Here is a 57,671-nt window from a genome sequence, read left to right as displayed (position 1 = left end):
CAGCAGCATCAATTCCGTGAAGAAGTAAACCTCACCGATGGTCGTGTAATGGTTCGCGGAAAGCTGGCTTCTAGAGTAAAAAACCCCGAAGCCAAAGGCGGTCCAAAACGTGCTGATTATGTGCTCTACGCAAGCCCAAACGTCCCAGTTGCAGTTGTAGAGGCTAAACAGGCGAAGTTCTCAATTGGTCACGGTATGCAACAAGCGCTAGCCTATGCCGAGATGTTAGACGCGCCGTTTGCCATCAGTAGCAATGGCGATGGGTTCCTCTTCCATGACCGAACTGGTCTCACCCTGCCTGTCGAACGAGAGCTTCAGCTTTCCCAGTTCCCGACCTTGGCCGCCTTGTGGACGGTATATCAACAATGGAAAGGATTAGTTGCGCCTGAGGCTGTAAAACTGATTGAACAGCCGTTTTATACCGATGGTAGCGGCCGTGAGCCACGCTACTATCAGCGAGTTGCAATCAACCGTGCCATTGAAGCGGTAGCCAAAGGCCAAGAGCGAGTGTTGCTGGTTATGGCCACCGGTACAGGGAAAACGTACACAGCTTTTCAAATCATTTGGCGCTTGTGGAAGGCAAAATCCAAGAAACGAATTTTGTTCCTGGCTGATCGCAATATCCTCGTCGACCAAACCATGCAGCAAGATTTCGCCCCCTTCGGCGAGGTAATGCACAAGGTTACCAACCGTGAAGTCAAAAAGAATTACGAGATCTACCTTGCTCTCTACCAAGCGGTAACGGGGAAGGAAGAATGGAAGCAGATCTATCGCCAGTTTCCAGCGGATTTCTTCGACTTAGTCGTGATTGATGAGTGTCATCGTGGAAGCGCCGCGGAAGACTCAGCATGGCGCGATATACTCGATTATTTCACTACTGCCACCCACCTCGGCTTGACCGCCACACCGAAAGAAACCAAAGAAATAAGCAACATCACCTACTTCGGAGACCCCATTTACACCTATTCACTCAAGCAGGGTATTGAGGACGGTTTTCTTGCCCCCTACAAGGTTATCCGCATTGCAACCGATGTTGATGCAGTCGGCTACACACCTGAGAAGGGAAAAATCGACAAGCTAGGTCAGACCATTGAGCAACGGCAGTACAACACCAAAGACTTTGATCGCAATCTGGTACTGGAGAAACGCACAGCTCTTGTCGCCAACAAGGTATGGGAATACCTCCAAGCAACAGACCCCATGGCCAAAACCATCGTGTTTTGTGACGACCAAGACCACGCCGAACGGATGCGGCAAGAGCTGGTCAAGCTCATCCCTGCTGCCGCAAACAATCGCCGCTACGTCATGCGAATTACCGGGGACGATAACGAAGGGAAAGCACAGCTCTCGTACTTTATCGACAACGATGAGCCTTATCCGGTTATTGCGACCACCTCAAAGCTTCTTACCACGGGCGTAGATGCCAAAACCTGCAAGCTGATTGTCTTGGACCAGAGCATCATTTCGATGACGGAGTTCAAACAGATCATTGGCCGCGGTACTCGTCTGCGCGAAGACTATCAAAAACTCTATTTCACCATCATGGACTTCAAAGGCGCTACACGACTGTTTGCTGATCCCGATTTCGACGGCGAACCTGTAGTGATCTACGAACCTAGCCTTGAGGACCCTGTAGTACCGCCAGATGTCGTCACGCCCCCCGGTATAGACGAGCCCGAACCGCTACCCTATGATCCGAGTCTCACAGATAAGACTGGTGGCAGTTCAGGTCGAGTAAGGTTTGTGATTGATGACGTCAATGTGCGCTTAGCTGTAGAACGCTCGCAGTACCTTGATATCGACGGCAAACTCATCACTGAGGACTACCGAGCTTTACTCAAATGCGACCTAAGAAAGGCTTTGCAAGAGAAATTCGGTAGCCTAACCGATTTCCTGCGCCGCTGGAGCTGCGCCGAACGTAAACAAGCAGTGCTAGAAGAATTGGAAAAACATGGCGTACCATTAGAACTCCTGCAACAGGCTGTCGTAAACGGCAGCGAACTGGACGCGTTTGATCTGGTAACCCACTTAGCTTTTGACCAAAAACCACTCACTCGGCGGGAACGAGCCAACAACGTGAAAAAGCGCGATGTGTTTGGCAAGTACGGTGGGCAAGCCAAAGGCGTACTGGAAGCCTTACTCGAGAAGTTTGCCGACCACGGCATACAAGACATAGAGGATGCCAAAGTGCTGGAGTTGCCGCCATTTGACCAATTTGGCAGCAAAACAAAAATCCGCCGGGGCATTTTTGGTGGCGTAGAGCAGTACACCCAAGCCGTACAGGAGCTGGAACTGGCTCTCTACGACATATCTGAATCAAAACAGGCTTGATTAAACAGCAAGCCACCAACTAGCGAACACTCAGATGAATCTCAGCAGTACCATCAAATCCATTCAAGACATCATGCGCAAGGATGACGGCGTCGATGGCGACGCACAGCGTCTCGGCCAGCTCACATGGATGTTGTTCCTCAAGGTGTTTGATCAACGTGAGGAGGAATGGGCGGATGATAACCCGGAGTACACATCTCCCTTGCCTGAAGAGTACCGCTGGCGTAATTGGGCAGCCTATATAGTCGATGCTGATGGCAAAAAGAAACCACAAATTGCCGGCAGTGAATTGATCAGCTTCATCAACAATGAGTTATTCCCAACGCTCAAAGAGATTGATGCCAATAAGAGCCCCCAGCACAAAGTAATCCGCAGTGTCTTTGAGGATGCGAATAACTATATGAAATCCGGCTCACAGATGCTGGCCGTGATAGAGAAGCTGGAAGACGCTATCGATTTCCACGATTTTACAATCCGCGCCAATATCGGCGATGTATACGAGCAATTACTCAACGATTTGCGTGGCGCAGGTAATGCAGGGGAATTCTACACCCCGCGCGCCATCACGGCCTTTATGGCAGATAGAGTCAATCCGCGTCTAGACAAACGTGAGACTGTAATGGATCCAGCCTGTGGAACAGGTGGCTTCTTGACCGCAGCGATAGACCACTTCCGCAACCAACTATCGACAATGAAATCACCGCGTCCGGAAGATAAGCGCGCCATTGAAGAACTGATCCACGGTATCGAAAAGAAGCAGTTGCCGCACCTGCTCTGCACGACCAACATGCTGCTGCACGGTATTGACGTGCCAAGCCAGATCGAGCATAAAAACACGCTAGGCACCGGCTGGAACGAATGGAGCGCCAACCAAAAAGTCGATTGCATCATCACCAATCCCCCATTTGGAGGATATGAAGACGATGGCATCGGCAGCGACTACCCGGCTGACCTGCGCACCCGTGAAACCGCCGATATGTTCATGGCGCTCATCATCAAGAAACTGTTGAAGGAAAACGGCCGCGCCGCCGTGGTGCTACCCGATGGTTTTCTGTTTGGCGATGGAATCAAAGGCTCTCTAAAAAAACTGTTGCTGCGCGACTGCAAGCTGCACACCATCATCCGCTTACCCAAGGGGGTGTTTGCACCATACACCACCATCAAGACCAACCTGCTGTTCTTCACCAAGGGCAACATGGTCAATGACGGCACCGAGCACTTCCACACCGACACCATCTGGTTTTACGAACACCCCTACCCACCGGGCTACAAGAGCTATTCCAAGACCAAGCCCATTCGTCTCGAAGAATTCAAACCCGAGCAAGAGTGGTGGGGATCGGAAGAAAACGACTTTGCCGACCGAGTGGAAAATGAATTTGCCTGGAAGGTTGATTTCAAAACCATGCACGATCAGGCTGAAGCGGCAGCACAGCCACATTGGGAAAAAGCTGAGCAACTCCAAGTCAGCGCTGGATTGAAACGTCGTCAGGCAAAATACCTGTCAGACAGTTTGACCGGGCGACGTAGTGATCCAGAACTAGTGGAATACCTGAAGGAGCAACTAACGGATTTACAGAGCGACTTAAAGAAAGTTGATCAGAATGGGCGACTTTATGTCTCAGTGCTCATAGAGGAATTACAAGCTGCAATTGAGTGTCAAAGCACTCAGCAAGTTATTTCTCTGCTGGAAAATTCTGTAACCCGTCTACGAGACGTCGCGGATGGACTGGACTTGCAAGCGCGTGATGCGCAAACCGTGGGAGATCGCCTCTACTGGCCCATCTTCAACCTCGATCTGAAAAACCCTAACACACCAGAAGCAGAAACCCACAACCCGGACCTACTGCTGGAGAAGTACAAAAAACTGTTGGGCGAAATTGAAGAAACAGAAAACCAGCTCAAAAGCGAGTTGGCCGCCGCTCTCGCTCACCACTTTTCTGGTGAGGATGCTTGATGGACACGAAACAGTTTTTGGCGGAATTTGGGCATATTGCTAATGCGCCGGGGGGAGTTGATAAGCTGCGTGAGCTGATCTTGTCTCTGGCTGTAACTGGTAGGCTTGTCGAACAAAATAGCGAAGACCAACCAGCATCTGAATGGCTACAGGCTTGCGATCAGATGAAGGAAAAACTCTACGCCGAGAAAAAAATTCCCAAACCAAAACAGATGTTAGATATTGCCCCAGAAGAAATGCCATTTGCTCCCCCACCCGGGTGGTCTTTTGCACGCCTTGGACGTTTCACATCCAAGATTGGCTCAGGAAGTACTCCGCGCGGCGGAAGCCAAACTTATGTCAAAAAAGGCATTCCTTTTTTGCGCTCACAGAATGTTTGGAACGACGGCATTCGACTCGACGATGTGGCCTACATCACTCCAGAGACGAATCAGAATATGGGTGGCACAATTCTCCAGGCGCATGATCTACTGCTGAACATCACTGGAGCATCATTGGGGCGCTGTGCGGTCGTACCCACGAACCTTGTCCCAGCCAATGTCAGCCAACATGTAACTATCATTCGATTACTGGACGCCACTGCTCGACATTACTTGCATATATGCTTTCTATCGCCCCTACTCCAAAGCATGATTTGGAGTCGCCAAGTAGGAATGGCGAGAGAAGGCCTCAGTAAGAAGGTGCTCGAACAATTTGAGATCCCCCTCCCCCCAATCAAAGAACAATCGCGCATCGTTGCCAAAGTCGATGAGTTGATGGCCTTGTGTTACAAGCTGGAAACGCAGCAGCAAGAGCGCCGCAAATTACAAAACGCCCTGCGTCAGGCTATATTACAAGCCCTCACCAACGCCACCTGCTCACAAGAACTACAAACTACATGGGCACGCCTAGCCGACAATTTCATGCGGCTTTTTCATGCACCAGAGGATGTTGATGACGTTATCGCTGCATTGAAGAGTCTGGCTGTTCGCGGCCTGCTTGTGGAGGCATCTGTAACATCAGCTGACCTAGAAGCAATCAAAGCAGATTGTTCACAATTGCGGGTGGAGTACATCAATGATGGTCTGATGCGGCGTCAAAAGTTGGTTAGCATGGCCGAGTACGAAACGATCTATCCCAATCATTGGGTGATCGCCCCCTTCGATGAGGTGGCAATAGTTATTGGAGGTGTTACCAAAGGACGCAACCTTCGTGGTAAACAAATGATGGTCTGTCCGTACTTGGCAGTGGCTAATGTTCAGCGTGGTCATTTCAAGCTCGATGGTTTGAAGACAATTGAAATTGCTGCTGACGAACTGGCGAAGTATCAGGTTCAAAAGGGCGATCTTCTGATCACAGAAGGTGGGGATTGGGACAAGGTCGGACGCACTGCAATTTGGCGTGGTGGTATAACGAACTGTCTACATCAAAATCACGTGTTCAAAGCGCGTGTCCCCAGCAAACAACTGCTTAATGAATGGGTTGAATTAGTTTTCAACTCGAATATCGGACGAGACTATTTTGCTGGAGCGTCTAAGCAGACAACAAATCTTGCATCGATCAATATGACGCAGCTCCGTAGCTTTGCATTACCGATCCCACCTCTTGACGAGCAAAAGCGAATTATCACTTTGCTTGCTGAGCTTACCTCACAGTGCACCGAATGGCGTAACCAACTACAGAGGAAACAATCCTTATCCGCGCTTCTGGCGAATGCCGTGATTTCAACATTGACAGGCCTCACCATCGAACAAGAAGAGGAACCCATGAGAGCCCCTCAAACCGAGCTGATCGCCCCACTATGCTTGGGCACACCACCCGACATCAAAGCCCAAGCGCCGCTGGCCACCATTCTAGCCCGCCACAACGGCGAAATGAGCGCCAAGGATCTGTGGCAGCGCTTCGGCGGCGAGATTGATGCCTTCTACGCGCAGCTGAAAATAGAAGTGGCACACGGCTGGATCCGAGAACCAGCCCCCGCCGAAGTGCGTGAAAAACCAGACAACACGCTGAGAGCCTGATATGCAACTGCTGCGCATCCGCATCCCAACCTTCCGCAATCTGCGCAATCTCGACATCGATTTTGCAACACATTTGAAGCCAGCAGTAAGCGCAACAGATGCACCTCCGAAACCTATCCGTAGCCATGCACTGATTGGCCAGAACGGCACAGGCAAGTCCAACCTGATCGAGGCGTTGATCACCATCTTCCGTGATGTAGATCTCGACCGTGAAGCAGCATTCGATTATACGTTGGAATACAGCATTCGCGGCCATGCAGTACGTATTGAGGCCGATACTGCCAAGCAGAAGCGCCCCTATGTATGGGTAGACAGTAAAGCTGAATCACAGGGCTTTTTGCTGAAAAACCGTGAGCTACTGCCTGCGCATATTTTTGCCTATTACTCGGGTCGCAACGAGCGTATCGAGGCATTGTTTCAAGAGCACCAACGTCGTTTCAACCAGCGCCAGGAAATCACCACTGACGAAGTCCTGCCCGAACAGCTGCTGGAAAACTTTACCGGATCCGATGCGAATATACGTGCAATTGAAGAAGCCAAACGCCGCAGTGATGCACGACTGAAACAATCAGGCGACGACCGGTTGCGCCGCCTGTTTTATTGTCGCGGCGGCCACAGTCAGCTGGTGTTGCTGGCTTGCCTACTATCGGACGATCCCGTATTTCAGAAGGTACTCAAAAATCTGCACATTGAGTCGCTGGAATCAGCACTATTTGTGCTGAAAGAACCGCACCGCCTGCGAGAAAAGCGCCGTGGTGGCAAGTTCGACGAACAAGAGCTGAACGAGGGCGATCCACGCTTCTGGTATGCCCGTGGTAATGTGGTAAGCGAGTTCCTAGACAAACTCTGGCAAGTGTCTTGGGCACCGATTGAGCAAGAGGCGACCAAACAGATCGACTTTCGTGGCCGCACCGAAAAGCAAAAACAGCTGTACCTTTTCGTGCCAAGTCAGGAAAAGCTCAAACAACTGGGCGAACTAATCGGCAGCACCGACAGTTTCTTCCGCTATGCAGAAGGAGCCTACATTGGTGACCTAATCGAAGAAGTGCGCATCACGGTGAAGAAACGCGATGAACATGGCGGCAAGGTGAACTTTACGCATCTGTCAGAAGGCGAGCTGCAAATGCTAACCGTGTTGGGACTGATGCGCATCACTCGCGAAAACCACTGCCTATTTCTGCTTGATGAACCAGATACCCACCTGAACCCGATCTGGAAGCTTCGCTATTTTGACGATATCGAAGGAGTATTGGGCAATACCCATGAAGGTGGCTTCAGCAGTGCATTTAGTAGCAGTGCCTTTGATACATCCACCGGACATTCGCAAATCCTCATTACCACCCACGACCCCATGATGGTGGGCAGCTTGAAGCGAGAGCAGGTACATATACTACGTCGTGATGGTAACCGCACCCTTGTCGATAATCCGGATGAACATCCTCAGGGGATGGGTGTAACAGGGCTACTCAAGAGCGACTTGTTTGGTTTGTCGTCCACGTTGGACATAGAGACCGAGCGCCGCTTGTTCCGCAGAAATGAACTCTTCGTACAGTCTCCTCGCACCCCTGAAGAAGATGCCGAGCTATCGCGACTTTCTGCCGAACTGGCTGACCTCGGATTTTCAACCTCCGACTTCCGCGACCCGGATTACGCGCTATTCGTGCGCAAGATGGCGCAACACAGACGCTTCCGTAAATCCACTCTCACACCGCAAGAGCAGGCCGAACAAGATGCGATTGCCGATGCCATCATTGACGAAATATTGCGTGAGGAAGGAGCCCAATGATCTGGATTGACCTAGAGCACAAGCGACCGACCGATACTGACATCCCGAACTGGACACCATGGACACAAGAGAAATGGGATGCTTGGTTGGCGAAATCGGCCCAACTAATAGCAGCGTTGGCCGCTTTGGATGCTGCAGGGAAACGAGATGAACGCAACACGCTAATTGATTCCAACAGTGCGCACTGGGGTGCACTAAAGGAATGGCTGTTAGCTTTGTCAGCGGGTAAGTGCTGGTTTTCAGAGGTTCGCGAGCTGTACTCACATTACGATGTGGAGCATTTTCGACCCAAGAAAGAAGCTAAGGCATTGGATGCAAGCCTGCGTGATGGTTACTGGTGGCTGGCATTTGACTACATGAATTTTCGCGTGTGCGGTAATGTAGGTAACCGTAAAAAAGGTGGATGGTTTCCACTCAAGGGCGGCTCACTGTGTTCTACCTACACCGATCCCTGTGAGGAATCCGAAACACGTTATCTACTCGATCCTATTGATGACGATGACGTTGCGCTTATCGCCTTTGACGAAGAAGGGAAGGTCATTCCTATGCCTGGTTCCTCTGCTTGGGAGCAGGAGCGAGTCAACGAGACGGTAAAGCGACTCAAACTCAATGAGCATCCCCCCCTAGCAGAAGCTCGCCGCAAAGTCTGGCAGCAAGTGGACAAACTAATCGATGACTTTACAAAAGCTAAAGCCCGCTGCACGACAGGCAATAATCCAGCAGCCAAAGCGAAGCTTACCGAAGTTCGAGCTCGCGTGCGCGAAATGACCAGCCCGACAGCTGAACTATCGGCTGTCGCTCGTTGGTGCTTGTTGATGCGCAATAATCCACAACTTTCCAAGTTAATTGGGTAAGGAGTACACATACTTCCCTGCTTGCTCATTTTTACTTGATGCAATCGATAAACCTTATCACCGCCGATGTAAAAATGCCCCACTAACGCCGGAGTAAAGTTGACCCACCTGGGCCAAGATCGTGGCTTTTGAGCTGCCCCCATTTTGACCCAGGAGTTATCAGTGGAAATCAGAGTGTTGGCCCGTCAGGGCATGAGCATCCGGGCTATCGCCCAGCAATTGCGGGTGTCCAGTAACACGGAGCGCAAGTATCTGCGTAACCTGGGCCTGCCAATCTATCCCAGCCGAGCAGCTCGCCCAACCAAGATCGCCCCCTTCAAACCCTATCTGCAAGCGCGTATCCAGGCTGCGAAACCATACGGGATTCCGGCGACGATGCTGCTCAGGGAACTGCGAGAGCGTGGTTACACTGGTGGGCTCTCCCAGCTCAACCTGGTATCACCTCAGCACCATGATGCTCTAGGCACCATCGTCCGTTTTGCCCTCCCCCGGTAAACAGATGCAGGTCGATTTCACCATTATCCGCAAGCGGGATGCCTATGGTGACGGCGACTATCGTTGGCACCCGGCCCTGCTCGCCCTGGCCGAAGAGCTCGGTTTTCGCCCCCGCGTCAGCCATCCCTACTGGACCCAGACCAAAGGCAAGGTCGAGCGTTTCTAGGGCTACCTCAAGCGCAGTTTTGTCACACCACAGGCTACCACCCTCAACAAGGCAGGGCTGGCGCTGGATGTGTCAACCGCCAACGCCCATATCGGTCCCAGGCTGCAAGACATCGCCAACTAGCGTAGTCAGGGGGAACCGCAGAATTCGGAAAAAATCGTACGCTAAGCTAACGGTGTTCTCGTGACAGCTCTTTGACTAGGCTTTCTAAGGCCATTCTGATAGCCCTGACTTCCTGAAAAGCCATGGCTAAAATTTGTGCGGCTAAAAGGGATAACCGATGGTAAAGTAAGTTATCCCTGTCGAGATACTGAAAAGCGTTATCCTCGTTTTTCCCAAAACTGTTTTGCCAGTTCGCTCAGAGCGCTAGTTAACTGAGCGACAGATTTCGCACTTTGCAAATTATTCTGCCCGGTCTGTACATTGGTATCAGCAGCATCGCGTATATTGATAATACTGCGGTTTATGTCTTCACTTACTGCTCCCTGCTGCTCGACCGCAGTCGCTATTTGCGCGTTCATGTCGGTAATTTCGTTAACGCGTTGGCCAATTCCATCAAGAGCTGTAGCTGCTTCCTCTGCGTGAGCTACACTCGTGTGCGCTTGCCGACTACTTTGCTCCATGACTGTAACAGCGGATTGCGCTCGCTCTTGTAGAGCGCTGATCATGCTTTGAATATCCGTTGTCGATTGCTGTGTGCGAGCAGCAAGACTGCGAACCTCATCGGCGACAACAGCAAAACCACGCCCCTGCTCACCAGCACGCGCGGCCTTCCCGCTTCTCAATTGAGCATATAATTTTTCCGCAGCCAAAACCTGCTCAGGTTCAGGCTTGGTCCTTACAGACTGGTATTCAACAATCGAACCATTCTTAGCTATTGGCGTTACATAAGCACTTACCCAATAGTGGTCGCCATTTTTACAGCGATTTTTTACTAGCCCCATCCATGAGCGGCCAGATTTTAATGTACTCCACATATGCTCAAATGCAGCAGGCGGCATATCTGGGTGTCTTACGATGTTGTGAGGCTGGCCTAATAGTTCTTCCTCAGTGAAACCACTGATTTTAATGAAGTCAGGATTAACGTACGTGATATGGCTTTGAGGGGAGGTAGTCGAAAGGGCACTGTTGCAAATAGTCGGTGGTGATAAACTTATCATCCCCTTTTGCTGATGGAGCTGCACATGAACCCATTCAAAGGCCGGCATTTTCAGCGTGACATCATTCTGTGGGCCGTACGCTGGTACTGCAAATACGGCATCAGTTACCGTGAGCTGCAGGAGATGCTGGCTGAACGCGGAGTGAATGTCGATCACTCCACGATTTACCGCTGGGTTCAGCGTTATGCGCCTGAAATGGAAAAACGGCTGCGCTGGTACTGGCGTAACCCTTCCGATCTTTGCCCGTGGCACATGGATGAAACCTACGTGAAGGTCAATGGCCGCTGGGCGTATCTGTACCGGGCCGTCGACAGCCGGGGCCGCACTGTCGATTTTTATCTCTCCTCCCGTCGTAACAGCAAAGCTGCATACCGGTTTCTGGGTAAAATCCTCAACAACGTGAAGAAGTGGCAGATCCCACGATTCATCAACACGGATAAAGCGCCCGCCTATGGTCGCGCGCTTGCTCTGCTCAAACGCGAAGGCCGGTGCCCGTCTGACGTTGAACACCGACAGATTAAGTACCGGAACAACGTGATTGAATGCGATCATGGCAAACTGAAACGGATAATCAACGCCACGCTGGGATTTAAATCCATGAAGACGGCTTACGCCACCATCAAAGGTATTGAGGTGATGCGTGCACTACGCAAAGGCCAGGCCTCAGCATTTTATTATGGTGATCCCCTGGGCGAAATGCGCCTGGTAAGCAGAGTTTTTGAAATGTAAGGCCTTTGAATAAGACAAAAGGCTGCCTCATCGCTAACTTTGCAACAGTGCCGGCGCAGCTTGCCCGCGAGTTCAACATCAGCCGGGAAACCCTCTACCAGTACCTCCGCACGGACGACTGACACATGCCGCGTCGCTTGATCCTCTCGGCCACGGAGCGGGACACCCTGCTTGCGCTGCCGGAAAGCCAGGATGACCTGATCCGCTACTACACCTTCAACGACTCCGACCTGTCGCTGATCCGCCAGCGACGCGGCGACGCCAACCGCCTCGGCTTCGCCGTGCAGCTCTGCCTGCTGCGCTACCCCGGTTACGCGCTGGGAACCGACAGCGAGCTGCCCGAGCCGGTCATCCTGTGGGTGGCGAAGCAAGTCCAGGCCGAGCCGGCGAGCTGGGCAAAGTACGGCGAGCGCGACGTGACCCGTCGCGAGCATGCCCAGGAACTGCGCACCTACCTGCAACTGGCCCCGTTCGGCCTGTCCGACTTCCGCGCCCTGGTGCGCGAGCTAACCGAGCTGGCCCAGCAGACCGACAAAGGCTTGCTGCTGGCCGGTCAGGCCCTGGAGAGCCTACGGCAGAAACGACGCATCCTGCCGGCGCTGAGCGTGATTGACCGGGCCTGCTCGGAAGCCATTGCGCGAGCCAATCGGCGGGTCTACCGCGCCCTGGTCGAACCACTCACGGACTCGCATCGGGCCAAGCTGGACGAGCTGTTGAAGCTCAAGGCCGGCAGCAGCATCACCTGGTTGACCTGGCTGCGCCAGGCACCGCTGAAACCCAACTCTCGGCACATGCTGGAACACATCGAGCGGCTGAAGACATTTCAGTTGGTGGACTTGCCCGAAGGCCTGGGCCGGCACATCCACCAGAACCGCCTGCTCAAGCTGGCCCGCGAGGGTGGGCAGATGACGCCCAAAGACCTCGGTAAGTTCGAGCCGCAGCGCCGCTACGCGACCCTGGCCGCCGTGGTGCTGGAGAGCACCGCGACCGTGATCGATGAGCTGGTCGATCTGCATGACCGCATCCTGGTCAAGCTGTTCAGCGGCGCGAAGCACAAGCATCAGCAGCAGTTCCAGAAGCAGGGCAAGGCGATCAACGACAAGGTGCGCCTGTACTCCAGGATCGGCCAGGCGCTGCTGGAAGCGAAGGAAAGCGGCAGCGACCCCTATGCCGCCATCGAGGCGGTGATTCCCTGGGACGAGTTCACCGAGAGCGTCAGCGAGGCCGAGCTGCTGGCCCGGCCGGAAGGCTTCGACCACCTGCACCTGGTCGGCGAGAACTTCGCCACCCTGCGCCGTTACACGCCGGCCTTGCTGGAGGTGCTGGAACTGCGCGCCGCGCCGGCCGCGCAAGGCGTGCTGGCAGCCGTGCAGACCCTGCGTGAGATGAACGCCGACAACCTGCGCAAGGTGCCGGCCGATGCACCCACGGCCTTCATCAAGCCGCGCTGGAAGCCGCTGGTGATCACCCCGGAAGGCCTCGACCGGAAATTCTACGAAATCTGCGCCCTGTCCGAGCTGAAGAACGCCCTGCGCTCCGGCGACATCTGGGTCAAGGGCTCGCGGCAGTTCCGCGACTTCGACGACTACCTGCTGCCGGCCGAGAAGTTCGCCGCACTCAAGCGCGAGCAGGCCCTGCCCCTGGCGATCAACCCGAACAGCGACCAGTACCTGGAAGAGCGTTTGCAGCTGCTGGACGAGCAGTTGGCCACCGTCACCCGCCTGGCCAAGGACAACGAGCTGCCCGATGCCATCCTCACCGAGTCAGGGCTGAAAATCACCCCGCTGGATGCGGCGGTGCCGGATCGGGCGCAGGCGCTGATCGACCAAACCAGCCAGTTACTGCCGCGCATCAAGATCACCGAACTGCTGATGGACGTGGACGACTGGACGGGCTTCAGCCGCCACTTCACCCACTTGAAGGACGGGGCCGAGGCCAAAGACAGGACGTTGCTGCTGTCCGCAATCCTCGGTGATGCGATCAACCTCGGGCTGACCAAGATGGCCGAGTCGAGCCCCGGCCTGACCTACGCCAAGCTGTCCTGGCTGCAAGCCTGGCACATCCGCGACGAAACCTATTCGGCGGCCTTGGCCGAGCTGGTCAACCACCAGTATCGCCACGCCTTTGCCGCCCACTGGGGCGACGGCACGACCTCATCCTCCGATGGCCAGCGCTTCCGCGCGGGTGGCCGGGGCGAGAGCACCGGGCACGTCAACCCGAAGTACGGTAGCGAGCCGGGACGGCTGTTCTATACCCATATCTCCGACCAGTACGCGCCGTTCAGCACCCGCGTGGTGAATGTCGGCGTCCGCGATTCCACCTATGTGCTCGACGGCCTGCTGTACCACGAGTCCGACCTGCGGATCGAGGAGCACTACACCGACACGGCCGGCTTCACCGATCACGTCTTTGCCCTGATGCACCTGCTAGGCTTCCGCTTCGCGCCGCGCATCCGCGACCTCGGCGAAACCAAGCTGTACGTGCCGCAGGGCGTGCAAGCCTACCCGACGTTGCGCCCGCTGATCGGCGGCACCCTGAACATCAAGCACGTGCGTGCCCACTGGGACGACATCCTGCGCCTGGCCAGCTCGATCAAGCAGGGCACCGTCACCGCCTCGCTGATGCTGCGCAAGCTCGGCAGCTACCCGCGCCAGAACGGACTGGCCGTGGCCCTGCGCGAGCTGGGCCGGATCGAGCGCACGCTGTTCATCCTGGACTGGCTGCAAAGTGTTGAACTGCGCCGCCGCGTGCATGCCGGCCTGAACAAAGGTGAGGCGCGCAACTCGCTGGCCAGGGCGGTGTTCTTCAACCGCCTTGGGGAAATCAGGGATCGGAGCTTCGAGCAGCAGCGCTACCGGGCCAGCGGCCTCAACCTGGTGACGGCGGCTATCGTGCTGTGGAACACGGTGTACCTGGAACGCGCCACCCAGGGGTTGGTCGAGGCCGGCAAGCCGGTGGACGGCGAGCTGCTGCAATTCCTGTCGCCGCTGGGCTGGGAGCACATCAACCTAACCGGCGATTACGTCTGGCGGCAGAGCCGCAGACTGGAAGACGGGAAGTTTCGGCCCTTACGGATGCCCGGAAAACCTTAGCGTACGATTTTTTCCGAATTCTGCGGGCTCCCCTAGTCATGGCACCACCGGTGAAGCCCCGGCTATCCGATCCGATTACAGCATGAGCTGCATCATTTTCTCCCCCTGTCACAGGTGCTGCTCGTCAGTCCCTGCACCACGGCCACGGCGCGCCCCATGCCGCTGGAGAGCTTGCAGCATCCGCGATCGGTATATCAGGCGCAGCTGGAGGTGAACGAATGAACTTGCAGCATGAACGCCTGATGGCCTTGAGCCAGACGCTGCGCCTAGAAGTGAATCGGCGAAATTAGCCAGAGTGGGTCAGTTTTCGGGCGGCGTAGACAAAACCTGTAAAGCTAACCCTCTCCTCGAGCCTATAAGGATCCTGAAACAGCATGAGATGCAGTCCGAATTTGGGGGAGCAATATTCCAGATAGATAAGAATCCGCCCCCATCAATTCCAGCACACCAAGGTATCTCACCCCCTTCAAACAAGATGGCCAACATTCCAGAGAGAAAAACGGCACGAAGTTTCCAGATAGATAGGAAATCTTCGATCAGGATTCCACATAACTCGTTCTGAGCAGGCATTCCACTATGTGGAAAATTCGCACCACTTTTCCAGATAGATAGTTATGTGGAAAGAAACTGGACGGGAATTGGTTGGGAATGACAGTGTTCATTCCATGGCTACACATTCTGCGTGATTCCACGCAACCATGTTTGACGCGAGCGAACAAAATTCAATACTTTCAGTACGTTGTTGATTTTTTCCTGAGCAGAGTCCATGGTGATATGGAATTTTGTCACACGATCACCTAATTACGAGCTCATAACCATGAACAGCATCGTCATCCTGAGCATCTTGTTTGCATTCCTGATAGGCTTTGGCGCCTTTGCCGCATGGCTGTATATCGAAAAGCGTCGTATGGGTGCTTCGGATAAATGACCCGCTATTTTGCTGAACGGACCTCTTTTGCCACGCACGAAATCAGATGGCGGGAGCAACCCAACATCTCCTGGATCACCGAGTAGCTGTGTCCGGTGCTCAATAACTGTGTGATGTGCTGACGCTTCTTCTCATCTTTCTGGCGACCACGGTATTTCCCCTCATCCCTGGCCTTGGCAATACCCTGCTGTTGCCTGCGTCTGCGATCTTCATAGTCTTTGCGAGCTACTGCTGCGAGCATATCCAGCAGCATGCCATTTACAGCCTGCAAGATGGCGCTGGTGAACTCGGAGCGGCTGTCCCCCTGTAACGCCACCCAGGAAGTAGGAAGCTCAGGAGAAACGATGGAGAGCTGTTTCTGCGCAAGCAATTGCTTCAGTGTTTGCCAATCCGTCTGATTGAGGCGAGCCAGACGATCAATCTGTTCTACCAGCACAATGTCACGATCTGCAGCGTCACGGATCAGCCGCATAAGCTCAGGCCTGTCCAGCGTCGCCCCCGACTCATTCTCTACATAGAAACTGGCAATCTGATGGCCATGCTCAGCAGCAAAACCAATCAGCAGCTCTCGTGCCCGCTCAGCATCCTGTTCCACTGTCGATGCACGTAAATACGCCCTTATGAACATTGAAACCCCCATCGGTCTGTTTAAATTGGTTCCCAATTATTAGTTCAATATAAATGGTTTCAATATGATTTTCGAGAGGGTATTAAGTGGTTTTTATGGGGTATACCTTTTTAGAACCACCACATGACGATCGAAACACAACCTTTCGATAGCCTTTTGATCTGACAGCACAAACTTTAAGTGTGATCCGTCATCACAAAGTCGCTTTTGAGTTGTATTTGGGTATTTAAGCGACGTTGCTCACCATTCCTGATCTGCTGAATGGGATGCCAAAGGAGGAAATCTACAGAAGCTGGGCTTGTTCGGTGAGTCATCTTTTCGACTCACCGAACAAGCCAGCAGCCAAGCGCAGCGCGGCAGGCTATTGAACGTTACGTACAAAATCCCAACCATGTGACACCATACTGACAAGTATTCTGTCTCAAACTACCAAATGACCGTACCAAGGGGACAGCTTGCCCGAGCACCAACTGGGATCTGGCGGTGGCCTTTGCTCCGACTAAACAGAGTGGACTACTGGATACAGCACTGAAGAACTGCTGGCGCTGTAGTGCAATGAGTTCTGGGGGAAACTCTCGGTTATCGATTTAAGTAGAGAAGTAGAGATGAGCGATAACGCTTATATCGGCGCTTTGCGCACCAGCTTGTCGCGCTACCAGGCGGAGCTGTCAGAGATCCGGGCAATTCTGGCGCAGCGTACCCTTTCCAATCTGGAGTACCGCGCCGCCGAGCGAATCCTGCAGGTTTCTATCGAAACGAGTATTGGCGTGGCAAAACACTGGGCCAAAACACTGGCAGGCCATACCCCACAGGATGCCAATCAGGCATTCGAGTTCCTTGTCCTACGTGGTGAGCTATGCCCCGACACTTTGATCTGTTGGAGCAAGCTCATTGGCCTTCGCAATACGCTGGTGCAAGACTATCTGAATATTGACCCCGAGATAATTCTCAGTGTGATTACTCCTGGCTATAGCGACCAACTGTTTACGTTTGCAAAGCAAGGTCTCGACTGGTTGGCTGCCCATATTGATTGAAACTTCGACATCATCTTTCTGTTTGCCTGTTGTAGCACGTTATCAAGCGGCATCAACCCAGCCATTCGATTTGCTCAGTTGCATTGGCCAGGATAGCGTAGGGGCATTACAGCTGGTTACCGAAGGGCACGATGTTCCAGATGTCAGGCGAATCGACTACAAGGCCATTTCCGATGACGAGCTCGAGCAGATCCTGACCAGCTACAAATCAGGAATCCCTTTGGGGATGGTTAACCATAAACCGGGGCAGTCATCATTGCCTGGGTAGTGTTTCTTAAAAAAATAAGAAAAATTACATCATTCCTATGATTTTTATAGCCATTTACAGTCATACAATCAGATCTATCACATCGATTGATCGATTAACCCTCGCTTGCCAATAAAAAGAGCCCCTGATTTCTCAAGGGCTCTTTTTTTATGACTACGGCTGAAGCAGTAGAGGCAGGTTCTCAGCCAGGGTGGTGGTCGGCTCGCTGCACTGCCACCTCGGCAGGCGATCTGGGCTGCATGATAATCAGTGCCATTACCCCGAGGATCACCGCCAGCATCACCGAGCCGAAGCGGATCATGCCATCGCTCAGCGCATCGATGCTGGTCGAGGTAATCGAGTAGAACACCAGCACGACATAGCTTGAATAGAGCAGCTGAATCGAGTTGTAACTGGCCTTTCTCTCGACGGCGTGGATCCCCATAAACAGGGCGCACACCAGAGTGACCCCCAGTTGCCCAATCAGGTTGGTTTGAAACACGCACATGATCAGGGGCGGCACGGCATAGAGCACGCTGGCATAGGTGGTCAGCAACCGCCGGATACCGTAGTTGTGCCCCAGCGCCGGATTGGGATCCTTGATGATCAGCGCGACCACGATGGCAATGATGGTGCTCTGCTCCAGATCCAGGGTGATGCCGACACAGAGAGTAGCCAGCACCAGCACCGCCTTGAACAGAGTGTGCCAATCCTGATGAGGCGTCTTGCCTGCACTGCTGGCTGCTGCAGAGGCATCCGTTAACGGCTCACCACCCGGGAAGATGAAATAGGCCAGATACGCGGTAAACCCTGCCACGAAGATGTTCTTAAGCAACGCCAGCGGTATCTGGTCGACCGAAATCCCCTTCTGTTTGGCGAACACCGCAATCATGGCCGTCGCCACGATGAGCAGGATTGCTATCAGGTCCTGCGCGTTTTTTCGGGTGCGATCCATGCACCAGTAGAAGACGCCCAGCAGCGCGAGGTAATAGACATGGGGGTAATCCAGCAACAAGGTTGCCAGCCATGCCTGTATCCAGGAGGTCAGATACAAGACCCCGGCCATCAGAAACACCATGATGAGCGGTGGCGGGTTATGGGTGGTGGTGAGAAATACCGCGCACATGGCCGGGGCCAGCAGCGGTAAATCCGTACCAAAGACAAATTGCCAAAACAGCAGCAGCACCGGAAACAGCGCTACCCGCAGCAAGGCATTGGCTGGACTATGAAACATAGCTTATGTAGCTCCATGCCCATATCCAGATATCTGCCAACCGCTCACCCAGATAGGACTCTCCCGGGTAGAAGGCGACGACAGCACGACCGCCGAAGCGCGGGTTCACGCCGGGCGGAAGGTCATCAAACTGGATATTGACCGGGAAGCGCTGGGCGCTTGGCTGGGAGGTAGGGGAATCCAGCAACCCAGTGCCGGTATTGACCTGCAGGCTGCCATTGCCACTGCTGCCAAAACCGATGGAAGTGATCTTGCCGGTGAAAACCTGGCCCGGATAAGCATCAAACACCAGCTTGACGGCATCATCCCGCTTCAAATAGGCCAGCGAGTTCTCCCGCACCATGGCGGTCAGCCAGAGCTTATCGGTATTGATAAACGTCAGCAGCGGCTGGCCTGCGCTGGCATAGTTGCCTTTGGCCAGCGCCAGATTGGTAATGACACCATTGGCGGGTGCCTTCAGCTCGGTGTGTTCGAGATTGAGGCGGGCCTGGGCTCGCTTGTTGAGCACGGCCTGAATCTCGGGGTTCTCTTCACCGCGCGGGCCAATCTCAAAACGGGCCTTTTCCAGCGCAGAGACGGTTTGCGCCAGATTGGCCTCGGCGGTTTGCAGCTGGGTCAGGCTGTCATCCATGGCTGCACGGCTGATGGTGCCCTTTTTCAGCAGGGCCCGATATCGCTCCACCTGCAATCTGGCGTTGTTAGCAGCAGCGCGGGCGGAAGCCTCATTGGCTTTCGCAACCTTGATGGAGGCAGAATCGGCATGGTATGACTGGGCAGCCTGTTGCAAAGCGAGCTCGGCCGCCTTCTCCTCCAGCTCAAACGGCGCTTTCTCGATGGTGACCAGCAACTGCCCTTTCGACACCTCATCGTTATTGGCGGCATGGATGCTGGCCACCGGGCCGGATACCTGCGGCGCAAGACGGATCACCTCGCCATTGACTCTTCCCATATCGGTCATGGGGGTCACCCGATCGGCCCACAGGCTGTAAATCCAGAGAATAAAAACCGCCAGGAAAATACCATAAGTCAGCGAACGGGCCTGCTTGGTCTTGTCCTGTGCAGCAGGCACAGTAGCGGCCGTTTTCTCGGTTGCCGCGCTCTTCGGATCACTCATGAGGGTTATTCCTTTTCTGAAATAAATGGGGAGGCAGAATCAATCCAGAAGGCTAACTTTCTTAAAGATCAGATTCTGTTTGGTGCGATATTCAATAAACAGGGTGATAACAAAAGCAAATCCACCGACCAGAATGGCGGCCCAGAAGCTGGAGACGGCCATTTCACCCATGTATTTGGTCCAGATCACCGCCAGCGCCACAAACCAGCCGAACAGGGCAGCACACTGGGTAATCGCTATAGGCAGCATGGTGCGCAAAAACGAGGGATTGAAGCTGCTTTGCAGCGCAGGACGAGCCTTGTGCAGATGGTTGACGAACAGCTTGGCGGTGATCAGCGACAGTATGATCCCCAGACCGAAGGTCAGGGATACCGCCTCCCCCACACCGATGTCTGCTCGTGGGCAATGGCATTGACCGACAAGGGTACAAAATCGACCCCCTTGAAATGCCAGTGTGCAATCAAGCCGTTGATCACACCGTTAATCAAGCCTGCGACAAGAGAGTCCTGAAGCCGGATATCTGGTTTTGACATTAATTAACTTCCTCATCACTGAATATAAAAATGGCTACAAATGCGAAGAACCGGCTAGAACTATCATCTCACAGCCGCTCGAACTGACTGTTGATAATACTCGTTTCTTTCGGATCCTGTTATGTCAGTACACAGCCTACATTAACTCGGATGGCTCAAGTTTCTCCCCTGCTAACCTCCTGCTTACCCGCTATATAGGATAAATCTTAAATACTGCCTATAGCGTGTAAACAACCTTTACCCGCCACAGCAGGTAAAACTTGATGTACCTGCCATAGCGTGTAAATTGGAAGAAGGCACGCTACCAGGTTGTCGAATCATGAAAGTAACCAGCGCCAAGCAGCTGAGCGCCTGTATCAAGGATGCCAGGCTTTCTCAAAAGCTCTCTCAAGGCAAAGTGGCCGAGAAAGTAGGGATTAGGCAAGACACAGTCTCCAGCTTCGAGCTCAATCCTGAGTCCACCAAGCTGGAGACCCTGTTCAAGATCCTCGCGGCACTCGAATTGTCACTGGACATCAAACCCCGCAATGAGTCATCCGAGAGTCCGGCATCGGGCTGGAAGGAGGAGTGGTAATGGCCAATCTGGCTGTCTACATGAACGGCTATCGGGTAGGCACATTCACCAAAACTACCAGCGGCGCCCATCAGTTTCAGTACCATGAGTCATGGCTAGCACAACCGGGCAGCCGTCCCATCTCACTCTCCATGCCATTGCGCCATCAGGCCTACCGGGGCGATGAAGCCTATAACTTCTTTGACAACCTGCTGCCAGATAATACAGAGGTGAGGAATAGGGTTGTAGCACGCTATCAAGCGGTATCAACCCAGCCCTTCGATCTGCTCAGTTGCATTGGCCAGGATAGCGTAGGGGCATTACAGCTGGTTACCGAAGGGCACGATGTTCCAGATGTCAGGCGAATCGACTACAAGGCACTTTCCGATGACGAGCTCGAGCAGATCCTGACCAGCTACAAATCAGGAATCCCTTTGGGGATGGTCAGGGAGCAAGAGGAGTTCCGGATCTCTATCGCCGGGGCGCAAGAAAAGACTGCACTGCTCTATCTCGATGGCCGTTGGTACTTGCCACTCAATGCAACGCCGACAACCCACATAATCAAACTCCCTATCGGCAAGATTGAAAGCCACTCCTACTCGATAGACCTCTCCCAGAGCGTAGAAAACGAATATCTCTGCACTCTGATTGCCAAGGAGTTTGGTCTACCCGTACCTAACTGCTTCATGATGCAGGTTGGCCAGGTCAAAGCACTGGCTGTGGAACGCTTCGACAGACGTTACGCTGCCGATCGCAGTTGGATCATGCGCCTTCCCCAAGAAGATTTCTGTCAGGTATTGAATGTTCCGTCAGCACGGAAATACGAGAGCCATGGAGGACCAGGGATCACTGACATCATGAAAACCTTGCTGGGCTCTGTGACACCAGAACAGGATCGCTACCTGTTCATGAAATCTCAGGTCCTGTTCTGGCTGCTGGCGGCCACCGATGGCCATGCAAAGAACTTCTCGGTCTTTATTGGACCGGAAGGGCGTTTTCGCCTGACCCCTTTTTACGACATCCTATCTGTCTATCCAGTGTTTGGCGGCCGAGGCCTCAACCGAAGGGACGCCAAGCTCGCTATGGGCCTAGCAAGCAGCAAGGGAAAGAAATACGCCATTGAGCAGGTATTCCCGCGTCATTTCTTCCAAACGGCGAAAGCTGTGGGATTTGAGCGTTCTGCTATGGAAGAGATCCTGACAGAACTGGCCAACTCCGTTGATGATGTTATTGAGCGTGTTACCCAGCAATTGCCAGCGGGCTTCCCCGATGCCATCAGCAGCACCATTCTAGAGGGCCTAAAAGCCCGCTCAGCCAGGCTGATAAAGGGCTGGGATTAAATTGGCGGTATGTGGGATGATTGCACGGTTAGCCAAACCACCTATGTGAAGTTTGCACGGTTCGAAGAGTAAAAGCGGCTTTCTAGGCACCGGACGATGCTATAGTCGGTTCAAAATATGTTCAAAACTCACCTAAAAAGCGGCTTTGACTGCGTGTGGTGGCATCGCGTTGATTCATATGGGAAGGCTGCACGATCGAGAATGGACTATGTGGGAACGCTGCACGATGGCAGAAACCCGTGAGCGGCCTCTCAATATGCTGTTTTAGTTACTTTTACCCCAAGTGGCCCCCGAAAAGTCACTAACACATTGAAGATAATAGATTATTTACATTCTGCATCGGCAAGTAAGCCGGTCTGGCAGACAACAAAAAGCCCGGGTTCATCCTGGGCTTTTTGTTGTGCGTTTTTTGTCCGTAAACCTAGAGGCGACGCAGGCACCACATGAAGTAAGCGCCCCCTAACAGGGTGGAGACCAGCCCAACAGGCACCTCCTGCGGGAAGAGGATCTGCTGGCCGACCCAGTCCGCCGACACCATCAACAGGGCGCCGGAAGCGGCGGCCCCAAGCAGGTGCCAGCGTGCCCGCACCAACCCCATCAGCTTGGCCATATGTGGCGCCAACAGACCGACGAACGAGAGCGGCCCCACCACCAGGGTGGCGCTGGCAGTGAGCACGGCCACCAGCAGCAGGATGGCGAGCTGGGCACGGTTGAGGCGAATGCCGAGTGCGGTGGCTACCGCCGCCCCCATTGGCAGCAGATCAAGCCAACGGCTCACCAACAGGCAGGCGGCCAGCATCAACAGCGCCAGCCCCACCAGCCCATAGGCCACCGGCAGAGTGACGTAATAGGTGGAACCGGACATCCAGGAGAGCAGTTGCTGCACCCGCATGTCACCGTTGGCCAGCGCAATGGCCTGCAGCGGCTCAAACAGTGCCGTGATGGCGATGCCGGAGAGCAGGATCCGCTCCGGCTGGAAGCCGTGCTTGCGATTGACCAGCACCAGCAGCAAGAGACAAGCGAAGGCCCCGATCAGGCCGCCCAGCAGCATGATGGGCAACGGCAAAGCTGGCAGCAGTAAGGCCGTCGCTATCACCCCCATAAAGGTGCCACCGCTCACCCCCAGCAGCTCCGGACTCGCCATAGGATTGTTGCTGACCCGCTGCAACAGGGTGCCCGCCAGCGCCAGCAGTACGCCAGCCGCCCCCGCCGCCAGAGTGCGCGGCAGCCGCCACTCCAGCTGGGCCTGCCAGCGGAGCCAGCTTGGCCAGCTCCAGCCCGTCATTCCCTGCCCAAACAGCTGGGAGGCGACCACGGCCAGCAGCAGCCCGACCAGCAACAGGCCAATAAGGCGAGCCGGAGCCGGATGGCGAGCCACCAGCAGGCCGGCGTTTGCCTTCGGCGTACCCGACTTGATGCCAAGGCGCGGGATCAACCAGAGCAGCAGCGGCGCCCCCAGCAGGGCGGTCATTGCGCCGGTGGGGATCAATACCGGCCAGAAGCGGCTCAGGCTCTGCAGCAGCAGATCGGTCGCCGCCAGCAGCAAGGCACCCAGTATGGGAGCCCACAACAACCGCTGGCCAAGCTGGCGGATCCCGAGCAACCGCACCATGGCGGGCGCCGCCAGCCCGATAAAGCCGATCAGCCCCACCACGCTCACCACACAGGCGGTGACAAACACCGCCAGCCCCAGTCCGACAAAACGCAGATGCTGCAGGGAGACCCCCAGACTGCGGGCGCTGGCATCATCCAGCTCCAGCACCGCCAGCGGGCGTACCAGCACAGCGGCCAGCACCGCAGCTGCCAGCAGGCGGGGCAACAGGTAACTCACCCCGCTCCAGCTGTTCTGCACTAGCGAGCCACTACCCCACACCAGCAAGCCTTTCAGCTCCTCCTGAAAGAACAGCAAGAGTCCCATGCTGATGGCCGCCAGATAGAGGTTTATCACCAGTCCGGCAAAGACGATGACCACCGGATTGAGCTGGCGACGCCAGGCAAGGGCAAACACCAGTGCCATCGCAAGGCTGCCACCGGCCATGGCGATCCACTCCCGCCCCAGCAACAGCCAGGAGGGGGCAAACAGGGTCACCATCATCAACGCCAGTTGGGCACCGGAGGCCACCCCCAAGGTGGTCGGTGACGCGAGCGGGTTGCGCAGCACCTGCTGCATCAGGGTACCCGCCAGCCCGAGCGCCGCCCCAGCCAGTAGGGTGACCGCCAAGCGGGGTAGCCAGCTGAAATGCACCACCGCTTGGCTGACATCATCCAGATTGGGGGAGAAGAGGCTCTGCCACCAGAGCGCACCGGGCAGCTGGCGAGCCAGCTCCCAATACGCGAGCAAGAGGGTCAACCCCAGCAGGATCGAGACCGGCCGCAGCAGCGGCGATGTGAGCAGTCGCTTCATCGGCTCGCCTCCATACGCTCGGCATCTTGCAGCAATGCATCGCTGAGCAGACCGGCGAAACGGCGGGCTGCAAGTACGCCGCCAAAACTCCAGACCGCAGGCAGATGCAGCACGGGCGCCTGCCGTACCAGCGGCAGATGCTGCCACAGCCCAGGCTCCTGCAGCCGTTCGCTCACCCCTACCGGAATGGGATCGACCACCACCAGCCGCGCGGTTGGCAAGGTCATAAACTGCTCGATGCTGACCACCGAGAAACCCCAGTCATTGGTCTGCTCCTGCCAGCCATTACTCAGCCCAAGCCGCGTCATCACCGCATCGAACAGGCTGTGGCGACCAAACACCCGCACATGGCGCTCATCGATAAACTGCACCACCAGCAGAGGCGGCAGATCCGCAGGCAATCTGGCCTGCATGCTGGCGAGATCCCGATCCAGCCCGGCCAGCAGCCGTTCGCCCTCGGCGGTTTTGCCCACCATGCGGGCGAGGGTCAGTGTCACCTCGTGCAGCCGCAGCCACAGATCGGTTTGCCCATCATAGAGGGCGATGGTGCTCACCGGCGCGATGCGGGAAAGAGTTGGCGCCAGCGGGGCCGCCAGCGGCGAGATGAGGATGCGATCGGGTTTGAGCTCCGCCAGCAGCTCACGGTTGGGCTGGGTGCGCAGGCCGATATCCACCACTCCGGCGGGTAGCCGTGGCTCACCAACCCATGCCTGATAGGGACCAGCATCCCCCACCGCCAGCGGCGTCACCCCGAGCGCCAGCAGGGTTTCGGCAATGGTCCAGTCGACGGTGGCGATACGGGGTAGCGATGCAGAGGCGATCGGAGATGTGTCGGCCTGCGCCGCTAGTGGCAGCAGCAGGCTGATAAGGCAGGGTGCCATCTTCTTCAATAAACGGTTCAAGAGAGCCCCCCGGTCAGACGATCGCGATGGGATGAGCATGGGCCGGGTGGCGAATGACCTCCATCGGGATGCCATAGATGGCGTGCAAGGTCTCACTGGTCATGATCCCCTCCGATTCGCCGTGGGTAAGCAGGCGGCCGGAGTGGAGCGCCACCAGCCGATCGCAGAAGCGGGAGGCCATATTGATGTCATGAATGACGATGATGACCCCAAGGTTAAGCTGACGGCTCAACTGCTTGACGAGCGTGAGCACCTCCACCTGATGGGCCACATCCAGCGCGGCCAGCGGCTCGTCCAGCAGGATGAAGCGGCTCTCCTGGGCCAGCAGCATCGCCAGCCAGACCCGCCCCCGCTCGCCGCCGGAGAGGGTATCCACCAGCCGATCGGCAAAGCGTTCGGTATGGGTAAGGGCGATGGCCCGATCGACCTGACGGTGATCCTCCGCCCCCATCCGGCCCAGCAGGCCACGCCAGGGGTAGCGGCCCATCTCCACCAGCTCCCGCCCGAGCAGATTCTCGGCGCTCGGCAGATGCTGGGGCAGATAGGCCACCTGACGGGCAAACTCCCGGTTGCCCCAGTCGGGCAGCGGCTTGCCATCGAACAGGATCTCGCCGTCGCTGAGGGGTTGCTGGCGAGCCAGCAGCTTGAGCAGGGTCGATTTACCCGAACCATTGTGGCCGATGAGGCCATAGACCTGTCCCTGCTCGAAACGCAGGTCGGTGGGGTGCAGCAGCGTGCGGTCATTGACCGTGAAGCTGGCTGATTTCATCTCGAACATAAGCAATTCCTGTGCTGGCTTGCCGCCAGTCTCATCGGTGCCGGCATCAAGCCGGCACCTCGCAATCCAGATGGGCGATCGCATCGCGGCTCACTGCGGCACGGCGCGCGCCGGTCAGTTCAGTGAGCTGGCCCTGACGCATCTCCAGCAGGCGATCGGCCAGCGGGAAGTAGTGATCGTCGTGACTGATGGCAATCACCGTCTTGCCCATCTCCTTGAGGCGCGGCAACAGCACCTGATAGAAGATGCGGCGGAACTGGGGATCCTGATCCGCAGCCCACTCGTCAAACAGCATCACCTCGCGCTGCTCGGCCAGCGCCAGCAGCAGGGCGACCCGCTTGCGCTGCCCTTGGGAGAGATCGATATCGGCGATAAAGCCATCCTCGATGGTGAGCTTGCTGCCCATCTGCAACCGCTCCAGCCACTCGGCCACCAGCTCATCCTTGGGTTCCGGCCCCAGCAGGTGCTGGAACAGGTGATAGTCGGTAAAGATGGCGGAGAAGAGCGCCAGATAGCCATTGCGATCGGTGACGGGTTCACCATCCAGCAGGATCCGGCCCGATACCGGCAGGTAAAGGCCGGTCAGCAGCATGGCCAGGGTCGACTTGCCGGAGCCATTGCCACCGATGATGAAGATCTGCTCCCCCTTTTCGATGACCAGATCGATGGGGCCAACGGCAAAACCGCCCTCCCCCTGATAGTGAAAGCTCACCTGCTCCAGCTCGATACGCTGCCAGGGGCGGATGGCGGGCGGCAGCGGGAAGTCCGCATCCGGCTCGGCCAGATTGAGGGCGGCGATCTTGTCGAACGCCACCTGAGCGGCAAGCAGGGTCGGCAGGGCGCCAATCCCCTGCAACAGCGGGGTGCGCAGGAACAGCAGGGTCAGCGCAAAGGTGGCGGCCACATTGGTGTTGGCCCAGCCAAGGCCGTTGGCCAGAAAGAAGACCAGACCGATGGCCCCCAGCATCATGATATTCGACCAGTTCACCGCGCTCAGGTGATAGGTGTCGGCGCGGATGATCTGCTGGCGGTAGTCACGGGCATTTTGTTCATAGAGCTGGTGGTAAACGAAGTGAGCCCGCTCGCGGTTGAGCGCCAGCTCCTTGCTGCCGGCGATGATGGCCTGATAGTTCTGATAGAGCCGATCTTCGGCCTGACGCATGTGGGAGAGATGGCGATAAACACGGTTCACCAGCAACCAGCCCACCACCATGGTAATCGTGACCCAGAGCGCGGTCACCCCGAGTAATGCAGGAGAGAGCCAGCCAAGGTAAAGGGCAGAACCCAGCGTGAGTACCAGCCCCTGCACCAGCTCCGGCAGGCGCACGAAGGCGATGGTGATCTGGCCGATATCGCTGGAGAGGGAAGCCAGCAGCGGCCCCTGACCAATCTGGCGGATGCGGGCGACATCAGTATCCAGCAACTGCTTGAGCAGGCGTCCGCGCAACCGGTAGACAAAATGGTGACCGAGAGTGGTCAGGGCCAGCTGAGATCCGAGGGTGATCACCAGCAGCAACACAATCAGGCCGACCAGCTGACCGAGGATCGGCAGCGGATCACCTATAGATTCGATAAGAGACTGATTAATAAAAGCAATGACGCCAATCCCGCTGACGGCACTGAGCAGACTGAGCAGGGTGATAGCGATAAAAGGCCAACGATATTGGCGATAAACCAGAGACAAGAGTTCCATAACGGACCGGTATTCCAGAGAGATCAGAACAACTGCGGGTGAAAAGAAGGGCGGGAACCGGGTTCCCGCCCAACTTCGATTACCAGCGGTAGTTGATGCTGCCCACTACGCTGCGCGGCTCGCCGTAGTAGCAGTAGTAGTCACAACTGGCCACGTAGGTTTCACCCAGCAGGTTGTTGACGTTGAGCTGGGCGCGCCAGTTCTTGGCAAAGTCATACCCGATCATCGCATCCCAGACGGTATGAGCCGGCACCTCGGCAGAGCCGTAGATGGGGGTGTAATCCGCATTCACGGCGCCAATACCCACGCTGGAACCGATATAACGCACACCGGTACCCAGCTCCAGACCCGAAGCCACCCCTTGCTGCACCTTGTAGTTGCCCCAGAAGGAGGCCTGGTGGCGCGGGATCAGGCTGGCACGGCGATCGCCACTGCCGGTGTCGTTGGTTTTGGCATCGGTGTAGGTATAAGCAGCGGTCAGACGCAGCGCATCTGTCACCTGCACGCTCCCTTCCAGCTCAACCCCCTGAGAGGTCACTTCACCCGCCTGGGTCTGCTGGCCGGAACCGGTAGAGACCAGCGAGTTGGTCTGGGCCAGATCGAACAGCGCCAGATTGATGTAACCATCGAGGAAGGCTGGCGCATACTTCACGCCGGTCTCGTAGAGCTTTCCCTTGAGCGGCTTGTAGGAGTTTCGGGTGTTAGGATCGATCCCCGGCAGCACTTCGAACGACTCGGCATAGGCAAAGTAGGGAGAGAGGCCGTTGTCAGCCAGATACATCAGGCTGCCCGAGAGGGAGAGCTCGTGATCGTACTGGCGCTCGTCCTTACTGGTATTGGTGTTGTGGGTCTCCACATAGTCAAAACGGCCACCGGCAGTCAGCAACCAGCGATCGTCCCAGCGGATCTGGTGCTGGGCATAGAGGCCGCTCTGGCCCTTGGAGCTCTTCTGGTGAGTGGCGGTCGACTCGTCAAAACCGGGGAAGCCGCTGTAATCCGGGTTCATGGTATTGATGGAGCCCATACCGTAGTTGTCGGCCTCGACCCCTTCATTGACGTGACGCTGCAGATCCACCCCCAGCAGCAAGGTCTGCTCGGTGCTGTCGGTGTTCCAGTAGCCCACCATCTGGTTATCCATGGTGGCACTCTTGGTATTGCCATCGCGGTAAACCAGGCCACGACTGGCGGTTGTGCCTTCATAGGTCGGGAAGATATAGGTCTGGCGCAGCAGCAGATCGTTGTAGTTGAAGCGGACGTTCTGCTTGAACTCCCAGGTCTGGTTGAGCTGGTGGGCCAGCTCGTAACCGGTGGAGATCTGGGTATTGCGGTTGCGATCGTAATCCGGCTGACTCAGATTGGTGTAGGGATCAATCTGGCCACCTGACGTATTCAGGGTGCCATAGACCGGGAAGAAGCCGTTGGTCGGGACCCCTTCGTCGTGCAGGAAGCTGGCCAGCAGGGTCAGGCTGGTACGATCCGAAAGATCGAAGGTGACGCTCGGCGCCAGATAAACCCGATCGTTGTAAGTACCGGTAAGCACCCCATCACGCTCTTTATAAAGAGCAACCATGCGGTAGCGGCTGTTGTCGGAGAGCGCGTCAGAGACATCCACCCCGACCTGACGATGATCCCGGCTGCCAAGCTGCAGATCTACCAGCCCTTGCGGCGTGGCGGTCGGTCGCTTGCTGATGGCATTGATCACCCCGCCCGGAGGCGCCTCACCGTAAAGGATCGAGGCTGGCCCCTTCAGCACTTCCACACTCTCCAGACCGAACGGTTCCGGCGTCCAGACGTAGTAGCCGGTGCCAAACAGCCGGTTGCCATCCAGATAAGAGGCAGCATCGAAGCCACGCACCTTGAACCAGTCGGTGTTGTTGTCGGAACCATAGAGGCCGGTCAATACGCCGGAACGGTAGCGAAGCGCCTCATCCAGCTGCAACACGGCGTGCTGATCCAGCTCCTCGCGATTAACCACGGAAACGGCGCGAGGGGTCTCGGCCATCGGTACTTCCACCTTCATGGCCGTACCGGTCACCACCATGGTTTCTCTGGCTTTGGGCAGCTCAGCAGTGGTTTGTTCGGCCATCAGCGGCAGGGATACGAGCAAACCGGAGAGCGAAAGCACGCCGAAGGCGCCCTTCTTGCCGGGTCCTGTAGTGTATTTTTGCGCAATCATATTAAAGTCTCGTTTATCAATGAGTTATGTTGTTTTAATTGTTATTTGTGGTCGTTTGTCACGACATCACCCTGTTCCATGGGCGAATAAAGCAGCGCAATCCTACTACAGGAGCCGTGATCGAATCGATTCAATAATTGCTAATCATTTGCACCTACATTGTTATCTAGCTGCATCGTTGGCAGGATTTCGCGGGGGATGGACGTCATCAGGAGAGCCATTAGCGGAGAAGAAAATGAAGAGGAATAGAAAGAAGCAGAAAAAAGATCGGCAGGATGGATCCGGCGGCATTATCTGACTGGATCCATTATCCCCAAGCTTTATCCATATTTATCCACACCCTTTGGCGGTAGAATCCGGCTTTCCGTTTCTTTGTCTGAAATCAGGATCCATTCCATGGCCAAACTCAATCTCGTCGTCGGCTCCATGCTGGGCGCCGCCGAATATGTCGCAGACCACGTCGCCAACCTACTGGAACAGGCTGGCCACCAGACCCGGATCCACAACCCGGCCAAGCTGGCAGAGGTGCTGGATGATGCGGGATCCATCCTGCTGGTGGTCACTTCCACCCATGGTGCCGGGGATGTGCCCGACAACCTGCAACCCTTCGCCAAGGATCTTGCCGAGCAGCATCCGGATCTTAATTCATTGAAATATGGCGTGATCGCCCTTGGCGACAGCAGTTATGACACCTTTTGCCAGGGCGGCAAGACGCTGGATCGGCTGCTGGCCGAGTGCGGTGCCAGCCGGATCGGCGAGCGGCTCGACATCGATGTGACCCAACACGAGATCCCCGAAGATGCAGCAGAAGTGTGGATCCGCGACTGGATGACGATGATCGCCTGATCAGAGTGCGGGAGATCCTGAAAAAAAGCTTGATCTCCCCACTTATCCCCAGATCGACTATCCACCATGTTATTAACAGATTGATCCGGGGGAGTTGTTCTACAAGGTTACCCACAACGCCCAGGGGTAATGTGCATAACTACGGTGTAAAACTCTGAAAAACCTATAGTTATCCATGTATTAGATCCAGACCGACAGACCTCTGTGTATAAAAGTCCTGGTTATCCCCTCGTTCACCGGGCCAGGATCCAAGCTTTTCCACAAGCTAGGATCGTCCTTAAATTAATGATATTTATGATCAAAAAGTGCTTATCAACAGAAAGGGCGGATCCTAATAAGAGATCCAGTAAAAGATCGATCTAAAGATCCTTAAGATCTAATTAGTGGATCCTCCCTTCATACTGAACGTTAAGTAGACGTTCCCCTCAGGACGCGAAACAGATAGAATGTTCCGCCCTTTAGCCCAGGCAAATAAAGATCTTCAGGCGTGCAGATCAAGGTGATCCCAATGCAATACCATGAACAATTTGATGTGATCGTCGTCGGTGGCGGTCATGCCGGAACCGAAGCAGCAACAGCGGCAGCCCGTATGGGCATGAATACCCTGTTGCTGACCCACAATATCGATACGCTGGGACACATGTCCTGTAATCCGGCGATCGGTGGGATCGGCAAGGGACACCTGGTCAAGGAAGTTGACGCACTCGGCGGGATCATGGCGCGTGCCATCGATCTTGGCGGGATCCAGTTCCGCACCCTCAACTCCTCCAAGGGCCCGGCAGTGCGAGCCACTCGTGCCCAGGCGGATCGCCTGCTCTACAAGGCCGTCGTTCGCCAGATGCTGGAGAACTACCCGAACCTGAAGATCTTCCAGCAGGCCTGTGACGATCTGATCATGGACGGGGATCGTGTTGCCGGTGTGGTCACCCAGAGCGGGATCCGCATCAGTGGCAAGACTGTGGTGCTGACGGTCGGTACCTTCCTGAATGGTTTGATCCACATCGGGATGGAAAACTACAAGGGCGGCCGTGCCGGGGATCCTCCCTCGATCGCCCTGGCCCAGCGCCTGCGTGAACTGCCGCTGCGCATCGATCGTCTCAAGACGGGCACCCCGCCGCGCATCGATGCCCGCAGCGTCGATTTCTCCGTCATGCAGGAACAGCACGGCGACGATCCGCGTCCGGTCTTCTCGTTTATCGGCAATGCCAGCCAGCATCCCCGTCAGGTGCCCTGCTACGTCACCCACACCAACGAGCGTACCCACGAGGTGATCCGCAATAACCTGGATCGCAGCCCCATGTATGCCGGGGTGATCGAGGGGATCGGCCCGCGCTACTGCCCGTCGATCGAAGACAAGATCACCCGTTTCGCCGACAAAACGGCGCACCAGATCTTCGTCGAGCCGGAAGGCCTGACCACCCACGAACTCTATCCGAACGGGATCTCTACCAGCCTGCCGTTTGACGTGCAGGTGCAGATCGTCCGTTCTGTGCGCGGCTTCGAGAACGCCCATATCACCCGCCCCGGCTATGCCATCGAATATGATTTCTTCGATCCGCGGGATCTCAAGGCCAACATGGAGAGCAAGTGCATTCCAAACCTGTTCTTCGCTGGCCAGATCAACGGGACGACCGGTTACGAAGAGGCGGCGGCACAAGGCCTGATGGCCGGTCTGAACGCGGCCCTGCGTGCCCAGGACAAGGATCCCTGGAACCCGCGTCGGGATCAGGCCTACATGGGCGTGATGATGGACGATCTCTCCACCCTGGGGACCCGCGAGCCTTACCGCATGTTCACCAGCCGCGCCGAATATCGCCTGCTGCTGCGGGAAGACAACGCCGATATCCGCCTGACTGCCATTGGTCGCGAACTGGGTCTGGTGGATGACGAGCGCTGGAGCAAGTTCAACGCCAAGATGGAACAGGTCGAGCTGGAGCGTCAGCGCATGCGTTCAACCTGGATCCACCCGCAACATCCGTCACTGGAGGCAGTCAACGCCCTGGTCAATACCCCGCTGACCCGCGAACAGAGTCTGGAAGAGCTGCTGCGTCGCCCCGAGGTGACCTATGATGCGCTGATGGCCATCGAAGGGGTTGGCCCTTCCGTGACTGATCCTGCCGCGGCCGAACAGGTTGAGATCCAGATCAAGTACGCCGGTTACATCGAGCGTCAGCACGATGAAGTGGAAAAGCAGCTGCGCAACGAGAACACCTTGCTGCCGCTGGATCTGGACTATCGCGAGGTGAACGGCCTCTCCAACGAGGTGAAAGCCAAGCTGAACGATGCCAAGCCGCAGACCATTGGTCAGGCTTCCCGCATCTCCGGCATCACCCCGGCGGCCATCTCCATCCTGCTGGTTCACCTGAAAAAACACGGCCTGCTGCGTAAAACCGCCTGAGGAATCCCATGCTGGAAAGATTGAACGGCCTGCTCAAGCAGGCCGAAATTGTTATCACCGATACCCAAAAGAGCCAACTGGTGCAGTTGGTCGAGTTGCTGCACAAGTGGAACAAGGCTTACAATCTCACCTCGGTGCGAGATCCGGACGCCATGCTGGTCAAGCATATCCTCGATAGCCTGGTTGTAAGCCCCCACTTGCACGGTGAGCGCTTCATCGACGTGGGGACAGGTCCCGGCCTGCCGGGATTGCCGCTGGCGATCATCAATCCGGACAAGCAGTTCGTCCTGCTCGACAGTCTGGGCAAGCGGATCAACTTCATCCGTCAGGTGATCCAGGAGCTGGGTCTGACCAATGTGACGCCGGTCAAATCCCGGGTGGAAGAGTATCAACCCGAGGTGGGATTTGATGGTGTACTGAGTCGGGCATTTGCCTCGCTGGAGGACATGCTGAGCTGGTGTCACCACCTGCCGTCAGAACAGGGTTGTTTCCTGGCTCTCAAGGGACAATATCCCGAGCAGGAGCTGGCCCAGTTGCCTGCCAATATCCGTCTGGTAGCCTGTCATGAGTTGTGGGTGCCGGAGCTGGAAGGCGAACGTCATCTGCTGGAATTCAAACATATCCAGCCCGAATAGGGTCGCAGTTTCATTTAGGGGATCGTGTGGGAAAAGTCATCGCCATAGCCAACCAGAAGGGTGGAGTGGGTAAAACCACCACCTGTGTGAATCTGGCCGCCTCCATGGCTGCCACCCGGCGCAAGGTGCTGGTGATCGATCTGGATCCGCAGGGCAATGCCACCATGGGCAGCGGTGTCGACAAGTATGACGTCGAGCGCACCGCCTATGAGCTGCTGATCGAGGATGCCCCCATCAGCGAAGTGATCATCCCCGAAACCACCGGGGGCTATCACCTGATTGCCGCCAACGCCGACGTGACCGCGGCCGAAATCCGTCTGATGGAATTTTTCGCCCGCGAAATCCGCCTGCGCAATGCGCTGGCCTCGGTGCGGGACAAATACGACTACGTCTTCATCGACTGCCCGCCCTCTCTCAACATGCTGACCGTGAACGCCATGGCCGCCGCAGACTCCGTGCTGGTGCCCATGCAGTGCGAATATTACGCGCTGGAGGGGCTCACCGCCCTGGTCGACACCATCAGCAAGCTGGCCGCCGTGGTCAATCCGGAGCTCAAGATCGAAGGGGTGCTGCGCACCATGTTCGATCACCGCAACCGGCTGGCCAATGATGTGTCCGATCAGCTAAAACAGCACTTTGGCGACAAAGTCTACCGCACCATCATTCCCCGCAACGTTAGACTGGCTGAGGCCCCGAGTTTCGGTGCCCCGGCCATGCACTATGACAAATCATCGGTGGGCGCCAAGGCCTACCTGGCACTGGCTGGCGAGATCCTGCGCCGCCAGGAGCAGGAACGTCAGGCGACCATCGCAGACCGAGAGAGCATATGACTCCGAAAAAACGTGGACTGGGCAAGGGGCTGGATGCCCTGCTCAGTACCAGCACGGCTGCCCGCCAGAAACAGGTGATGAGCGATCAACGTACTGAAGAGGCCATGGCCCCCACCAATCAGGGCGAGCTGCGCAAGCTGCCGGTGGAGTGGTTGCAGTCCGGCAAGTACCAGCCCCGCAAGGATATGTCCCAGGATGCACTGGAAGAGCTGGCCAACTCCATCCGCGCCCAAGGGGTGATCCAGCCCATCGTGGTACGCCCTCTCGGCGAACAATCCTTCGAAATCATTGCCGGTGAGCGGCGCTGGCGCGCGTCCCAGCTGGCGCGGCTTGAGGTGGTGCCCTGCATCGTCAAAGATGTACCCGACGAGGCTGCCGTCGCCATCGCGCTGATTGAGAATATTCAGAGGGAAGACCTCAATGCCATCGAAGAGGCGGTCGCACTACAAAGACTGCTGACCGAATTCGAACTCACCCACCAGCAGGTGGCCGAGGCTGTGGGCAAGTCCCGCACCACGGTGACCAACCTGTTGCGTCTCAACCAGCTCAACGACGACGTGAAGCGTTTCGTCGAGCATGGCGACCTCGACATGGGCCATGCCCGTGCCCTGCTGGCCCTGAGCGGCCAGGCCCAGTCTGAACTGGCCAAGCTAGTTGCCCAGAAAGGGCTGACCGTACGCGATACCGAGAAGCTGGTGCAAAAAGCGCTCGAACCAGCAAAAGCCAGGGTCGAACCGGCCCGTGATCCGCAGATCGGCTACCTGGAGCGCCAACTGGCAGAAAAAATTGGCAATCAGGTGCAACTTCAGCCTGGCAAGCGGGATAGCGGGAAGTTAGTAATAAGTTACGAGAATTTGTCCGATTTGGACCGTATATTGGGCTATTTTGGCGTGTCGGAATCGTGATTTTTACGCTTTTTGTAGTAATAAAACATCCATTCCTTTTGATATGACCATAACCCTGATTTGCCGCGGAAAGCCGCAAAAATTAAGGATTTTTGTCATATTGCAATAGCTGCCCTCAAGGGTATAATTTGACCGGCTTTAAGAGCTGTTAACATGGGGTCTTCGGATCCCGATTTTTTACAGTTCTGTAATGTTCAGGGGTAGGTTGGTGAAGCAGAAAATAGCCTTGGAAGGTTTGACTCTGGCCTTGGTTATGCTCGTTTGTCAGCTCATCCTGATCCTGGCGATGAGTGCCGTCTGGTTTTACCTGACTGGTGCCAGCGCCGGTTATTCCGCCCTCTACGGAGGGGGGATGTACTGGGTTCCTCAAGCCTTGTTTACTGTCTGGGTGCTGCGCCGCAAGGTGACAACCGAGAGTGTGGGCCTGGTTTTGCGGGACTTTTATGGTGGGGCAGGGATTAAGCTCATTTCTACAACAGGTCTATTCGCCCTGATGTTTGGTGCGGGAGTCGAGGTCGTTACCGTCTCGTTTTTCGCCACTTATATCCTCGCCCTCGTTGTACAGTGGATGGTTTCATTCACGCTTAACAACCACTATTAGGAAAACTCATGTCTGCAACCGGAGAAGTCCTGACTCCTCAGGGATATATCTCCCACCACCTGACCCACCTTCAAGTCGGGTCCGGGTTCTGGACGGTCAATATCGACTCAATGGTATTTTCCGTCGTGCTAGGCGCCCTGTTTATCCTGCTGTTCCGCAAAGTAGCCGTTAACGCTACCAGCGGGGTGCCGGGTAAACTGCAGTGCTTTGTGGAGATGCTGGTCGAGTTTGTGAATGGTAACGTCAAAGACATCTTTCACGGTCGCAACAAGGTCATCGCACCTTTGGGGCTGACGGTGTTTGTGTGGATCTTCCTGATGAACTTCATGGATCTGATCCCCGTTGACTTTATCCCTCACGCTGCACAATTGATGGGTATTCCCTATCTGCGTGTGGTTCCCTCTGCTGACGTTAACATCACCATGTCCATGGCTTTGGGCGTGTTCTTCTTGATCCTGTATTACAGCATCAAGGTCAAGGGTATCGGCGGGTTTGTGAAGGAGCTGACGCTTCAGCCTTTCAACCACCCGGCGGCCATCCCGGTTAACCTCATCCTGGAAACTGTTACGCTGATTTCCAAACCTGTTTCTCTGGGTCTTCGACTGTTCGGCAACATGTATGCTGGCGAACTGATCTTTATCCTGATTGCTGGTTTGTTACCCTGGTGGTCACAGTGGATCCTGTCCGTGCCTTGGGCAATTTTCCACATCCTGATCATCACATTGCAGGCATTCATTTTCATGGTTCTGACCATCGTCTATCTGTCGATGGCGCAGGAAGACCATGGTTGATGCAACTCAAATAATCCTTTTTATACAATCAATTACATCTAAATAACTGGAGATCCTCATGGAAAACTTGAACATGGACCTGCTGTACATCGCTGCTGCAATGATGATGGGTCTGGCTGCTATCGGCGCTTCCATCGGTATCGGTATCCTGGGTGGCAAGTTCCTGGAAGGTGCTGCTCGTCAACCGGATCTGATCCCTGTTCTGCGTACCCAGTTCTTCATCGTAATGGGTCTGGTGGATGCGATCCCGATGATCGCCGTTGGTCTGGGTCTGTACGTGATGTTTGCGGTTGCTGGCTAAGTCGTTACGACTCTCCAGGCATAACCCATTAACTAACTTAAGAGGACATCGGCTGTGAATATCAATGCCACCCTCCTCGGCCAAGCAATTGCTTTTTTCTTCTTCGTAGTGTTTTGCATGAAGTACGTATGGCCGCCGCTGATTGCTGCCATCGAAGCCCGTCAGAAAGCTATTGCTGACGGTCTCTCTTCTGCCGAGCGTGCCAAGAAAGATCTGGATTTGGCCAAGGCCAACGCCACCGATCAGCTGAAAGAAGCCAAGCTGCAGGCTGCTGAAATCATTGAGCAGGCTAACAAACGTAAAGCCCAGATCATTGATGAAGCTGCCGCTGGTGCCCAGTCTGAGCGGGAAAAAATCCTGGCTCAGGGCCGTGCCGAGATCGAAGCTGAACGTCATCGTGCCAAAGAAGAACTGCGTAAGCAGGTTGCTGCTCTTGCCATTGCTGGTGCAGAGAAGATCCTGGCGCGTCAAATCGACCAGGCTGCCAACAGCGACATCGTCGACAAACTGGTAGCAGAACTGTAACGGGAACGGGGCTATGTCTGAACTGACTACAATCGCTCGCCCCTACGCCAAGGCTGCTTTCGAGTTTGCCGTTGAGCACAAGGCGGTTGACCAGTGGCTGGGTATGCTCGGTTTCGCTGCGCAAGTAGTGGAAAACGAGACCATGCACAACCTGGTAAACGGCTCTGTGGCCGCCGAAGAGCTGGCAACGCTGTTTGTCGGTGTCTGCGGTGAGCAACTCGACGTGCATGGCCAGAACCTGATCCGGGTGATGGCCGAGAATGGTCGCTTGGGTGTGCTGCCGGCGGTCGTTGCTGAATTTGTAGCGTTCAAAGCTGAACTGGATAAAGAGGTTCAGGCTGACGTGATTTCGGCGATCGAACTGACCGACCAGCAGAAAGCCAATATTCAGGCTTCTCTGGAACAACGTCTCGCGCGCAAAGTGAAGCTGAATTGCAGCATCGATGCGTCCTTGATGGCCGGGGTGCTCATCAAGGCCGGTGATCTGGTAATCGACGGCACAGTCCGCGGTAAGCTGGATCGCATGGCTGACGCGCTGCAATCTTGATTGGGGTATTAGAGCATGCAACTGAATTCCACTGAAATCGCCGAGCTGATCAAGCAGCGCATTGCGCAGTTTGATGTAAAGAGCGAAGCGCGTAACGAAGGTACTATCGTCTCTGTGAGCGACGGTATCATTCGTATTCACGGCCTGGCTGATGCCATGCAGGGTGAGATGATCGAGCTGCCGGGCAACCGCTACGCTCTGGCATTGAACCTGGAGCGTGACTCCGTCGGTGCGGTGATTATGGGTTCCTATGACGGTCTGTCAGAAGGAATGAAAGTAAAAGGTACTGGCCGTATTCTGGAAGTGCCGGTAGGTCGTGGTCTGTTGGGCCGGGTGTTGAACACCCTGGGTCAGCCGATCGACGGTAAAGGTCCGATCGACAACGACGGCTTCTCGCCGATCGAAGTGATCGCACCGGGCGTTATCGAGCGTAAGTCTGTTGACCAGCCGGTCCAGACCGGTCTGAAAGCCATCGATGCCATGATCCCAATCGGTCGTGGCCAGCGTGAGCTGATCATCGGTGACCGTCAGGTTGGTAAGACCGCCATCGCGATCGACACCATCATCAACCAGAAAGATTCCGGCATTAAGTGTGTCTACGTTGCGATTGGCCAGAAGGCCTCCACCATCGCCAACGTGGTGCGCAAGCTGGAAGAGCACGGCGCCCTGGCCAACACCATCGTGGTGGTTGCCTCTGCCTCCGAAGCGGCTGCTCTGCAGTACCTGGCTCCGTATGCCGGTTGCTCCATGGGTGAGTACTTCCGTGACCGCGGTGAAGACGCGCTGATCATCTATGATGACCTGTCCAAGCAGGCCGTAGCTTATCGCCAGATCTCCCTGCTGCTGCGCCGTCCGCCAGGACGTGAAGCTTACCCGGGTGACGTTTTCTATCTGCACTCCCGTCTGCTGGAGCGTGCTGCTCGCGTTAACGCCGAGTACGTAGAGAAGTTCACCAAGGGTGAAGTGAAAGGCAAAACCGGTTCTTTGACCGCACTGCCAATCATCGAAACCCAGGCGGGTGACGTATCTGCGTTCGTTCCGACCAACGTGATCTCCATCACCGATGGTCAGATCTTCCTGACTTCACAGCTGTTCAACTCCGGTATTCGTCCGGCGGTTGACCCGGGTATCTCCGTATCCCGTGTAGGTGGTGCTGCTCAGACCAAGATCGTCAAGAAGCTGTCCGGTGGTATCCGTACCGCGCTGGCCCAGTATCGCGAACTGGCGGCCTTCGCCCAGTTCTCTTCCGATCTGGACGAGGCGACTCGCAAGCAGCTGGATCACGGTGTGAAAGTGACCGAGCTGATGAAGCAGAAGCAGTACTCTCCGCTGAGCGTGGCTCACCAGTCTCTGGTGCTGTTCGCCGCCGAGAAAGGCTATCTCTCCGATGTCGAGCTGAACAAGATCGTCGACTTCGAAGCCGCTCTGCTCTCTTACGCCAATACCCAGCATGCCGAGCTGATGGCTGAAATCAATGCCAAAGCCGACTACAACGACGCGATCGTTGGCAAGCTGACTGCGTTGCTGGATAGCTTCAAAGCAACCCAGACCTGGTAAGCGTGTGTGGCAGCGTGAGCTGCCACTTGATGGAGAGTAAGAGATGGCCGGCGCAAAAGAGATACGTAACAAGATCGGGAGTGTGAAAAACACTCAGAAGATCACCGGCGCTATGGAAATGGTGGCAGCAAGCAAAATGCGCCGTGCGCAGGAACGCATGTCTGCCAGCCGTCCGTACGCTGAAACCATGCGCAAGGTGATCGGCCATATCGCTCAGGGGAACTTGGAATACAAGCACCCCTACCTCATCGAACGTGAGGTCAAGCGAGTGGGTTACATCGTCGTCTCCACCGACCGTGGCCTGTGTGGTGGTCTGAACATCAACCTGTTCAAGGCTGCCCTCAATGATATGAAGCAATGGAGCGCGAAAGGTGCCAAGGTTGACCTGGCACTGATCGGTAACAAGGCCTCCAACTTCTTTGAACGGCACGGCGCCAAGGTTAAAGCTCATGTCGCAGGACTGGGCGATAGTCCGAGCGTCAATGACCTGATTGGTTCAGTCAAGGTCATGCTGAAGGCTTACGACAACGGTGAGATTGACAAGCTGTATCTGGTGTACAACAAGTTCGTCAACACCATGGTGCAGCAACCACGGGTCGATCAACTGCTGCCTTTGCCCGTAACTGAAGACAGCAAGCTCGCCAAGAAACACCACTGGGATTACCTCTATGAGCCGGATCCCAAGAAGCTGCTGGATACCCTGCTGGTTCGCTATGTCGAATCTCAGGTTTACCAGGGTGTAGTGGAAAACTTGGCAAGTGAACAGGCAGCCCGAATGGTTGCCATGCAAGCCGCGACTGACAACGCCGGTAACCTGATTAACGATCTGCAACTGGTATACAACAAGGCCCGTCAGGCCAGTATTACCCAGGAGCTGACAGAGATCGTATCCGGTGCTGCTGCGGTGTAAGGCAAGGGTTATCAAAGGTTTAGAGGATTTGACATGAGTAACGGTTTCATCGTCCAAATCATCGGCGCTGTGGTGGACATCGAGTTCCCGCAGAATGCCGTGCCCCAGGTGTACGATGCACTGAAGGTCGTTAGCGAAGGTCAAGGCCAGGGTCTGGTGCTGGAAGTTCAGCAACAGATCGGTGGCGGCGTCGTTCGTTGCATCACCATGGGCTCCTCCGACGGTCTGCGTCGTGGGTTGGAAGTAGTGAATAGCGGTAAATCCATCCAGGTTCCGGTCGGTACTGCGACTCTGGGTCGGATCATGAACGTACTGGGCGAGCCAATCGACGAAAAAGGTCCGATCGGTGAAGAAGAGTGCTGGTCTATCCACCGCGCTGCCCCCAGCTACGAAGATCAGTCCAACAGCAACGATCTGCTGGAGACCGGCATCAAGGTTATCGACCTGGTATGCCCGTTCGCCAAGGGTGGTAAGGTTGGTCTGTTCGGTGGTGCCGGTGTAGGCAAAACCGTAAACATGATGGAGCTGATCCGTAACATCGCGATCGAGCACAGTGGTTACTCTGTGTTCGCCGGTGTTGGTGAGCGTACCCGTGAGGGTAACGACTTCTACCACGAGATGATGGAGTCCAACGTACTGGACAAAGTATCTCTGGTTTACGGTCAGATGAACGAGCCGCCCGGAAACCGTCTGCGCGTTGCGCTGACCGGCCTGACCATGGCCGAGAAGTTCCGTGACGAGGGTCGTGACGTGCTGTTCTTCGTGGACAACATCTACCGTTACACCCTGGCCGGTACTGAAGTATCCGCACTGCTGGGCCGTATGCCTTCCGCAGTAGGTTACCAGCCGACCCTGGCCGAGGAGATGGGTGTTCTGCAAGAACGTATCACCTCCACCAAGACCGGTTCCATCACCTCCGTACAGGCCGTTTACGTGCCTGCGGATGACTTGACTGACCCGTCTCCGGCGACCACCTTCGCCCACCTGGATGCGACCGTCGTACTGTCCCGTCAAATCGCGGCACTGGGTATCTACCCGGCCGTTGACCCGCTGGACTCTACCTCTCGTCAGCTGGATCCGCTGGTGGTTGGCAAAGAGCACTACGAGACCGCTCGTGGCGTTCAGACCGTACTGCAGCGCTACAAAGAGCTGAAGGATATCATCGCCATCCTGGGTATGGATGAACTGTCAGAAGAAGACAAACTGACCGTAGCCCGTGCCCGTAAGATCGAGCGTTTCCTGTCCCAGCCGTTCTTCGTAGCAGAAGTGTTTACCGGTTCTCCGGGTAAATACGTGCCGCTGAAAGAGACCATCCGTGGTTTCCAGGGCATCCTTAAAGGCGAGTATGACGATCTGCCCGAGCAGGCGTTCTACATGGTTGGCGGTATCGACGAAGTCGTCGAGAAATCCAAGAAACTGTAAGCCTCGACAGGAGGGCCCATGGCAGAGATGATCTCCTTTCACCTGGACGTGGTGAGCGCCGAAGGAAAACTGTTTTCCGGTCGCGTGCAATCCGCTCAGGTATCAGGCTCCGAAGGTGAGTTGGGTCTCCGCCACGGTCATGCTCCGTTGCTGACTGCCATCAAGCCGGGCCTGGTCCGCTTGGTGAAGCAGAACGGAACTGAAGAGGTGCTGTACATCTCCGGCGGTATGCTGGAAGTACAACCTGAATCCGTGACCGTGCTGGCGGACACCGCGATTCGTGCTGACGACTTGGATGAGGCGAAAGCCCAGGAAGCCAAGCGCGCAGCCGAAGAGCGGATCCACAGCTCCCATGGTGATATCGACTACGCCCAGGCCGCCACCGAGCTGGCCAAGGCTATGGCTCAACTGCGAGTCATCGATATCGTCAAAAAGAATTACCGCTAATAACGGTGATGTAAAAAGCGACCTTCGGGTCGCTTTTTTTACCCGTTGGATAGACTCCGCCGAGTATTTCTCATGTTCCAAAGGCCAATTTATGTCCCTCAACGTCGTGATCCTGGCTGCGGGTAAAGGTACCCGCATGCGCTCTTCCCTGCCCAAGGTACTCCACCCGGTAGCCAACAAACCTATGGTTTCCCATGTGATCGATACTGCACGTCAGGTCGGTGCCGAGCAGCTGCATCTGGTTTATGGCCACGGTGCTGAACTGCTGAAAGAGCGGATTGTGGCGGCCGGTGTGAACTGGGTGCTGCAAGCTCAGCAGCTGGGGACTGGTCACGCCGTCGCCCAAGCCATCCCGTTCTGGAAGGATGAAGACGATGTGCTGGTGCTCTACGGCGATACCCCGCTGATCCAGCCAGAGACTCTGCAGCGACTGCTGGCTGCCAAGGCTGAAAACGGGATGGCACTGCTGACCGTGGTACTGGACAACCCCACCGGTTATGGCCGTATCGTCCGTGAAAACGGTCAGGTGGTCGGTATCGTCGAGCAGAAGGATGCCAATGCCGAACAGCTGGCGATCCGAGAGGTGAATACCGGCGTGCTGGTGGCCAATGGGGGCCAGTTGCGTCAATGGTTGTCTCGTCTCGACAACAAAAACGCCCAGGGCGAGTTCTATCTGACGGATGTGATCGCCATGGCTCACAGCGATAATTGCCCGATTGCCGCCGTGCATCCAGAGCGTGCCGCTGAAGTTGAAGGGGCCAACAATCGGGTGCAATTGGCCCAACTTGAGCGCAGCTATCAGCAGATGCAGGCCGAGAAGCTGATGATCGCCGGTGCCACCCTGATTGACCCTGCCCGCTTTGATCTGCGCGGAACCCTCGAGATCGGTGAAGAGGTGGTGATCGACGTCAACGTCATCATCGAAGGCAAGGTAACTCTCGGCAACCACGTCCGTATCGGTGCCGGTGCCGTGCTGAAGGATTGTGTCATTGGCGATCACACCGAAGTGAAGCCCTACTCCATCGTTGAAGGGGCTCAGGTGGCGGATCAGTGCTCGGTCGGCCCGTTTGCCCGTCTGCGCCCGGGTGCCGTGCTGGAGCAGGATGCCCACGTTGGCAACTTCGTCGAGATGAAGAAGGCCCGTCTGGGGGTTGGTTCCAAGTGCGGTCATCTGACCTATCTGGGTGATGCCGAGATCGGAGCCGGGGTGAATATCGGTGCCGGTACCATCACCTGCAACTACGACGGGGTGAACAAATTCCAGACCATCATCGAGGATGATGTGTTTGTCGGTTCCGATACCCAGCTGGTGGCGCCAGTGCGCATCGGCAAGGGGGCGACTCTGGGGGCGGGTTCTACCATCACCAAGGATGTGGCCGAGAACGAGTTGGTGATCACCCGGGTGCCCCAGCGTCACATCAAAAACTGGGCTCGTCCGGTCAAGAAGAAGTGATGCCCGATCAATAAAATAGAACCGGCGCCTGATGGCGCCGGTTTTTTTGGGCTTATGACTGATGGTTGGTGTCACTGGTCGATGACTGGGGGGGCCGCCCATGTGGTCGCGGGTGCGCTGTAGTCCATCACCTGATACCAGTCGAGCTTGCGGGTCAGCATCATGATCAGTGCCAGAGTGGCGAACAACAGCACGGCACCGAGCAGCAGGGCGATCTCTTCGGCCTGCAGCAGGCTGTAGAGGATGGCATAGACCAGCCCGAGCAGCGCAGCGAAGCCGATCCCCTGTTTCAGGCCACCCAGCACATGACTGAGGTAGAAACCGTTGAGCAGTACGCTGGCCAGCGCGGCTACCAGATAGGCCCACCCAAAGCCGAGGTGTTCGGTCAGGGCCAGCAGTACCAGATAGAAGATGGCCAGCCCCATGCCCACCAGCGCGTACTGGATCGGGTGAACCCGCAGCCCCTTGAGCAGCTCGAACATGAAGAAGCTGATAAAGGTGAGGCCGATAAACAGCAGGGCATATTTGGCTGCCCGTTCGTTGAGCTGATAGTGATCCACCGGCTGCACCAGACTGACGCTGAAGGTGGAGAGATTGCTATCGCCACCGTTCATCATCCGGTTGAAACGGGTCTCCATGTCGCTGGCGAACCAGCTGGTTTGCCAGTTGGCCTCAAACCCTTGCGGGCTCAGGGTGCGACTGCCCGGCAGAAAGTCACCGATAAAGTTGGGGTGGGGCCAGTTGCCCGCCAGCTGCAGGGTGCTCTCCTTGCCCAGCGGCACTATGTCGAGGGCGTTCATCCCCTGTAGATTGAGCTCCAGATGAAAGGTGCCATCCTGCTGCGGCAGGCTGTCGATTGGGGCATGGATACCCGCGAGCGCATCACCGAGGCGGGCGCCGGGGGCAAACGGGATCCGCTGTGTGCCGAGTTGCAGTTCGGGGACGCTGTTGATACCGCGGGCATCGGAGAGCACCAGGCTCAGGTAGGGTTTGCCCGCCACCAGCTCGGCCGTTTCACCGAGCGGTGAGGTCGCGTCATTCAGCAGACTCTGCCGGGTTGGCAGGCGGCCGGAGAGGGAGAGCCGGGTCTGATAGACCTGCGCCTGATAGATGCCCAGCTTGCGCGGGGTCACCTCCATGTTGGCCCTGATATCCAGTTGCTCCGGCAGCAGGTAGCGGTAGATCTGCTCCTGACGGACGAAGCGCTTGCCCTCCTGCTCGACCGTCACCGAACGGGTATAGGGCTGCACGATAATGGGCCCCATCAGTCGTTGCGGGCCGCTGCTGCTGGCCATGATGCTGTGAATGGCCTGATTGCGGTAAGCCTGACGCTCCCGGTTGAGCTCCATGATGGATTGCACCGGCACCATCAACAACAGGCTGAGCAACAGCAGCAGAAAGATCTTGTGGGTGAATATCTGTTTTACCATGACACGTCTCCTTGTTGGATGGAGTGAGTCTGTCAGTCCGGCATGAAGTGGTGATGGGCTTGTGTGAAGTGACGGTGAACTGTTGAAAAACGGCGCCATCAGGCGCCGTGGGATTGTTCAGGGGCGGGAGCGCACCAGTCGGGCGGCTTGTGCGAAACGATCGGTGTGGCCGTCGATCAGCCCGTGCATAAAGTCGATGTAGTAGACCAGTTCCGGCATCTCCTCAATGGAGCTGGAGGTCCAGTAGGGGGCTGAATTTTCCCCGTTGTCATGGATATCGGAGAAGAAGCGCGGGTCTGTCATCGGCGCCCGGCAATTTTCGTCGAGCAGGGTGAAGAGCTCCTCGATGGTGGGGAGTCGCCACCCCTCGCCAAGGCGGGCAGCTTCCTCTTTGGCTTCAAGCAGCGTCAGCAGGGCCGGTGTGCCCACGCACCCTTTCCCCTCCTGCCACTCGCTGCCCAGGCTGCACGCCTGCCATTCGAGCTGGTTTAGCCGATCATGGATGACTTCTCCCTGCCGCGTCAGGCGGTCGGAGAGATCACAGGCAGCCAGCGCCATGCTGGCCGGAAGCCAGAGCAGCAATAGAAATAATTTCATGTTTGTCTCGTTTACGAATGGCGGTCAGCCCGTCGCTGGTGGGCTGACCGTGGTTATCGGGGTTTATCTGGCGGGAAGCGAGCTCACTGCTTTTTAAGTTGTGCAGGCAGGGCAGCCAGTACCTCTTCTTTCGCCTTGAGGGAGGCGAACTGCTTGCCGGGCTTTTGCACCACGGTATGGACGAAGATCAGCTGTTTGCCCGGTTTGCTGGCCCAGCCGACGAACCAGCCAATCTGCTGATCGCGGTTGAGGCTGCCATCCAGCTTCTTCGGGTAGCCCATGCCGGTTTTGCCGTGGATCTGCCAGCCGTCGATCTCGCTCACCTTGAGGATATTGGCGGTGTACTGCAGGGTCTGCGCCGAGACCGGCAGCTTGCCGCTGAGCATCTTGCCGAGGAAGCGAGCCTGCTCCTCCGGACTGATGGCGAGGCTGGTGCTGAGCCAGGCCTGGGTCAGGCCGTCATGTTTGCCCGGATTACCGGAGAGATCCCGATTGCCGTAGTCGAAGCGGTCGACGTATTGCTGGAAGCGCTCCATCCCCAGCCATTCGGTGATCTGCTGGGAGAACCAGACCACCGAGTAGGTTTCCCAGCGGCGCGGGGTGGTGGTTTCACGCCAGGCGGGCAGCCAGCCGTCATAGCTCGGTTTGTAAGGCAGTGCCGGATGCTCTTCATCCACCAGATAGCCACTGTCGTAACCCATCAGCGCCAGCGGGATCTTGAAGGTGGACGCGGGCGGCAGCTGGCTGGAGCAGTCCCCTTCGCTGGATAGGGTCTGGCCGTTGCCGTCAGCATAGAGAAAGCAGCCGCTGGCGGCGGAGGCAGGCAGGGCTGCGAGCAGACCGGCAGCCAGCAGGCTGGAGAGAAGCAGGCGGGACATAGCATTTCCTTGAGCAAATGGATGAGAGAAAGCGGCAGTCTAATGCCGCTTTGTGTGGGGAATGTGAAGTTGCGGGGGGACTAGGCGAACGGCAGCCAGAGTTCCGCCAGCGCGCCTCCTTCCGGCCGGTTGCTCAGGGTCAGACGGCCGCCATGCTGGTGGGCCACCTCATGGGCGAAGCTGAGCCCGAGACCACTGCTCTTGCCCTTGTCCGGGCGCGGCAGGGAGTAGAAGCGCTCGAAGATGCGCGGCAGGGCGTAGTCGGGAATGCCGGGGCCGCAGTCGGTGACCCGAAAACAGTAGCCCTCCTCCTGCTGGCTGCCGCTCAGGGTGACCAGCCCGTAGGCGGGAGAGAAGTCGATGGCATTATCCAGCAGGTTGCCGATGGCCTGCTCCACCAGCAGCGGATCCCACTTCTGTTTCGGCGCGCTGGCCAGCTCGGCCATCAACTCGACCTGACGGCGCTGGGCAATGATCTGGCGGGCGTCGAGGGTGCGCTTGCCCAGTTTTGCCGGTTCCACCGACTGGCGATCCAGCCCCTGCCCCGACTCCAGCCGCGCGAGTTGCAGCATTCGCTCGATCAGCTGCTGCATGCGGGCGGTTTCCAGATTGATGTTGCCGATAAAGCGTTTGGCAATTTCGGGGGGCGGCGTTTCGGCCAAAATCTCCCCTGCCCCGCGAATGGCGGCCAGCGGGCTCTTCAGCTCGTGGGTCAGGCTGTGAACATAGGCTTCGATGTAGCTTTTGCCATCGAGCTGGTGGCGCATGGTCTCCAGTGAGCGGCCGAGCCGATCCAGCTCGACGGTGTGCAACTGCGGCAGCGGTGCCGCCTCCCCCTTGCTGACCGAGTCGGCATAGTGCACCAGCTTGCCGATGGCGCGGTTTAGCCACCACACCAGCAGGCTGCCGATCAGCAGCGAGATGAGCAGCATCTGGCCGCCGGCCCGCAGCAGCTCCTGTTCCCCGCGCTCGATGGCAGGCATCAGGGTGCGGTTGGGTTTGGCGACGGTGAGGGAGCCGATGATCTCGGCCCCTTCCCGCAGCGGTGCCGCCACATACATGGTCGAGCTGGCGGCATCATCGGGATCGGTGCGGGTGCTGCGGGCGCCATACTGGCCGCGCAGAGTGCGGTAGACATCGTTCCAGCGGGAATAGTCCTTGCCCAGATCCGTGCCGTCGGAGTCGTAAATCACCATACCCTTCTGGTCAGTGACATAGATGCGGTACTCCGCCTGCTGCTTGAGGTGGCCATCGATCATCGCATTGATGGGATTCTGGTTGAGGCGGGCGAAGGCGCTGGCCAACCGCCCGTTCATCATATTGCCCTCTTTCAGATCATCGAGCGCCAGCGGTGCCAGCAGCTGGGTCATGTCTACCAGAGTATCCTCGGTGGCGCTGCGCACTCCCGGTTTGATCTCCTCGACGAAGATCTCCAGCACGAACCAGGCGGCCAGCGCGAAGATCAGCAGCAGGCCGCACAGCAGTTGCAGTCCGAGTCTCATGCCAGCTCCAGGCTGTAGCCCAGCCCGCGATGGGTGAGGATCAGGTTGGCTTCTGGATCATGTTCGCGCAGCTTGGCGCGGATGGTCTTGATGTGGGTATCGACGGTGCGATCCAGACTCTCCTCCGCATCCTGCCACACCAGATCCATCAGCTGCTGGCGGGAGTAGACCCGGCCCGGCGCCTGCATCAGGGTCTTGAGCAGCAGATATTCGTAGCGGGTGAGGGCCAGCGGCTGGCCGCGAAAATGGATGCGGGCCCGTTCCTCATCCAGCACCAGCAGGGCGCTGGGCTGGGGGGCGACGGGCTGGCTGCGGCGCAGGATGACCCGCACCCGGGCACACACTTCCCGTGGCGAGAAGGGTTTGGCCACATAGTCGTCGGCACCGATCTCCAGCCCGATCAGTCGGTCTATCTCCTCGCTGCGGGCGGTGAGGAACATCAGGGGGATATCGGTCAGCGCCCTCACCTGCTTGCAGAGTTCAAAGCCGCTGATGTCGGGCAGCCCCACATCGAGGATCAGGAAGTCGGGTCGCGTCTGTTCCAGTCGTGTCAGCAACTGCTGGCCCAGCATGAACCACTCCACCTCGAACCCGTCGGTCTGCAGGGCGTAAATCAGGGTGTCGGCGATGCTGGCCTCATCCTCCACCAGCCAGATGACTCTCTTTTGCATGGCATCCTCGTCGCAAATTGGCACCCCATTCTGGCATCGAACCAAATCGGATCCTATTTGCTGTTTTATTTTTCCGAAAAAGGGGCTAATATTTCGATGTTCTTTCGAATCGAAACTTAAAAATGACTAAACGTAATACTCAACAACGCCGCCACACCATAGTGACCCTGGTACAAGAGCAGGGTGAAGTGAGTGTCGACGCCCTCGCCAAACACTTTTCTACCTCCGAAGTGACCATCCGTAAAGATCTGGCTGTACTGGAGACCGGCGGTCTGCTGCTGCGTCGTTACGGTGGCGCCGTCCCTTTGCCGAGCGAGATGGTGGTCGAGGTCAACCCTGAACAAGTTTCGAACCGAAAGTTAGCCATTGCCCGTGCGGCGGCCGAGCGGCTGCGTGATCACAACCGCGTCATCATCGACAGCGGCAGCACCACCAGCGCCATGATCCCCATGCTGGGCAACAAGCGCGGCCTCATCGTGATGACCAACTCCCTCAATGTGGCCGGAGCCCTGCGCGAGCTGGAAAATGAGCCTACCTTGTTAATGACCGGTGGCACTTGGGACCCTCACTCCGAATCCTTCCAGGGGCAGGTGGCGGAACAGGTGCTGCGCTCCTACGACTTCGACCAGCTCTTTATCGGTGCCGACGGCATCGACCCGGAGCGTGGCACCACCACCTTCAACGAGCTGGTGGGCCTGTCGCGGGTCATGGCAGAGGTGTCGCGGGAGGTCATTGTGATGGTCGAATCGGAAAAGATCGGCCGCAAGATCCCCAATCTCGAACTTCCCTGGTCGAGCATCCATACCCTGGTAACCGACGAGGGGCTGGCCAGCGAGGCCAGAGAACAGATTCAAGCCCAGGGGGTGACGCTTATCTGCGCCCCGGTCACTTGCTGACACGAGCTCTGAACCATCCAATTGACTTTACGATTTGCATCTCAAGGAGAAGTGTATGTGTGGCATCGTCGGGGCTGTTGCCCAACGTGATGTGGCTGAAATTCTGGTAGAGGGCCTGCGCCGTCTGGAGTACCGCGGTTATGACTCAGCCGGTGTGGCCGTGTTCAACGCCAACCAGCCGTTGCAGCGGGTTCGCCGTCTGGGCAAGGTGGCCGAGCTGGCCAAGGCGCTCGACGAGCAGTCCGTTCACGGTGGTACCGGCATTGCCCATACCCGCTGGGCCACTCACGGCGAGCCCTCCGAGCGCAACGCCCACCCCCACGTCTCCGAGCATATCGTGGTGGTGCACAACGGCATTATCGAGAACCACGAAGAGCTGCGGGAAGAGTTGAAGGCGCTGGGCTATGTGTTCAGCTCCGACACTGACACCGAAGTGATTGCCCATCTGGTCCATCATGAGCTGAAGAGCGCCGGCAGCCTGCTGGCCGCCATGCAGACTGCGGTGAAGCAGCTGCGCGGTGCCTACGGTACCGTGGTGATGGATAGCCGCGACGACAGCCGCGTGGTGGTGGCCCGCTCTGGTTCACCGCTGGTGATCGGCCGCGGTATCGGCGAGAACTTTATCGCCTCCGACCAGATGGCGCTGCTGCCGGTGACCCGCCGTTTCATCTTCCTGGAAGAGGGTGATGTGGCCGAAGTGACCCGCCGCGACGTGTACATCTTCGATACCAACGGCAACGCCGTGGTGCGTGAAGAGCAGGAGTCCGAACTCTCCCACGATGCCGGTGACAAGGGTGAATACCGTCACTACATGCTCAAGGAGATCCACGAGCAACCCAAAGCGATCACCAACACCCTGGAAGGGCGTCTGGGCAGCGATCACGTGGTGGTCGAATCGTTCGGCAACGGTGCGCGCGCCATCTTTGACAAGGTCGAGCACGTGCAGATCGTCGCCTGCGGCACCTCCTATCACTCCGGCATGGTGGCTCGCTACTGGTTCGAAGAGATCGCTGGCGTCTCCTGCGATGTGGAGATCGCCTCCGAGTTCCGCTATCGCAAATCGGTAGTGCGCCCCAACAGCCTGCTGGTGACCCTCTCCCAGAGCGGCGAGACCGCCGATACCCTGGCGGCGCTGCGTCTGGCCAAGGAATCCGGCTACATGAGCTCGCTGGCCATCTGCAACGTGCCGGGCTCCTCGCTGGTGCGTGAATCGGATCTGGCCTTTATGACCCGTGCCGGTGCCGAGATCGGCGTAGCCTCCACCAAGGCGTTCACCACCCAGCTGGCTGGCCTGTTGATGCTGGTGGCCTCGGTCGGTCACTGCCGTGGCCACCTGAGCGCCGCCGCCGAAGCCGAACTGGTCAAGGCGCTGCAAGCCCTGCCGCTGCGTATTAAAGAGAGTCTGGCGCTGGCCAAGGATATCGAAACCCTGGCCGAAGAGTTTGCCGACAAGCAGCACAGCCTGTTCCTCGGCCGTGGCAGCCAGTACCCCATCGCCATGGAGGGGGCGCTCAAGCTCAAAGAGATCTCCTACATCCACGCCGAAGCTTACGCCGCTGGCGAACTGAAGCACGGCCCGCTGGCGCTGATCGATGCCGAGATGCCCATCATTGTGGTGGCGCCGAACAACGATCTGCTGGAGAAGCTCAAGTCCAACGTGGAAGAGGTGCGCGCCCGTGGCGGTATCCTTTACGTGTTCGCCGATGCCGATACTGGCTTCAAGAGCGACGAGACCATGCGGGTCATGAACCTCAACCATGTGGAAGAGGTGATCGCCCCCATCGTCTATACCGTGCCGCTGCAGCTGCTCTCCTACCACGTTGCCCTGATCAAGGGCACCGACGTCGACCAGCCGCGAAACTTGGCAAAATCGGTGACCGTCGAGTAAATCACTCTCTCAAATGAAAAAGAGCCGCAATTGCGGCTCTTTTTGTTTCGGCTGAGGAGTTACGACAGCCGCAGGTTGGTGATGGTGACCTCGTCGAGGGAGGGCACTATGATGCCGCTGGTGATCCCTTTGGCGATGGCCTGACTGCGGTTCTTTGAGTCGGTCTTGTTGGTCACCTGGGTCAGGTGAAAGTTGACCGTCCGCTCACTGATGCCGAGGATGGTGGCGATCTCCCAGGAGGTCTTGCCCTCGCTGGCCCAGAACAGGCACTCCTTCTCCCGATCCGACAGTTCGGTCAGGTATTTCATCATATCCGGTCTGCTTTTGATCAGTTGCAGTGCGGAGTTGAAGATGTAGCTGGCACAGAACGACAGCAGCGGAACATTTTCAAACATCAGATCGGAGTTGGATTTCTCCTTGGTGATGAAAGAGAGGATGCCGTGCTCCCCCTGCGGGGTGTGCAGCGGAAAGGAGACGCCATTGCGTACCCCGAAATCGGCGGCCAGGTTCATCACGTCGCGGCTGGCGCTGGGCAGCCAGGGCGAGTCGCAGTCGAGCTTGTTCCAGAAGATCGGCTGGGTCTGTTTCAGCCCCAGATAGACCACCGGATCCTGGGTCAGATACTGGTTTTCGCTATAGGCGTCAAACCAGGTGGTCGGACAGTTGTTGAACAGTGCCACGTGGGATTTTTGCATGCTGATGGGGAAAATAATCAGCAGCCGAAAGTAATCGAAGCCCATTTGATGACTGAAGCGCTCCAGCAGTTGCTGGATATCGCTGGTTTTTGTTGCCTTGGTGAACTTGTCGATATGTTCCCAGATCGCATCGTTGAGCATTACTTTCTCCTTTTTCGATCTCTATCACACTGATCGAAAAGATTTTTTATCGTTATTTATATTTGTGCTGTGGCTATTGGCGCCACTTATTCCGTGCGTGCTTAAAAATTATCCTGTTTTTGTGCATAAAGGCCAAGAAAATCCTCTCGTTGCCAGTCCGCCCTGCATTTGAGATAATGATAATAGTTATCATTAGTAAGATGTATTTCAATGAACAAATTATGGGGTGTGGCCCTGCTGCCACTGTCAGTCCACTTTGCTGCCATCGGGGATGAGCTGGTTGCTCCCGCCCTCAAGAACAGCATAGCTGCTGGGAAAGCCTCCCAGCAGCGGGTGGAAAAAGCCGCCGATGCCGCTGTTGCCGCACGACTGGAGCTGCAAAATGCCCAGCTGCAACTGCGCGACCTCGAAGCCTACAACCGCTACATGCAATCTCTGGTGGCCGATCAGCAAAATGAGCTGGGTAAATTGAGCCAACAGCTGGAAGCGGTGCAAGAGACCCGTCAGGGCTTGATCCCGCTGATGTTGCAGATGCAGGCAGATCTGGAACAGCTGGTGCAAAACGACATCCCGCTGCGCAAGGAAGATCGGCTGGCGCGGGTTGAACAGTTAAAAGCGACCCTGGCTCGCGCAGACGTTAGCGAGGCAGAGAAATTCCGTCAGCTGCTGCAGGCCTATCAGATTGAAGCCGAGTACGGCAGCCGGATGGACAGCTATTCCGCCGAGCTGGAGCTGGATGGTGCTCCGCGTCGAGTCGATGTGCTGGCGCTGGGTCGGGTCTCCCTGCTGGCAATGACGGCCGATCGCAGTCAGGCATGGCGCTGGTCTGCCGAGGCGAAGCAGTGGCAAGCCCTCGATAGCCAGTGGCTCTCCCCCATCGCCGAGGCGATGGATGTGGCCGCCGACAAGAAAGTTCCCCAGTTGCTCAATGTCCCCCTCTCTGTCAGCCGTAGTCAGGAGGCCCAATCATGAGAGTCACCATGAAGTGGTTCCCCCTCCTTATTGCTCTCTCCTGCGGTACCAACGCCGCTGTCGCCGATGAGTGGCAGCAGCAGGAACAGGCTCGTGAACAGCAGGCTCAGCAAGATCTGGCGACCGTTGCCAGGGAGCTCGGCACTGCCCGCGCCAGACTGGCCGAGGCCCAGCGCCTGAGCAAGGAGCTGGCCGGCAAGTTCGCCAGCAACGAGAAGCGGCTGGTCGAGCTCAACGCCCAGTGGGAGCAAGCCTCCGGCGACATGAACGAGATCTTCGCGGTCACCCGTCAGGGCGCCAGCGATGCGGTCAAGCTGCTGAGCGAATCCGCCGTTGAGGGCCAGTACCCGGAACGTCTCGCCCCGCTGAAAGCCATGGCACAGGATAAACAGGTGCCGGATCGTGCCGCTCTCGCCCTGCTGCCCGCCACGCTGCTGCAGGAGATCCGCGAATCTGGCCGGATTGCTCAGTTCAACGGCAAGGTGCTCGATGCCCAGGGGGCTGCCAGCGAGCAGTCGCTGACCCGGGTTGGCAGTTTTGCCCTGCTGGGGAGCGAAGGCTTCCTGCAACCGACCGCCGAAGGCTTGAGCCCGGTACTGGGTCTGCCCGGTAGCGTGCTCTCTGCCGTTGCGGCTTATCAGGGTCAGGAAGGGGAAGCGCTGCCGCTGGATCCTTCTCATGGCACTCTGCTGGCGATGCTGGCGCAGGCCCCCACCTTCTGGCAGCAGGTACAACAAGGTGGTCAGGTTGGTGCCATTATCGTGCTGCTGGCCGCCATCGGCTTGGGGATTGCGGCGGTACGGCTGTGGCACCTCTCCCGCGAGCTATCACGGGTGCGTCGCCAGCTTAAGAACGGCGAGTATCACGCCGACAACGCCCTCGGTCGGGTGCTGACAGTGGCGGACAAACACCCCGATCTGAGCATGGAGACCCTCGAGCTTCGGCTTGATGAGGCGATCCTGCAAGAGACGCCCCGCCTTGAGCGCGGCATCGGCATGGTCAAGGTGATCGCGGCCATCGCCCCCATGCTGGGTCTGCTCGGTACCGTAACCGGGATGATCGGCACCTTCCAGGCCATCACCCAGTTTGGCACCGGCGATCCCAAGATCATGGCGGGCGGCATCTCCATGGCGCTGGTTACCACGGTACAGGGTCTGGTTGCGGCCATTCCGCTGATCCTGGCCCACAGCCTGCTGCAATCGCGCTTCACCGAGCTCTCCAATGTGCTGGAGCAGCAGGTAGCCGGCATTCTGGCCGAGCGCGCCGAGAGCAATAACGGCGGGATGGAGCGAGCAGCATGATGCTCGACATCTGGCAACAGCTGCAGAGTTTCATGGGCCGTGGCGGCCCTGTGCTCTGGGTCATTCTGGCCCTGCTGGTGCTGATGTGGATTTTGATGATCGAGCGGTTGCTCTACCTCAATCTGGGTTTTGGCCCCTTGCAGCAACAGCTGCTCGGCCGCTGGCAGGCCCGCAGCGAGCGCCACAGTTGGCACGCCCGGGCGATCCGCAGCCGCTGGCTGGCGCAGGCGGAGCTGGAACTGAACCGTCATCTGATCTTCATCCGCACCCTGGTGGTGCTCTGCCCCATGCTGGGGCTGCTGGGCACTGTGACCGGCATGATCGGCGTATTCGATGCGTTGGCTGCGGCCAACCGCTTTAACCCGGAGAGCATGGCGGGCGGGATCTCCCGCGCCACCATCCCCACCATGGCAGGCATGGTGGTGGCCCTCTCCGGCGTGTTGTTACTCAGTCGGCTCGAGAGTCAGGCCAAGCGTGCGCTGGCCAAGACCAGGGACGGCCTGCGAGAAGAGAAGGTAATGCAATGAGACGGCAATCCAAACGCCAGCGTGACGAAGTGCAGATCGACATGACCCCCATGCTGGATATCGTGTTCATCATGCTGATCTTCTTTATTGTCACCACCTCCTTTGTGCGCGAAGCCGGGCTCGAGGTACACAGACCCCAGGCCAGTCAGGCCAAGGCGCAGAAATCCTCCAGCATCATGCTGGCGATCGGGGCTCAGGGTCAGATCTTCCTCGACCGCAAGCAGATCGATGTGGAGCGGGTACAGGCCACCATCGCCCGCCTGCTGGCGGAGCAGCCCGATGCCAGCCTGGTGATCCAGGCCGACGAGCGAGTGCCCCATGGCAAGGTGGTGCGGGTGATGGATGAGGCCAAGGCGGCAGGCATCGCCAATATCGCTGTGGCGGTGGCGCCGAAATGAAATACAAGCTGATGAGCCTGGGGCTGGGGATTGCCCTCAGTCTGGGTATCCTGCTGTTCATGGCCACCCTGGTTGAACCGCCCCGAGGCGAAAAGGTGGCGAGCGAGCAGAAGCCCATCGTCATCAATATGCAGAACGAGGTGACCGAGGTGCAGGTGCGCGAGCGTCCGGTACCGCAGGAACCCGAGCCTCTGCCAGAGCCTCCCGCGGCATTGGCCTCGACACCGCTGCCGATGCCTGCCGCGGCCCCCTTGGCGGCCGTTGAGCCGAGTCTGGATCTGGTTTCCAGCCTCAGCGCGGTGCAGGTCTATGCCCCCGGAGTGGCGACCAGTACCGCACCGGTATTGAGTGGCAACTACCACGGCCAGCAGCAGGGGGCGGGTATCGGCGCAGGTGACATGCTGATGCCGCTGCAACGGATCGAGCCGGTCTACCCCTATCGTGCCCAGCAGTCAGGGATCGAAGGATTCGTCACCCTGCGCTTTAGCGTGAATGCCGAAGGTGGCGTGCAGGATGTGGAAGTGGTCGAGGCCAAACCCAAGCGTCAGTTCGAGCGGGCGGCCATTCAGGCGATCAACAAGTGGCGCTATCAGCCGAGACCGGGCGCCACCGACAAGCTGGTGCAAGTCATCACGCTCAAATTCAAACTGGAGTCATAACTATGTTGCGGATCTGGATCTGTCTGCTGGCCCTGGTCGGCCAAGCCTGTCTGGCGATGGAGGTCAGCCCTCACTTCTCCCGTCAGCTTGAACCCGTGATGAAGCTCTATCAGTCCGGTCAGTGGCAACAAGCCCAGAGCAAGGCATCCGGCCTCAAGCCAAATAGCGATGCCGAGCGTGCCTGGCTGGCGCAGTTGCAAGCCTCGCTGGCGGCCAATCTGCAACAGACCGCCCAGGCGAGCCGTTATGTCGAACAGGCTCTTGCCTATAAAGAGTGGCCCGAGCAGCAACAGCTCCAGCTGTTGCGACTGCGCGGCGATATTCAGGCCCAGCAATCCAACTGGTCTGGCGCCATCGCCAGCTACAAGGCGGCACTGGCACTCAAACAAGACGATGCACTGCGCCTGCGTCTGGCCGGCCTCTATTACCACAACAAGCAGTACGGTGACGCCGCCAGCCAGAGCGAACAGTTGTTGAAGAAGGGTTGGCAGAAGCAGGCCGCCATTATTCGTCTCTCCGCCCTCACCGCTCAGCAACGTTATGGCGTGGCGGCCGATCAGGCGGCCGAGTTGATCAGCCACGAACCCAAAGAGAGCAAATGGTGGCAACAGGCGGTATCGCTCAGCCTCTCCGCCAAACGTGGCGATCAGGCGTTGGCTCTGTTGCAAACAGCTATTGACAGAAAACTGATGGATGATGCGTCTGCCCGCAATCAGCTGATCCGTCTCTATGCCTGGCAAGGGCTGCCTTATCGTGGAGCCCGTCTGCTGGAAGCGGCCATGGCCAAGGGACAGATGAAGCAAAGTGCTGAAAACCG

Annotated in this window: 50 protein-coding genes and 2 pseudogenes (2 of these 52 cut by a window edge); 36 read left to right on the top strand and 16 right to left on the bottom strand. The window is 57.0% G+C overall.

From position 1 onward, the window contains the following. The 6 genes and pseudogenes from hsdR to WBR25_RS21015 form a co-directional block, all read left to right on the top strand. Positions 1-2,331: the 3' portion of an EcoAI/FtnUII family type I restriction enzme subunit R gene (gene hsdR, locus WBR25_RS21040; RefSeq protein ID WP_411588355.1), read on the top strand. The gene continues 75 nt to the left of window position 1, outside the view; only the last 2,331 of its 2,406 coding nucleotides appear in the window; its start codon lies beyond the left edge, outside the window; its stop codon occupies positions 2,329-2,331. 34 nt (positions 2,332-2,365) lie between these two features. After that, complete coding sequence (locus tag WBR25_RS21035; RefSeq protein ID WP_411588357.1) at positions 2,366-4,285, top strand: class I SAM-dependent DNA methyltransferase; 1,920 nt, start codon at positions 2,366-2,368, stop codon at positions 4,283-4,285. Beyond that, positions 4,285-6,285 (top strand): restriction endonuclease subunit S, encoded by a 2,001-nt coding sequence (locus tag WBR25_RS21030; RefSeq protein WP_439981898.1) that lies wholly within the window; start codon positions 4,285-4,287, stop codon positions 6,283-6,285. Before WBR25_RS21035 ends, WBR25_RS21030 begins: the two co-directional genes overlap by 1 nt. Before the next feature lies 1 nt (position 6,286). Further along, entirely contained in the window at positions 6,287-8,071 is a 1,785-nt protein-coding gene (locus tag WBR25_RS21025; protein ID WP_287872878.1) for an AAA family ATPase, read from the top strand. Beyond that, a complete protein-coding gene (locus WBR25_RS21020) occupies positions 8,068-8,925 on the top strand; it encodes an HNH endonuclease family protein (RefSeq protein WP_411588363.1) in 858 nt (285 codons plus the stop codon). The genes WBR25_RS21025 and WBR25_RS21020 overlap by 4 nt, the downstream gene beginning before the upstream one ends. Before the next feature lie 141 nt (positions 8,926-9,066). Further along, a pseudogene (locus WBR25_RS21015) lies at positions 9,067-9,706 on the top strand (IS21 family transposase); the annotation flags it as partial. 200 nt (positions 9,707-9,906) lie between these two features. Here the strand turns inward: WBR25_RS21015 and WBR25_RS21010 are convergent. After that, positions 9,907-10,794: a methyl-accepting chemotaxis protein gene (locus tag WBR25_RS21010; RefSeq protein ID WP_236893398.1), complete on the bottom strand. Its 888-nt coding sequence runs from the start codon at positions 10,792-10,794 to the stop codon at positions 9,907-9,909. On the opposite strand from WBR25_RS21010, the gene WBR25_RS21005 reads away from it, so the two are divergent. From WBR25_RS21005 to WBR25_RS20990, 4 genes and pseudogenes are all read left to right on the top strand, one after another. Next, positions 10,771-11,475 carry an IS6-like element IS26 family transposase gene (locus WBR25_RS21005; protein ID WP_001067858.1) on the top strand — a complete coding sequence of 235 codons (705 nt, stop codon included), beginning with the start codon at positions 10,771-10,773 and terminating at the stop codon, positions 11,473-11,475. The two genes, WBR25_RS21010 and WBR25_RS21005, sit on opposite strands and share 24 nt — an antisense overlap. A gap of 47 nt (positions 11,476-11,522) precedes the next feature. Then, complete coding sequence (locus WBR25_RS21000; protein WP_479749922.1) at positions 11,523-11,597, top strand: helix-turn-helix domain-containing protein; 75 nt, start codon at positions 11,523-11,525, stop codon at positions 11,595-11,597. Between the two features lie 3 nt (positions 11,598-11,600). Continuing rightward, on the top strand, positions 11,601-14,567 hold the full coding sequence (locus WBR25_RS20995; RefSeq protein WP_001138014.1) for a Tn3-like element TnAs1 family transposase: 2,967 nt from the start codon (positions 11,601-11,603) through the stop codon (positions 14,565-14,567). Between the two features lie 22 nt (positions 14,568-14,589). Continuing rightward, positions 14,590-14,789 (top strand): annotated as a pseudogene (locus tag WBR25_RS20990) (IS21 family transposase); the annotation flags it as partial. Positions 14,790-15,499: 710 nt separating this feature from the next. Here the strand turns inward: WBR25_RS20990 and WBR25_RS20985 are convergent. Continuing rightward, positions 15,500-16,123, bottom strand: a complete 624-nt coding sequence (locus WBR25_RS20985; protein ID WP_034524237.1) for a recombinase family protein — start codon at positions 16,121-16,123, stop codon at positions 15,500-15,502. 605 nt (positions 16,124-16,728) lie between these two features. Between WBR25_RS20985 and hepT the strand changes: the two genes are divergently transcribed. Continuing rightward, a complete protein-coding gene (hepT, locus tag WBR25_RS20980) occupies positions 16,729-17,157 on the top strand; it encodes a type VII toxin-antitoxin system HepT family RNase toxin (RefSeq protein ID WP_151286436.1) in 429 nt (142 codons plus the stop codon). A gap of 449 nt (positions 17,158-17,606) precedes the next feature. On the opposite strand, the gene WBR25_RS20975 is transcribed toward hepT, so the two are convergent. The 3 genes from WBR25_RS20975 to WBR25_RS20965 are packed head-to-tail and all read right to left on the bottom strand — an operon-like array spanning position 17,607 to position 20,136. Further along, entirely contained in the window at positions 17,607-18,638 is a 1,032-nt protein-coding gene (locus tag WBR25_RS20975; RefSeq protein WP_354688691.1) for a DUF2955 domain-containing protein, read from the bottom strand. Next, a complete protein-coding gene (locus WBR25_RS20970; protein WP_151286438.1) occupies positions 18,628-19,752 on the bottom strand; it encodes an HlyD family secretion protein in 1,125 nt (374 codons plus the stop codon). The genes WBR25_RS20975 and WBR25_RS20970 overlap by 11 nt, the downstream gene beginning before the upstream one ends. Before the next feature lie 39 nt (positions 19,753-19,791). After that, entirely contained in the window at positions 19,792-20,136 is a 345-nt protein-coding gene (locus tag WBR25_RS20965) for a hypothetical protein (RefSeq protein ID WP_479749150.1), read from the bottom strand. 468 nt (positions 20,137-20,604) lie between these two features. On the opposite strand from WBR25_RS20965, the gene WBR25_RS20960 reads away from it, so the two are divergent. Further along, positions 20,605-20,859, top strand: coding sequence for a helix-turn-helix domain-containing protein (locus WBR25_RS20960; RefSeq protein WP_042878568.1), 255 nt, complete (start codon positions 20,605-20,607; stop codon positions 20,857-20,859). Further along, a complete protein-coding gene (locus tag WBR25_RS20955; protein ID WP_151286440.1) occupies positions 20,859-22,178 on the top strand; it encodes a type II toxin-antitoxin system HipA family toxin in 1,320 nt (439 codons plus the stop codon). Before WBR25_RS20960 ends, WBR25_RS20955 begins: the two co-directional genes overlap by 1 nt. Positions 22,179-22,599: 421 nt before the next feature. Here WBR25_RS20955 and fhuB read toward each other — a convergent pair whose 3' ends face one another. The 5 genes from fhuB to WBR25_RS20930 all read right to left on the bottom strand — a co-directional run bounded on the left by fhuB (position 22,600) and on the right by WBR25_RS20930 (position 30,131). Further along, complete coding sequence (fhuB, locus tag WBR25_RS20950; protein WP_479749149.1) at positions 22,600-24,582, bottom strand: Fe(3+)-hydroxamate ABC transporter permease FhuB; 1,983 nt, start codon at positions 24,580-24,582, stop codon at positions 22,600-22,602. Further along, the gene (locus WBR25_RS20945; RefSeq protein WP_479749921.1) at positions 24,579-25,463 is read right to left on the bottom strand and encodes an ABC transporter substrate-binding protein; all 885 of its coding nucleotides are present in this window, start codon (positions 25,461-25,463) and stop codon (positions 24,579-24,581) included. The genes fhuB and WBR25_RS20945 overlap by 4 nt, the downstream gene beginning before the upstream one ends. A 34-nt stretch (positions 25,464-25,497) precedes the next feature. After that, complete coding sequence (locus WBR25_RS20940) at positions 25,498-26,262, bottom strand: ATP-binding cassette domain-containing protein (RefSeq protein ID WP_139476811.1); 765 nt, start codon at positions 26,260-26,262, stop codon at positions 25,498-25,500. A 46-nt stretch (positions 26,263-26,308) separates the two neighbouring features. Then, entirely contained in the window at positions 26,309-27,955 is a 1,647-nt protein-coding gene (locus tag WBR25_RS20935; protein ID WP_236358047.1) for a multidrug ABC transporter permease/ATP-binding protein, read from the bottom strand. Positions 27,956-28,034: 79 nt separating this feature from the next. Next, positions 28,035-30,131 carry a TonB-dependent siderophore receptor gene (locus WBR25_RS20930; RefSeq protein ID WP_479749147.1) on the bottom strand — a complete coding sequence of 699 codons (2,097 nt, stop codon included), beginning with the start codon at positions 30,129-30,131 and terminating at the stop codon, positions 28,035-28,037. Positions 30,132-30,527: 396 nt separating this feature from the next. On the opposite strand from WBR25_RS20930, the gene mioC reads away from it, so the two are divergent. The 15 genes from mioC to glmU all read left to right on the top strand — a co-directional run bounded on the left by mioC (position 30,528) and on the right by glmU (position 44,299). Next, positions 30,528-30,977, top strand: coding sequence for an FMN-binding protein MioC (mioC, locus tag WBR25_RS20925; RefSeq protein WP_033138545.1), 450 nt, complete (start codon positions 30,528-30,530; stop codon positions 30,975-30,977). A 508-nt stretch (positions 30,978-31,485) separates the two neighbouring features. After that, the gene (mnmG, locus tag WBR25_RS20920) at positions 31,486-33,375 is read left to right on the top strand and encodes a tRNA uridine-5-carboxymethylaminomethyl(34) synthesis enzyme MnmG (protein WP_100654726.1); all 1,890 of its coding nucleotides are present in this window, start codon (positions 31,486-31,488) and stop codon (positions 33,373-33,375) included. Positions 33,376-33,383: 8 nt separating this feature from the next. Further along, entirely contained in the window at positions 33,384-34,010 is a 627-nt protein-coding gene (gene rsmG, locus WBR25_RS20915) for a 16S rRNA (guanine(527)-N(7))-methyltransferase RsmG (RefSeq protein ID WP_335851640.1), read from the top strand. Positions 34,011-34,036: 26 nt separating this feature from the next. After that, on the top strand, positions 34,037-34,840 hold the full coding sequence (locus WBR25_RS20910) for a ParA family protein (RefSeq protein ID WP_005357226.1): 804 nt from the start codon (positions 34,037-34,039) through the stop codon (positions 34,838-34,840). Next, a complete protein-coding gene (locus WBR25_RS20905; protein WP_005342343.1) occupies positions 34,837-35,745 on the top strand; it encodes a ParB/RepB/Spo0J family partition protein in 909 nt (302 codons plus the stop codon). Before WBR25_RS20910 ends, WBR25_RS20905 begins: the two co-directional genes overlap by 4 nt. A 190-nt stretch (positions 35,746-35,935) precedes the next feature. Continuing rightward, positions 35,936-36,346, top strand: coding sequence for an ATP synthase subunit I (locus WBR25_RS20900; RefSeq protein ID WP_019445506.1), 411 nt, complete (start codon positions 35,936-35,938; stop codon positions 36,344-36,346). 8 nt (positions 36,347-36,354) lie between these two features. After that, entirely contained in the window at positions 36,355-37,137 is a 783-nt protein-coding gene (gene atpB, locus WBR25_RS20895) for a F0F1 ATP synthase subunit A (protein ID WP_005339335.1), read from the top strand. A 58-nt stretch (positions 37,138-37,195) separates the two neighbouring features. Further along, entirely contained in the window at positions 37,196-37,438 is a 243-nt protein-coding gene (gene atpE / locus WBR25_RS20890; protein ID WP_005307205.1) for a F0F1 ATP synthase subunit C, read from the top strand. Between the two features lie 54 nt (positions 37,439-37,492). Continuing rightward, positions 37,493-37,963, top strand: coding sequence for a F0F1 ATP synthase subunit B (gene atpF / locus WBR25_RS20885; RefSeq protein ID WP_005339336.1), 471 nt, complete (start codon positions 37,493-37,495; stop codon positions 37,961-37,963). A gap of 13 nt (positions 37,964-37,976) precedes the next feature. Next, positions 37,977-38,510 (top strand): F0F1 ATP synthase subunit delta, encoded by a 534-nt coding sequence (gene atpH, locus WBR25_RS20880; protein WP_005339341.1) that lies wholly within the window; start codon positions 37,977-37,979, stop codon positions 38,508-38,510. Between the two features lie 15 nt (positions 38,511-38,525). After that, the gene (gene atpA, locus WBR25_RS20875; RefSeq protein ID WP_005339342.1) at positions 38,526-40,067 is read left to right on the top strand and encodes a F0F1 ATP synthase subunit alpha; all 1,542 of its coding nucleotides are present in this window, start codon (positions 38,526-38,528) and stop codon (positions 40,065-40,067) included. Positions 40,068-40,110: 43 nt separating this feature from the next. Next, positions 40,111-40,977: a F0F1 ATP synthase subunit gamma gene (gene atpG, locus WBR25_RS20870; protein WP_005339343.1), complete on the top strand. Its 867-nt coding sequence runs from the start codon at positions 40,111-40,113 to the stop codon at positions 40,975-40,977. 33 nt (positions 40,978-41,010) lie between these two features. Continuing rightward, the gene (gene atpD / locus WBR25_RS20865; protein WP_005339344.1) at positions 41,011-42,399 is read left to right on the top strand and encodes a F0F1 ATP synthase subunit beta; all 1,389 of its coding nucleotides are present in this window, start codon (positions 41,011-41,013) and stop codon (positions 42,397-42,399) included. 18 nt (positions 42,400-42,417) lie between these two features. Next, a complete protein-coding gene (locus WBR25_RS20860; RefSeq protein ID WP_005339345.1) occupies positions 42,418-42,846 on the top strand; it encodes a F0F1 ATP synthase subunit epsilon in 429 nt (142 codons plus the stop codon). Between the two features lie 91 nt (positions 42,847-42,937). After that, the gene (glmU, locus tag WBR25_RS20855) at positions 42,938-44,299 is read left to right on the top strand and encodes a bifunctional UDP-N-acetylglucosamine diphosphorylase/glucosamine-1-phosphate N-acetyltransferase GlmU (protein ID WP_479749143.1); all 1,362 of its coding nucleotides are present in this window, start codon (positions 42,938-42,940) and stop codon (positions 44,297-44,299) included. A 71-nt stretch (positions 44,300-44,370) separates the two neighbouring features. Here the strand turns inward: glmU and creD are convergent, their stop codons facing one another. The 5 genes from creD to blrA all read right to left on the bottom strand — a co-directional run bounded on the left by creD (position 44,371) and on the right by blrA (position 49,377). Further along, positions 44,371-45,729 (bottom strand): cell envelope integrity protein CreD, encoded by a 1,359-nt coding sequence (gene creD / locus WBR25_RS20850; protein WP_479749142.1) that lies wholly within the window; start codon positions 45,727-45,729, stop codon positions 44,371-44,373. Positions 45,730-45,846: 117 nt separating this feature from the next. Next, complete coding sequence (locus WBR25_RS20845) at positions 45,847-46,326, bottom strand: Lcl C-terminal domain-containing protein (protein ID WP_127008007.1); 480 nt, start codon at positions 46,324-46,326, stop codon at positions 45,847-45,849. 83 nt (positions 46,327-46,409) lie between these two features. Beyond that, positions 46,410-47,204 carry an OXA-12 family class D beta-lactamase gene (gene blaOXA / locus WBR25_RS20840; protein ID WP_127008009.1) on the bottom strand — a complete coding sequence of 265 codons (795 nt, stop codon included), beginning with the start codon at positions 47,202-47,204 and terminating at the stop codon, positions 46,410-46,412. Positions 47,205-47,284: 80 nt separating this feature from the next. Further along, positions 47,285-48,706, bottom strand: coding sequence for a beta-lactam sensor histidine kinase BlrB (gene blrB, locus WBR25_RS20835; RefSeq protein ID WP_479749140.1), 1,422 nt, complete (start codon positions 48,704-48,706; stop codon positions 47,285-47,287). Next, positions 48,703-49,377 carry a beta-lactam response regulator transcription factor BlrA gene (gene blrA, locus WBR25_RS20830; protein WP_033138557.1) on the bottom strand — a complete coding sequence of 225 codons (675 nt, stop codon included), beginning with the start codon at positions 49,375-49,377 and terminating at the stop codon, positions 48,703-48,705. The genes blrB and blrA overlap by 4 nt, the downstream gene beginning before the upstream one ends. 122 nt (positions 49,378-49,499) lie before the next feature. Between blrA and WBR25_RS20825 the strand changes: the two genes are divergently transcribed. Together WBR25_RS20825 and glmS are read left to right on the top strand one after the other, a co-directional pair. Next, positions 49,500-50,273: a DeoR/GlpR family DNA-binding transcription regulator gene (locus WBR25_RS20825; RefSeq protein WP_005355851.1), complete on the top strand. Its 774-nt coding sequence runs from the start codon at positions 49,500-49,502 to the stop codon at positions 50,271-50,273. 55 nt (positions 50,274-50,328) lie between these two features. After that, the gene (gene glmS / locus WBR25_RS20820; RefSeq protein ID WP_479749138.1) at positions 50,329-52,161 is read left to right on the top strand and encodes a glutamine--fructose-6-phosphate transaminase (isomerizing); all 1,833 of its coding nucleotides are present in this window, start codon (positions 50,329-50,331) and stop codon (positions 52,159-52,161) included. A gap of 59 nt (positions 52,162-52,220) precedes the next feature. Here glmS and WBR25_RS20815 read toward each other — a convergent pair whose 3' ends face one another. Beyond that, entirely contained in the window at positions 52,221-52,997 is a 777-nt protein-coding gene (locus WBR25_RS20815) for a helix-turn-helix transcriptional regulator (RefSeq protein ID WP_005357256.1), read from the bottom strand. A 210-nt stretch (positions 52,998-53,207) separates the two neighbouring features. On the opposite strand from WBR25_RS20815, the gene WBR25_RS20810 reads away from it, so the two are divergent. The 6 genes in view from WBR25_RS20810 to WBR25_RS20785 are tightly spaced (at most 2 nt apart) and all read left to right on the top strand, a layout consistent with a single transcriptional unit that may run on beyond the window. Beyond that, entirely contained in the window at positions 53,208-53,969 is a 762-nt protein-coding gene (locus WBR25_RS20810) for a DUF3450 domain-containing protein (protein WP_005357258.1), read from the top strand. Beyond that, positions 53,966-55,270 carry a MotA/TolQ/ExbB proton channel family protein gene (locus WBR25_RS20805; RefSeq protein WP_479749136.1) on the top strand — a complete coding sequence of 435 codons (1,305 nt, stop codon included), beginning with the start codon at positions 53,966-53,968 and terminating at the stop codon, positions 55,268-55,270. Before WBR25_RS20810 ends, WBR25_RS20805 begins: the two co-directional genes overlap by 4 nt. Continuing rightward, positions 55,267-55,797 (top strand): MotA/TolQ/ExbB proton channel family protein, encoded by a 531-nt coding sequence (locus tag WBR25_RS20800; protein WP_005339367.1) that lies wholly within the window; start codon positions 55,267-55,269, stop codon positions 55,795-55,797. The genes WBR25_RS20805 and WBR25_RS20800 overlap by 4 nt, the downstream gene beginning before the upstream one ends. Then, the gene (locus WBR25_RS20795) at positions 55,794-56,195 is read left to right on the top strand and encodes an ExbD/TolR family protein (protein ID WP_005339369.1); all 402 of its coding nucleotides are present in this window, start codon (positions 55,794-55,796) and stop codon (positions 56,193-56,195) included. Before WBR25_RS20800 ends, WBR25_RS20795 begins: the two co-directional genes overlap by 4 nt. Further along, positions 56,192-56,854, top strand: coding sequence for an energy transducer TonB (locus WBR25_RS20790; RefSeq protein ID WP_005339371.1), 663 nt, complete (start codon positions 56,192-56,194; stop codon positions 56,852-56,854). Before WBR25_RS20795 ends, WBR25_RS20790 begins: the two co-directional genes overlap by 4 nt. 2 nt (positions 56,855-56,856) lie before the next feature. Continuing rightward, on the top strand, positions 56,857-57,671 hold the 5' portion of the coding sequence (locus tag WBR25_RS20785) for a tetratricopeptide repeat protein (protein ID WP_479749134.1). The gene runs 364 nt beyond the window's last position; the window shows 815 of its 1,179 coding nt (coding positions 1-815); the start codon lies at positions 56,857-56,859; the stop codon falls past the right edge of the window.

Source organism: Aeromonas sp. MTB (assembly GCF_056632455.1).
The sequence above is the reverse complement of the archived record's forward strand: the minus strand, read 5'-3'. Positions and strand labels throughout refer to the sequence as shown.

Coding starts and splice junctions, on each gene's coding strand:
- WBR25_RS20795 (WP_005339369.1), top strand. CDS start 55,794: ATGAGACGGCAATCCAAACGCCAGCGTGACGAAGTGCAGATCGACATG.
- fhuB (WP_479749149.1), bottom strand. CDS start 24,582: ATGAAGCGACTGCTCACATCGCCGCTGCTGCGGCCGGTCTCGATCCTG.
- blaOXA (WP_127008009.1), bottom strand. CDS start 47,204: ATGTCCCGCCTGCTTCTCTCCAGCCTGCTGGCTGCCGGTCTGCTCGCA.
- WBR25_RS20995 (WP_001138014.1), top strand. CDS start 11,601: ATGCCGCGTCGCTTGATCCTCTCGGCCACGGAGCGGGACACCCTGCTT.
- atpB (WP_005339335.1), top strand. CDS start 36,355: ATGTCTGCAACCGGAGAAGTCCTGACTCCTCAGGGATATATCTCCCAC.
- WBR25_RS20930 (WP_479749147.1), bottom strand. CDS start 30,131: ATGATTGCGCAAAAATACACTACAGGACCCGGCAAGAAGGGCGCCTTC.
- atpH (WP_005339341.1), top strand. CDS start 37,977: ATGTCTGAACTGACTACAATCGCTCGCCCCTACGCCAAGGCTGCTTTC.
- rsmG (WP_335851640.1), top strand. CDS start 33,384: ATGCTGGAAAGATTGAACGGCCTGCTCAAGCAGGCCGAAATTGTTATC.
- atpD (WP_005339344.1), top strand. CDS start 41,011: ATGAGTAACGGTTTCATCGTCCAAATCATCGGCGCTGTGGTGGACATC.
- WBR25_RS20960 (WP_042878568.1), top strand. CDS start 20,605: ATGAAAGTAACCAGCGCCAAGCAGCTGAGCGCCTGTATCAAGGATGCC.
- WBR25_RS21030 (WP_439981898.1), top strand. CDS start 4,285: ATGGACACGAAACAGTTTTTGGCGGAATTTGGGCATATTGCTAATGCG.
- WBR25_RS21025 (WP_287872878.1), top strand. CDS start 6,287: ATGCAACTGCTGCGCATCCGCATCCCAACCTTCCGCAATCTGCGCAAT.
- mioC (WP_033138545.1), top strand. CDS start 30,528: ATGGCCAAACTCAATCTCGTCGTCGGCTCCATGCTGGGCGCCGCCGAA.
- atpE (WP_005307205.1), top strand. CDS start 37,196: ATGGAAAACTTGAACATGGACCTGCTGTACATCGCTGCTGCAATGATG.
- atpA (WP_005339342.1), top strand. CDS start 38,526: ATGCAACTGAATTCCACTGAAATCGCCGAGCTGATCAAGCAGCGCATT.
- WBR25_RS20940 (WP_139476811.1), bottom strand. CDS start 26,262: ATGTTCGAGATGAAATCAGCCAGCTTCACGGTCAATGACCGCACGCTG.
- WBR25_RS20845 (WP_127008007.1), bottom strand. CDS start 46,326: ATGAAATTATTTCTATTGCTGCTCTGGCTTCCGGCCAGCATGGCGCTG.
- WBR25_RS21005 (WP_001067858.1), top strand. CDS start 10,771: ATGAACCCATTCAAAGGCCGGCATTTTCAGCGTGACATCATTCTGTGG.
- WBR25_RS21020 (WP_411588363.1), top strand. CDS start 8,068: ATGATCTGGATTGACCTAGAGCACAAGCGACCGACCGATACTGACATC.
- WBR25_RS20945 (WP_479749921.1), bottom strand. CDS start 25,463: ATGGCACCCTGCCTTATCAGCCTGCTGCTGCCACTAGCGGCGCAGGCC.
- WBR25_RS20815 (WP_005357256.1), bottom strand. CDS start 52,997: ATGCTCAACGATGCGATCTGGGAACATATCGACAAGTTCACCAAGGCA.
- blrB (WP_479749140.1), bottom strand. CDS start 48,706: ATGAGACTCGGACTGCAACTGCTGTGCGGCCTGCTGCTGATCTTCGCG.
- WBR25_RS20805 (WP_479749136.1), top strand. CDS start 53,966: ATGAGAGTCACCATGAAGTGGTTCCCCCTCCTTATTGCTCTCTCCTGC.
- WBR25_RS20985 (WP_034524237.1), bottom strand. CDS start 16,123: ATGTTCATAAGGGCGTATTTACGTGCATCGACAGTGGAACAGGATGCT.
- WBR25_RS20810 (WP_005357258.1), top strand. CDS start 53,208: ATGAACAAATTATGGGGTGTGGCCCTGCTGCCACTGTCAGTCCACTTT.
- blrA (WP_033138557.1), bottom strand. CDS start 49,377: ATGCAAAAGAGAGTCATCTGGCTGGTGGAGGATGAGGCCAGCATCGCC.
- WBR25_RS20975 (WP_354688691.1), bottom strand. CDS start 18,638: ATGTTTCATAGTCCAGCCAATGCCTTGCTGCGGGTAGCGCTGTTTCCG.
- glmU (WP_479749143.1), top strand. CDS start 42,938: ATGTCCCTCAACGTCGTGATCCTGGCTGCGGGTAAAGGTACCCGCATG.
- WBR25_RS21035 (WP_411588357.1), top strand. CDS start 2,366: ATGAATCTCAGCAGTACCATCAAATCCATTCAAGACATCATGCGCAAG.
- WBR25_RS20900 (WP_019445506.1), top strand. CDS start 35,936: ATGTTCAGGGGTAGGTTGGTGAAGCAGAAAATAGCCTTGGAAGGTTTG.
- mnmG (WP_100654726.1), top strand. CDS start 31,486: ATGCAATACCATGAACAATTTGATGTGATCGTCGTCGGTGGCGGTCAT.
- WBR25_RS20955 (WP_151286440.1), top strand. CDS start 20,859: ATGGCCAATCTGGCTGTCTACATGAACGGCTATCGGGTAGGCACATTC.
- atpG (WP_005339343.1), top strand. CDS start 40,111: ATGGCCGGCGCAAAAGAGATACGTAACAAGATCGGGAGTGTGAAAAAC.
- WBR25_RS21010 (WP_236893398.1), bottom strand. CDS start 10,794: ATGCCGGCCTTTGAATGGGTTCATGTGCAGCTCCATCAGCAAAAGGGG.
- WBR25_RS20970 (WP_151286438.1), bottom strand. CDS start 19,752: ATGAGTGATCCGAAGAGCGCGGCAACCGAGAAAACGGCCGCTACTGTG.
- WBR25_RS20800 (WP_005339367.1), top strand. CDS start 55,267: ATGATGCTCGACATCTGGCAACAGCTGCAGAGTTTCATGGGCCGTGGC.
- WBR25_RS20905 (WP_005342343.1), top strand. CDS start 34,837: ATGACTCCGAAAAAACGTGGACTGGGCAAGGGGCTGGATGCCCTGCTC.
- WBR25_RS20935 (WP_236358047.1), bottom strand. CDS start 27,955: ATGGAACTCTTGTCTCTGGTTTATCGCCAATATCGTTGGCCTTTTATC.
- WBR25_RS20825 (WP_005355851.1), top strand. CDS start 49,500: ATGACTAAACGTAATACTCAACAACGCCGCCACACCATAGTGACCCTG.
- hepT (WP_151286436.1), top strand. CDS start 16,729: ATGAGCGATAACGCTTATATCGGCGCTTTGCGCACCAGCTTGTCGCGC.
- WBR25_RS20790 (WP_005339371.1), top strand. CDS start 56,192: ATGAAATACAAGCTGATGAGCCTGGGGCTGGGGATTGCCCTCAGTCTG.
- WBR25_RS20860 (WP_005339345.1), top strand. CDS start 42,418: ATGGCAGAGATGATCTCCTTTCACCTGGACGTGGTGAGCGCCGAAGGA.
- glmS (WP_479749138.1), top strand. CDS start 50,329: ATGTGTGGCATCGTCGGGGCTGTTGCCCAACGTGATGTGGCTGAAATT.
- creD (WP_479749142.1), bottom strand. CDS start 45,729: ATGGTAAAACAGATATTCACCCACAAGATCTTTCTGCTGCTGTTGCTC.